This window comes from Streptomyces sp. PsTaAH-137 (assembly GCF_003259365.1).
In the GTDB taxonomy this organism is placed as follows: Bacteria; Actinomycetota; Actinomycetes; order Streptomycetales; family Streptomycetaceae; genus Streptomyces.
The window spans coordinates 1-42,888 of the sequence record NZ_QLLY01000026.1; the positions used below are offsets into that span (position 1 = coordinate 1).

Genomic DNA, 42,888 nt, shown 5'->3' on the forward strand with positions numbered 1-42,888 from the left:
AGCCTGCTTCGAGATGAGTATTCCCACCCCCATGAGGGGTTAAGGCTCCCAGTAGACGACTGGGTTGATAGGCCGGATCTGGAAGCACCGTGAGGTGTGGAGGTGACCGGTACTAATAGGCCGAGGGCTTGTCCTCAGTTGCTCGCGTCCACTGTGTTGTTCCCAGACAACGAACAGTTGTGCTGGCTGAACAGTTTCACTTATCAATTGAAGAGTGTGCTAGTTCGCCGCCCTGTTCTTACGTCCCTTTTGCGGGATGTCTGAAAGGGTTTCGGTGGTCATAGCGTGAGGGAAACGCCCGGTTACATTCCGAACCCGGAAGCTAAGCCTTACAGCGCCGATGGTACTGCAGGGGGGACCCTGTGGGAGAGTAGGACGCCGCCGAACTAATTTTGAGAAAGCCCCCGTGCCATTGGCGCGGGGGCTTTCTGCGTTTACGGGGTAACTAATTCCGCAGCCTTGTCTTCTGTGAAATGAAGTGAGGCTGCGGAGGGGTGATCAGAGGCGGCCGGCCGCTTTCAGGGACAAGTAGGCGTCCGCCAGGGCCGGGGCCAGTTCTGCAGGTGTTGCGTCGACGACCGTGACGCCGTGGCGGGTGAGTTTTTCCGCGGTGCGGAGGCGTTCTGCTGTGGCCTGGGCCGCCGATGCCGCGTCGTAGATCGCGTCCGTGGTGCCGCGGGCCGCCGCCATTGTCGCGATCGCCGGGTCGGCGACCGAGGCAACCACCACGGTGTGGCGCTTGGTGAGGCGGGTGAGGACGGGGAGCAGGCCCTCCTCGACCGGGGCTGCCTCCAGCGACGTAAGAAGAACGATGAGGGAGCGGCGGGGCGCCGTGTGGAGGGCCGTTGCCGTGAGGCCGCGGGCGTCTGTTTCGATCAGCTCGGGTTCCAGGGGCGCCATGGCGTTGACCAGGGCCGGGAGGACATCGCCCGCCGTGCGGCCCTGGACCAGGGCGCGGACGCGGCGGTCGTAGGCGAGCAGGTCGACGCGGTCGCCGGCGCGGGAGGCCAGGGCGCCCAGGAGGAGCGCGGCGTCCATCGAGGCGTCCAGGCGCGGGGCGTCGCCGACCCGGCCGGCGGACGTCCGGCCCGTGTCCAGGACCAGCAGGATGTGGCGGTCGCGTTCGGGGCGCCAGGTGCGTACGGCGACAGCGGACTGACGGGCTGTCGCGCGCCAGTCGATGGAACGGGTGTCGTCACCGGGGACGTACTCGCGCAGGCTGTCGAACTCGGTGCCCTCGCCCCTGGTCAGCACGCTGGTGCGGCCGTCGAGTTCGCGGAGGCGGGCCAGTTTGGAGGGGAGGTGCTTGCGGCTGTGGAACGGCGGCAGGACGCGGACCGTCCAGGGGACGTCGTGCGTGCCCTGGCGGGTGAAGAGGCCCAGCGGGCCGTACGAGCGGACCGTGACGCGGTCCGCCCTGCGGTCGCCCCTGCGGGTGGGCAGGAGGCGGGTGGTGAGGCGACGGCGCTCGCCCGGCGGGATCGTCACCCGGTGGCGGGACGCGTCGTGCTCCATGCCCCTGCGCCAGGTGCTGGGCGGCCAGGCGTCGCGGATCTGCGCGCGCAGCGGGCGGCGGCCGGGATTGGTGACCGTCAGCGTGACATCGGCCGGGTCCCCGAGACGTACGGACGTGTCGCCCGCGCGCGTGAGACGCAAAGAGCGTACGGGGGCGGCCAGCGCGAAGTCGCAGGCGCAGGCCAGGGCCAGGGGGGTGTTGACGGCCAGGATGCCTGTCCAGCTCGGCTCCCAGATCCCGATGGGGAGGGAGCCGACGGCTGCGAGCAGGGCCGTGCGTCCGGTGAGGGCCATGTCGTCCGGTCTCTAGCGGGGGACGGGGACGTGGGTGAGGATCGCGTTGATCACCGAGTCCGTGGTGACGCCTTCCATCTCCGCCTCCGGGCGCAGCTGGACGCGGTGGCGGAGCGTGGGCAGGGCGAGGGCTTTGACGTCGTCGGGGGTGACGTAGTCGCGGCCGGTCAGCCACGCCCAGGCGCGGGCCGTGGAGAGCAGCGCCGTCGCTCCTCGCGGCGAGACGCCGAGCGTGAGGGACGGGGATTCGCGCGTCGCCCGGCAGATGTCGACGACGTACGCGGTGACCTCGGGGGAGATCGACGTCTTGGCCACCGCGGCGCGGGCCGTCTCCAGGTCGGCGGCCGTAGCTACCGGGCGGAGGCCGGCCGAGGCGAGGTCGCGCGGGTTGAAGCCGGACGCGTGGCGGGTGAGGACGTCGATCTCGTCCTGGCGGGTCGGAAGAGGAACGTTCAACTTGAGCAGGAAGCGGTCCAGTTGGGCCTCCGGGAGCGGGTACGTGCCCTCGTACTCGACCGGGTTCTGGGTGGCGATCACCATGAACGGGTCGGGGAGGGGGCGCGGGGCGCCGTCCACCGTGATCTGGCGCTCTTCCATGGCCTCCAGGAGGGAGGACTGGGTCTTCGGCGGCGTGCGGTTGATCTCGTCCGCGAGGAGGAGGTTCGTGAACGCCGGGCCCGGCTGGAAGGAGAAGCGCGAGGTGTGGGTGTCGTAGACCAGGGAGCCCGTGATGTCGCTGGGCATCAGGTCGGGGGTGAACTGGACGCGCTTCGTGTCGAGTTCGAGGGACGCGGCCAGGGCGCGGACGAGGAGGGTCTTGGCCACGCCGGGGACGCCTTCGAGGAGGACGTGACCGCGGCACAGAAGGGCCACGACCAGGCCCGTGACGGTGGGGTCCTGGCCGACCACGGCCTTGCCGATCTCGGTGCGCAGGGCTTCGAGGGACGCCCGTGAGCTGCGGGGATCGGGTGTGGGCCCGGCGTTGTCAGTGGTCGGGTCCATCATGAATTCCGTACCTCTCTTTCGAGGGCGTCGAGGTGGTCGGCGAGGGCGATGAGTGCCGCGTCGGTCGTGGGGGGCGGACCGAAGAGGAGAGCGTGCAGGTCCTGGCCGGGCGTGGGGAGTTGGCGGGCCAGGGCCGGCAGGAAGGTCTCGGGCGTGTGGGCCTGGGAGACGGGGATGCCGATGAGGGGGGCGAGCTTGGTGCGGGTGGAGATACGCAGGGCGTTCGCCGCGCGGTCGCGGGCGTTGGCCTTGCGGTAGAGGCGGGCGCGGCCTTCGGCGGTCTCGGAGGCGCGGATCGCGACGGGGAGACGTTCTGGGACCAGTCGGCCCAGACGGCGTGCGCGCCAGAGGGCGGCGAGGGCTGCCGCGACGAAGAGCTGGAGCGTGCCCCAGAGCCAGCCCTTGGGGATCAGGTCGAAGAAGCTGCGGTCGTTCTGCGCACCGGAGGCCGCGGATTCGTCGGAGAGGGAGGGGAGGTACCAGACCAGATGGGGACGGGTACCGAGGAGTTGGAGAGCGAGCGAGGCGTTGCCCTGCTCGTCGAGGCGGTCGTTGAGCAGGATGTCGGGGGCGCCGATGATCACCGTGTCGCCGTCGCCGGTCGCCGTGGGCAGGCGGAGCAGGGTGGGGATGCCGTCGCTCGGATAGCAGGAGTCGGCTTCCTCCGACGCCGTGTTGTAGCGCTGGCCGCCCGTGTCGGCCGTGCCCGCGGTGCGGGCCGTCGGCAGGGAGCAGTCGGGGGTGAGGGTCGTCTCGGTGCTGGTTCCGGGGTCCGCGGAGACCCCGGGGGCCAGCTTGCCGACCGACGCGGCGCTGGGGGCGACGAGGACCGTACGGCCGCCGGATTCGGCGGTGGCGGCCTGGAGCCGGCTCTGCTGGTGGGCCGTGAGCAGGTCGGGGACGGCGACGAGGAGGGTGGTGTCCGCTCCGGTCGCGGCCCGGGCCTCGGCGGCCGTGGTGACGACGCGGGTGTCGACGCCGCGCTCGTCGAGGAGTGCGGCGACGGCGCGGCTGCCGTACTGGTCGGCGGAGCGCGGGTCGAGTTCGCCGTGCTTCTCGCCCGAGCGGACGGCCGCGGTGGCCACGGCGGCGGCCAGGAGGAGGACCAGGGCGAGGGCGATGCCTCGCGTGCGGGTCCACACCTGGCGGACCGTGGGGGTGGTCGAGGTGTCCTCGGGGGACGGCTCCGGCGGTGGGAGTGGTGGCGGCGTGCCGGTGAGGGTGGCCGTGGACGTGCCGGTGGCGGACCGGTCGGGCTTGGAGAAGTCCGGGGTGGTGGGGTCGGTCATCGTGCGGCCCCCGGGGCGGCGAGGGAGGGGGTGGTGTGTTCCGCCTCGGTGTCCAGGGCGGTCAGGCGCTGGTACATCTCCGAGGTCGCGGAGCGGCCGCCGTATGTGACGTCGTCGAAGTCGCGGGCCGCCGCGCGGAGCCGGTCGGTGTGCTGCGGCAGGGCGCGGGCGGCCTCGCCGGCCGCCTCGTCGGCGGTGCGGCCGGGGCGGGGGTCGAGCAGGGCGCGTTCCTCCAGTGAGCGGACCAGGGCTCGCATCCGCTCCTGGACGGCCTGGTTCCAGTGGCCCTGGGCGGCGTGTGCCTCGGCGGCCGCCCGGTGTTCGGCGGCGCTGCGCGGGCGGTCGTCGAAGAGCCGGGCCGTGGAGGTGGGGGAGCGGCGCGGGGTGCCGAGCCGCCACCACAGCGCGGCCGCGACGGCGACGATCGCCAGCACGATCACGATCAGGCCGACGGCGCCGCCCGGGGTGGCGCCGGACGCGGCGGACAGCAGCTTGTCGATCCACTCCCAGAACTTGTTCAGCGCCCGCATGAACCAGCTCGGATCGTTCTGGTGGTACGCGGGCTTGGACAGCTCGTGCTCGGCCGCTCTCCGCGCCGGATCGCGCGAGATCGTCACCGGCGGCTCGTCGCCGCCGGCGCGCGTCAGCCAGGCCGCCGCCATGAGCACTCCCCCGGGCGCGCTCACCGCATCAGCCCCCCGGGGTGGCGCCGGGGGCGGTCCCGTAGCCCTGAAGGCCCGCGGCGCGGGCGAGTTCGAGGTCGAGGGCCTCGCGGCGGATGCGCTGGTCGATGTAGAGCAGCACGGTCACGCCCGCGGTGATCGGGAAGGTGAGCGTGGAGCCGATCACCGAGCCGAGGCCGCTGATGATCAGGAAGGCCCAGCCCGAGTCGCCGGTGCTGTCGAGGAGGCCGACGCCGCCTCCGCTGACCGCTGCGGCGATGAACGTGAAGGGGATGAGGATGATCGAGGAGACGATGTTGGTGATGAGCGTCGCCAGGATCTGAATGCCGAAGACCCGCCACCAGGAGCCGCGGACCAGCTTGCCGGACCGGCTCATCGCCTTGCGGACCGTCTGCTTTTCCAGCATCAGCGCGGGCGAGGACAGCGAGAAGCGGACCATCAGCCAGACCGCGACGACGAAGCCCGCGATGCCGCCGATGACCGCGAGGACGGTGCCTCCCTCGGACGAGCCGAGGATCGCGACGAGGATGCCGGGGACGGTGCCTACGAAGACGGTCGCCGCGGCGATCAGCGGCAGCAGCAGCGTCAGGCCGAGCAGCCTGAGGACCTGCGGCCGGGCGTCGCGCCAGGCCTCGCCGGTGGTGACGGAGGTGCCGAGGACCGCGCGGCTGGTGACGGTCGTGAGCAGGGCCGTGGCGATGATCGTGCCGAGCAGCGTGACCACGAGGACGACACCGGTGCCGATGAACAGCCCGCCCAGGGCGTTGAGGATCTCGCGGGGCGTGGCGTCCGGGTCGTCGAGCGCGGCGGTGGTCGACGCGTCGTTGAGGAAGAAGCCCTGGAGGAGGACCACCAGAAGCTCCGTGACCACGGCGACGGTCAGCGAGATGCCGAGGACGGTGCGCCAGTACGTGCGCATCGTCGAGACCGCGCCGTCGAGGATCTCCCCGACGCCCAGCGGGCGCAGCGGGATGACACCGGGCTTGGCCGCGGCGGGCGGGCCGCCCCAGCCGCCGGGGCCCTGGCCCCAGCCGCCTTGGCCGCCGCCCTGCGGCGGAGCACCCCAGCCGCCGTGACCGGGACCGCCGGGGCCCTGGCCCCAGCCGCCCTGGCCGCCCCAGCCCTGGCCGGGGGCCGGCGGGGGCGGTGGCGGGGCCTGACCGGGGCCGGCGGGCCCGGAGGTGCCGGGGGAGCCGGAGGGAGCCGACCACTGCGCGGGCGGCGGCTGCTCCTTGGACCACTGGGGGCCCTGGCCCGCGGCGTCCTGTGGAGCGGCGCCCTGGGCGTCACCGTTCTGGCCCGTGCTCTCCTGGCCCTTGTCGTCGGGGCCGTCGGAGGGGGCAGATCCGGGCGAGGCCCAGCCCGGAGTGTCGTTCATCGTCGCTCCTTCAAGGTGCCCGTCCGCGGGCGCGGCGGCAGGTTGGCTGCCATCGTGCCATGGGGTGGGTTCGGCGTGACCTGGCCCCGTAGTGCCTTGACACCTTCAATTGTCGGGGCAGGTGAGGGCAGACTGGGCGGATGGCTGATCAGTACGCGCAATCCAGCGAGGACATACAGCTCAGCGAGGACATACGGCCCAAGACCAACGACGTACAGGCGATCCGCTGGGAGGAACCGGCGGAGGGGCCCGTTCTGGTGTTGCTCGACCAGACGCGCCTTCCGGCAGAAGAAGTCGAGCTGGTGTGCACGGATCCGCAGGCGCTGGTGCAGGCGATCCGGTCCCTGGCCGTGCGCGGAGCTCCGCTGCTCGGCATCGCGGGGGCCTACGGTGTGGCGCTCGCCGCCGCTCGTGGATTCGACGTGCGGCAGGCCGTGGACGCCCTGGCGAGCGCACGGCCCACCGCGGTCAATCTGGCGTACGGGGTCCGCAGGGCCGAGGCGGCGTACCGGTCGGCGCTGGAGAGCGGGGCCGGAGCGGACGCCGAGGCCGTCCGGGAGCGGGCCGCCGCTGCCGCGCTCGCCGCCGCGCGGGCGCTGCACCAGGAGGACGCCGCGGCGAGCACCAGGATGGCGGAGCACGGGATACGGCTGCTCGACGAGCTGCTGCCCGGCGGGAACCACCGGATCCTGACGCACTGCAACACCGGGGCGCTGGTCTCCGGTGGTGAGGGCACGGCGTTCGCGGTGGCGCGCGCCGCGCACCGTGCCGGGCGGCTGCGCCGGCTGTGGGTGGACGAGACCCGGCCCCTGTTGCAGGGGGCGCGGCTGACGGCGTACGAGGCCGCGCGGAGCGGGATGGCGTACACGCTGCTGACCGACAACGCGGCGGGATCGCTGTTCGCCGCCGGTGAGGTGGACGCCGTGCTGATCGGCGCGGACCGGATCGCAGCCGACGGTTCGGTGGCCAACAAGGTGGGGAGCTATCCGCTCGCGGTTCTGGCGCGTTATCACCATGTGCCGTTCATCGTGGTGGCGCCGGTGACGACGGTGGACCTGGCGACTCCCGACGGTGCGTCCATCGAGGTGGAGCAGCGGCCCGGGCATGAAGTGACGGAGCTCACGGCGCCGCAGGTGCCGTTGGCGGGAGTGGAGGCGGGTGGCGGGATTCCGGTGGCACCGTTGGGAACGCAGGCGTACAACCCTGCGTTCGACGTGACACCGCCGGATTTGGTGACGGCGATCGTCACGGAGTGGGGCGCTCTGGCGCCTGTGACAGGTGAGGGCCTGAGTGAGCTGTGTTCCAGGTCACGCCAGGTAACGATGAGCTAATGGGATGATGTGGTCCATGAAGGGACGAGTCCTTGTCGTCGACGACGACACCGCACTGGCCGAGATGCTCGGCATTGTGCTGCGTGGTGAAGGTTTTGAGCCGTCGTTCGTAGCTGACGGCGACAAGGCGCTGGCCGCTTTCCGGGAGACCAAGCCTGATCTGGTTCTCCTCGACCTCATGCTGCCCGGCCGGGACGGCATCGAGGTGTGCCGCCTGATCCGGGCGGAGTCCGGGGTGCCGATCGTGATGCTCACGGCGAAGAGCGACACCGTCGATGTGGTGGTGGGGCTCGAGTCGGGCGCCGACGACTACATCGTGAAGCCGTTCAAGCCGAAGGAGCTCGTGGCCCGTATCCGGGCGCGGCTGCGGAGGTCGGAGGAGCCCGCGCCCGAGCAGCTGGCCATCGGTGACCTGGTCATCGACGTGGCCGGGCACTCGGTCAAGCGGGACGGGCAGTCGATCGCGCTGACGCCGCTGGAGTTCGATCTGCTGGTGGCCCTGGCCCGCAAGCCGTGGCAGGTGTTCACCCGCGAGGTGCTGCTCGAGCAGGTGTGGGGCTACCGGCACGCGGCGGACACGCGCCTGGTCAATGTGCATGTGCAGCGACTGCGGTCGAAGGTCGAGAAGGATCCCGAGCGGCCCGAGATCGTGGTGACCGTCCGCGGTGTCGGTTACAAGGCAGGGCCGAGCTGACATGTCCCGGAACAGTGCCGCTTCGGCGCCCGGGAAGCCGGGAACCCGCACGGAGCGGCCTGTGGGACAGCCGGCGGCCGGGCGGGTCCCCTGGGCACGCCGGATGTTCGACGGCGGTCTGCTGCTCCAGGGCGGAATGAAGGGCAGTCCGGTTCTCCGGCTGTTCACGCGCTGGGTGCGGCGGCCGCTGCTGCCCGCGATGCGGCTGTGGCGGCGCAACATCCAGCTGAAGGTCGTCGTCACCACCCTGGTGATGTCGCTGGGTGTCGTGCTGCTGCTCGGCATCGTCGTCATCGGGTCCGTGAGCAACGGCCTGCTGGACGCCAAGGTGAAGGCCTCGCAGAGCCAGGCCGAGGGCGGCTTCCGGGCCGCCAAGGACAAGGCGGACTCCACCACCACGAGGGCGCAGGACGGCGGGGCCGAGGACGGCCGCACCACCGTGGACGCCAATCAGTGGAAGAGCGACCTCGTCACCCAGCTCTCCAGCGGCGGCAAGGGCGCCTTCGACGTCGTCACGCTCAGCTCCAGCGACGCCGACAGCGGCAACGGCCGGGCCCCGCGCGGGTCGGGCAACGTGGAGCCGGTGCGCAGCGTGCCCGAGGAGCTGCGGGAGCGGGTCGACCGGATGACCGGCGCCTCCCAGGAGTACACGCGGATCATCGACAAGGAGGGCCAGGACTCGCAGCCGGGCCTGGTCATCGGCAAGCGCCTCAACGACCCGTGGGGCAAGGCGTACCAGCTGTACTACCTCTTCCCGCTCACCCAGGAGGAGAAGTCCCTGGGCCTGGTGAAGGGGACGCTCGCGACGGCGGGGCTGTTCGTGGTCGTGCTGCTCGGGGCCATCGCCTGGCTCGTCGTGCGGCAGGTCGTGACGCCCGTGCGGATGGCGGCCGGAGTGGCCGAGCGGCTCTCCGCGGGCCGCCTTCAGGAACGTATGAAGGTCACCGGCGAGGACGACATCGCGCGCCTAGGTGAAGCCTTCAACAAGATGGCGCAGAACCTGCATCTGAAGATCCAGCAGCTGGAGGATCTGTCCCGGATGCAGCGGCGGTTCGTGTCCGACGTCAGCCATGAGCTGCGGACCCCGCTGACGACCGTACGGATGGCGGCGGACGTCATCCATGAGGCGCGGGTCGACTTCGATCCGGTGACCGCGCGGTCGGCGGAGCTGCTCGCCGATCAGCTGGACCGGTTCGAGTCGCTGCTCGCGGACCTGCTGGAGATCAGCCGGTTCGACGCCGGGGCCGCCGCGCTGGAGGCCGAGCCGGTCGACCTGCGCGAGGTCGTGCGGCGGGTCGTCAGCGGCGCCGAGCCGCTCGCGGAGCGCAAGGGCACACAGGTGCGGATCGTCGGTGACGATCAGCCGGTGGTCGCCGAGGCGGACGCCCGGCGGGTCGAGCGCGTCCTGCGCAATCTCGTGGTGAACGCCGTGGAGCACGGCGAGGGCAGGGACGTCGTCGTGCGGCTGGCCGCCGCCGGTGGCGCCGTCGCCGTCGCGGTGCGCGATTACGGGGTCGGGCTCAAGCCGGGCGAGGCGACGCGGGTGTTCAGCCGTTTCTGGCGGGCCGATCCGGCCCGCGCGCGGACGACAGGTGGTACCGGTCTCGGCCTTTCGATCGCCCTGGAGGACGCGCGGCTGCACGGCGGCTGGCTGCAGGCGTGGGGCGAGCCGGGCGGCGGTTCGCAGTTCCGGCTGACGCTGCCGCGGACGGCGGACGAGCCGTTGCGCGGGTCGCCGATACCGCTGGAGCCGGAGGACTCCCGGCGCGGCCGGGGCCAGGGCGACGGCGGCGCGCAGGACAGGAAGCTCGCGACGGTGCCCGCCCAGGCGCCGTCCCAGTCGGCGCAGGCCGCGATGGCGCCGCGGATGCGGCAGGCCGCGGTGCCCGCCGATCCCACGGCGCTTCCGGGCAGTGGCGCGCGCGTGGTCGCGCGGGGTACGGGCGCGGCTGGCGGGGCGTTGAGCGTGCCGCGCCAGCCGGGCGATGACACACACAGGACCGGCGAGGCCGGGACGGTCGGTGACGTGGGTCCGGTGGAGGCCGGCGGGCCCGAGCCCGGGCCCGGCACACCCTGGCGGGGAGACACCGCCGTCGGCGGCCGCCGCGGTGGACCGGCGGAGCGGGACGAGGGGAGCGACGGCGGTCGTGGATGAGCAGCGGGCGTCGCGTCGGCGGCGCAGGGTGCGGGGCGGTGCGCTGGCCGGATGCGGCGTCATCGTCCTCGCCGGGTGTGCGTCGATGCCGGACAGTGGCGGGCTGCAGTCGGTGGAGGCGTCGCAGCGGCCGGACTCCCCGGTCCGCGTCTTCGCGCTGCCGCCGCGGGACAACGCGGGGGCCAAGACCATCGTCGAGGGCTTCCTCGAGGCGCTGACCAGCGACGATCCCTCGTACGCGATGGCCCGCAAGTATCTGACGGCCAAGGCGGCGAAGGACTGGCACCCCGAGCGGGAGACCGTCGTGCTCGCGGACGGTCCCAGGCCGCGTCCGCTGGACCGGGCGAACGCGAGGGAGGAAGGGCGTCTCTTCGAGCTGACCGGGACCCGGGTCGCCAGCCTCGACGACCAGCAGGCGTACCAGCCGGACGACCGCGGCTACGAGGGACAACTGCATCTGAGCCTGGTCGCCACCGCCAAGGGCAAGCCGAAGCAGTGGCGGATCGACACCCCGCCCGCGGGCGTGGTTCTGGGCGAGAGCGACTTCCAGCGGATCTACCAGTCCGTCAACAAGTACTACTACGCGGTGGATTCGGCGTCGAAGTCCGGTGACGGAGGCAGCCAGAGGCGGCTCGTCGCCGACCCCGTCTTCGTACGGAAGTGGGCGGACCCGCTGACGGAGACCGTCAAGGAAGTGCTCGCGGGGCCCACTCGCTGGCTGAACCGTGTGGTGACGACGTCGTTCCCGACGAAGGCTGCGCTGCGGGACGGGACGAAGTCGCTGACTCCCGACGACGCGAACAAGCTGACGGTGCCGCTGGACAAGAGCGCGGACGCGATCGGTGCGGCACGGTGCAAGGAGATGGCGGCCCAGATCCTCTACTCGCTGCGTGACCTCGCGTCGTCGAGCGTGGAAGAGGTCGAACTGGAGCGCTCCGACGGCCGTTTGATGTGCACCCTGGAGAAGAGCGCGGCCTACGCGCTGGTGGCGCCGCGGTACTCCCAGGCGACCGAGTACCAGTACTTCCTGGACGACAAGGGCCGCGTCGTGCGGATGCCGGGCACCGAGGGCTCCCACAAGCCCGAGCAGGTGGCGGGGCCGATGGGCGAGGGCGAGCGGCCGATGCGGTCCATCGCGGTCTCCCGGGACCAGGAGCGGGTGGCCGGGGTGTCGGGCGACGGGCGTTCGCTGTACGTGGCGTCCATGGTCACCAACGCCTCGCTCGGGGACGCGCTCGTCCACAGCGCCGCCAAGGCGGAGAAGGACGGTTTCACGACGCCCAGTTGGGACGCGCAGGGCGACCTGTGGGTGGCCGACCGTGATCCGAAGAACCGGCGCCTGCTCGTGTTCGGACAGGGCATGGCCGACCGGATGCAGGAGGTCCCGGTCGCCGGGCTCGGTGACGACGCCGAGATCGAGGCGGTGAAGATGTCCGGCGACGGCGCGCGCATCGCCCTGCTCGTCGACGAGAACGGCACGACGCAGCTCCGGATCGGCCGGGTCGAGCGGGACCACGGCGTGACCGGTGGCGACGTCGAGATCTCGGTGGCCGGTCTGCGCCCGGCCGCGCCGGAGATGGAAGAGGTCACCGCCATGTCGTGGGCGGGCGGCAGTCGGCTCGTGGTGGTCGGCCGGGAGTCCGGTGGGCTGCAGCAGATCCGGTACGTGCAGTGCGACGGCTCGACACCGACCGGGCAGGCGCTGCCGGGGCTGACGCGGGTGAGCGAGATCGCGGCGTCCGACACGGACCTGCCGCTCCTCGCGCACTCCGACGACGGCATCGTGCGGCTGCCCTCCGGGGCCGCGTGGCAGTCCGTGCTGAAGGCCGGGACGGCGCCGGTCTACCCGGGATAGGGCCGCTCCCACCTGCGCGTTCCACGGCGGCCGGACGGCCGCTGGTCAGGGCCGCCGAGTTGTCCACAGGCCGTTGTCCACAGGGGTGGTCGTACGGCGCGCGTGTTGGCACAGTGGTGGGTATGCGGGGGTGGTGGCAGGACCTCTCCGACTTGGTGCTGCCGGCCCAGTGCGCAGGCTGCGGCAGGTCGCGTACGCCGCTGTGCGCCAGGTGCGCACAGGCGGTGCGCGGTGCTGGCCCGGGCCGGGTGAGGCCGCGGCCGATGCCGCCGGGACTGCCCGTCGTGCACGCCGCCGCGCCCTACGAGGGGCCTGTGCGGGCGGTGCTGCTCGCGCACAAGGAGCGGGGCGCGCTGGGGCTCGCCCGGCCGCTGGGCGAGGCGCTGGCCAGGGCGGTGCGGGCCGGACTGCCCGCGGGCGGTACGGGAGCCGTGGCGCTGGTGCCGGTGCCGTCCGCGCCCTGGGCGGTACGGGCGCGCGGGCACGATCCGACGCGGCGCCTCGCGTACGCGGCGGCGGCCGCGCTGCGCCGGGAGGGCGTCCCGGTCCGGGTGCTCGCCGTGCTGCGGCAGCGGCGTGCCGTGGCCGATCAGTCGGGGCTCGACGCGCGGCAGCGCCGGGCCAATGTGTCGGGCGCGCTGGACGTGGTCGGCGGGGTGACCGGGCTGCTCGGGGAAGTTGGCCGGATCGTGCTGGTCGACGACCTCATGACGACGGGCGCGTCTTTGGCCGAGGCGGCGCGCGCAATACACGCGGTGACGCGTTCTGCAACAGCACCGGGAGAAGGCGCGGCGGATCCCGGAATGCCAGGACCGATCACGGTGGGGGCAGCCGTGGTCTCCGCGTCACCGGATTCCTTCGAAATAAACCGGAACTGACCGAGGATCTGCATCGTTGCAGGTAGAGAGAGGGTTCATCCACCTGAATGGAGGTACGCGTCAGTAGAGGGTGACGACATCCGTCCGGGCGAGATATGTTCAGTTGTGAGGAACTCGGCAGGAAAGACAGAAGCCGTACCTCGCATATCGGAATGCCGCGCGAGCGATTGCGCAGAGATTTCGACAATCACCCGCCGCGGGAGGGTGGAGATCTCGTCCGCGGGGGAGGAGGAGGTGGAAGTCACCGAGTCCGAGGCTCCGGAAGTGGCCGGAGTCGTGTGCAAGAGGGAGATGCTCCGCCGAGCGGGCGGAGTTATCCGGGAACGGAGTTCTGCGTGGACATCGTCGTCAAGGGCCGCAAGACCGAGGTACCGGAGCGGTTCCGCAAGCACGTGGCCGACAAGCTGAACCTGGAGAAGATCCAGAAGCTCGACGGCAAGGTGATCAGCCTCGACGTCGAGGTGTCCAAGGAGCCCAACCCCCGACAGGCCGACCGCTGCGACCGCGTGGAGATCACGCTGCGCACGCGGGGTCCGGTGATCCGGGCCGAGGCATCGGCGAACGATCCGTACGCGGCGCTCGACCTCGCCACGGAGAAGCTCGACGCGCGGCTGCGCAAGCAGCACGACAAGCGCTCGTCGCGGCGTGGCACCAAGCGGATCTCGGCCGCCGAGGTCGCCGAGCACGTCCCGGACGCCGCCACGCTCAACGGGGACGGCACGATCGCCAAGGACGACACCGAGGACGACGCCGTACCGACCACCAGGATCGGATCGCTCGAGGTCCAGGGCGAAGGCCCGCTCATCGTGCGCGAGAAGACCCACGTCGCCGCACCCATGACGCTCGATCAGGCGCTCTACGAGATGGAGCTGGTCGGGCACGACTTCTATCTGTTCGTCGACTCCGACACCAAGGAACCGAGCGTCGTCTACCGGCGCCACGCCTACGACTACGGCGTCATCCACCTCAGCAGCGACCCCATGGTCGCCGACGTGCGCAGCGCCGACGCGGGAGACGCCATCGGCGGCTGAGTCCGCCCGGTCCTCCCGACGGACCGGTCCGCCGACAGGCTGTCCGAAAATCCACTCATCCGGTGCCCCTGGAGTGTGCGTGCGCCCCCGGGGGCACCCTTGTGCGACCCCTTCGTGCACCGCTCCGTCGACGCGCGGACGCCGAGGCATGAAATCATGGCCGCACCGGGTCAACCGGTGGGCCGACGCCTCGGGTTGGCCCGGCACAGGAAGACGGGGCCACGGCCTTCAGGGGGAGGAACGATGGCGGACAGCTTCGGACCGATGCGGGGCGAGGGCGCCGGCGCGGCCGATGGCGGCGCCGGCACGGGCCCGGACGAGGGCTCATCACGCAAGGAGCCGATCCGGGTCCTTGTGGTGGACGACCACGCGCTGTTCCGGCGCGGCCTGGAGATCGTGCTCGCGGCCGAGGAGGACATCCAGGTCGTCGGCGAGGCGGGCGACGGCGCCGAGGCGGTGGACAAGGCGGCCGACCTGCTGCCGGACATCGTCCTCATGGACGTACGGATGCCCAAGCGCGGCGGCATCGAGGCGTGCACCTCCATCAAGGAAGTGGCACCCAGCGCCAAAATCATCATGCTCACGATCAGCGACGAGGAAGCGGATCTCTACGACGCGATCAAAGCGGGCGCGACGGGATATCTGCTGAAGGAGATCTCGACCGACGAGGTGGCCACGGCCATTCGCGCCGTCGCCGACGGGCAGTCGCAGATCAGCCCCTCCATGGCGTCGAAGCTGCTCACCGAATTCAAGTCGATGATCCAGCGCACCGACGAGCGCCGGCTCGTGCCCGCGCCGCGGCTCACCGATCGTGAGCTGGAAGTGCTGAAGCTGGTGGCCACCGGGATGAACAACCGGGATATCGCCAAGGAGCTGTTCATCTCGGAGAACACCGTGAAGAACCATGTGCGCAACATCCTGGAGAAGCTGCAGCTGCACTCCAGGATGGAGGCCGTGGTGTACGCGATGCGGGAGAAGATTCTCGAGATCCGCTAGCCGCGGCGCTCGGCCCGGTGCTCAGTCGAGGGCTCTGACGAGGTCCTGCTTCAGGGCCGCGTCCGTCATGCGCTCCACCCGGACGCTGTCGCAGCCCACCCAGCTCGCGGCTTCGAGCAGCGCCTGCGCCACCCCCGGGACCGCCTTCGGGCCGTCCAGCGAGACCTGCCGGGCGACCAGCGTCGTGCCCTCGCGTGCCGGGTCGACGCGGCCCACCAGCTGTCCGCCCGCCAGGACCGGCATCGCGAAGTAGCCGTGGATCCGCTTCGGCTTGGGGACGTACGCCTCCAGACGGTGCGTGAACCCGAAGATCCGCTCCGCCCGCGCCCGCTCCCAGACCAGCGAGTCGAACGGCGACAGCAGCGTCGTGCGGTGCCGGCCGCGGGGCGTCGACGCCAGCGCCGCCGGGTCCGCCCAGGCCGGCTTCGCCCAGCCCTCGACCGTCACCGGTACCAGGCCCGTCTCCTCGATCACCGCGTCGAACTGCTCGTTCTTCAGCCGGTGGTAGTCGGCGATGTCCGAGCGGGTGCCGACGCCGAGCGCCTGGCCGGCCTGGACGACCAGGCGGCGCACGCACTCCTTGTCGTCCAGGTCGTCGTGGAGCAGCACCGCGGGGATCGCCCGCTCCGCCAGGTCGTAGACCCGCTTCCAGCCGCGGCGCTCGACGCACACCACCTCGCCGTACATCAGGGCGCGCTCGACGGCGACCTTCGAGTCCGACCAGTCCCACCACTCGCCCTTGTTCTTCGCGCCGCCCAGCTCCGTGGCGGTCAGCGGGCCCTCGGCGCGCAGCTGCTTGATCACCTGGTCGTAGGCGCCGTCGGGGAGGTGGTGGTTCCAGTGCGGGCGGTTGCGGTAGGCGCGGCGGCGGAAGGCGAAGTGCGGCCACTCCTCGATCGGGAGGATGCAGGCGGCGTGGGACCAGTACTCGAAGGCGTGGGTCCCGGTCCAGTAGGCCTGCTCGACCTTCTTGCGGCCGACCGCGCCCAGGCGGGCGTACGGGATCAGTTCGTGGGAACGGGCCAGGACCGAGATCGTGTCGAGCTGGACCGCGCCGAGGTGGCGCAGGACTCCGCGGACGCCTGCGGCGCGGTTCGGGGCGCCGAGGAAGCCCTGGGCGCGCAGGGCGATGCGGCGGGCTTCCGCGGCGGACAGGGCGATGGGGCTGGTGGGCTGCGGCGCGGTCGTCGGCATGAGCGGAACGATAGGGGGCGGCGCTGACAATCGGGGCCGGTGTCGGGGGCCGGGCCGGGCCGTGGGTGCCGCTCCGGGCCGTGGGCGGGGGCCGATCGGGGCGCCTGCCCGGCGCCGGGTGCCGCCTTGCCCACCCTGCCGCCCTTGGCGGCAGATTGCCCAAGGCTTGGGCGGGGTGGGAGAGGGGTGGTGGCAGGTTGCCCAAGGTGTGGGCGGGGTGGGAGAGGGGTGGTGGCAGATTGCCCAAGGCTCGGGCGGGGTGGGGCTGCTACAGGCGGTGGGACGGGAGGTAGGGGAGGGGGGTGGGGAGGGTCAGGTCCGAGGGGAGGAGGGAGGCCACCCAGCAGTCTCGGAGGACTCCCTTGTTCGGGAGGCCCGCGCGGAGGACGCCCTCCAGGGTGAAACCGGCCTTCTCGGCGACGGTGCGCGAGCCCTTGTTGCCCACCTCGGCCCGCCATTCCAGGCGGGTGCAGGCGAGGTCCGTGAACGCCCAGCGGGCCACCTCGAGGACCGCCTCCGTCATGTAGCCGCGGCCGCGGAACTCCTTGGCCGTCCAGAAACCCACTTCCCAGGCACCCGCGCGCGGGTGGTGCAGCCCGACGGCGGCGGCGATCGGGCCGTGCTCCTCGGTCCGGACCGCGAAGGTGTACTCGGCGTCGCTGCGCCAGCCGTCCGCGACCACCCGGTCGATGAAATATTCGGCGTCCACGCGCGCGTACGGCGACGGAATCGTGGTCCAGCGCTGGATGTCGGGATCCTGGCAGGCGGCGTGGACCTCGTCGGCGTCGGCGGGCACGAAGGTGCGCAGTCGCAGACGGGCGGTGGTCAGCGTCACGGGTTCCATCACCCGATTCTGCTCGGGCGGAGCAGGACGCACCATCACTTTTCGTGGGGTATACCGGCACCTTCCGAGGCGCCTGTGCGTTGGACCTGATGGCAGACCTCCCGGCGCGGTGGGGTCCTCGCATACGATGGCCGTTGCTCAGGCTGTCGCCCGAGTAACCGACCGTGCCAGGCCCGACCGGCAAGGAGACCAACCCTCGTGTCCGTCCTCCAGAAGATCATGCGTGCAGGCGAAGGCAAGATCCTGCGCAAGCTGCACCGCATCGCGGACCAGGTCAACTCCATCGAAGAGGACTTCGAGAGCCTCTCCGACGCCGAGCTGCGCGCGCTCACGGACGAGTACAAGCAGCGCATCGAGGACGGCGAGACCCTCGACGACCTGCTCCCCGAGGCGTTCGCGACCGTCCGTGAGGCCGCCCGGCGCGTCCTGGGCCAGCGTCACTACGACGTGCAGCTGATGGGCGGCGCCGCCCTCCACCTCGGCTACGTCGCCGAGATGAAGACCGGCGAGGGCAAGACCCTGGTCGGCACGCTGCCGACGTATCTGAACGCGCTGTCCGGCAAGGGCGTCCACCTGATCACGGTGAACGACTACCTGGCCGAGCGCGACTCCGAGATGATGGGCCGCGTCCACAAGTTCCTGGGCCTCACCGTGGGCTGCATCCTGGCGAACATGACGCCGGCGCAGCGCCGCGAGATGTACAACTGCGACATCACCTACGGCACGAACAACGAGTTCGGCTTCGACTACCTCCGCGACAACATGGCGTGGTCCCAGGACGAACTCGTCCAGCGCGGCCACAACTTCGCGGTGGTCGACGAGGTCGACTCCATCCTCGTCGACGAGGCCCGTACGCCGCTGATCATCTCCGGTCCGGCGGACCAGGCCACCAAGTGGTACGGCGACTTCGCCAAGCTGGTCACCCGCCTCACCAAGGGCGAGGCCGGCAACACCATGAAGGGCATCGAGGAGACCGGCGACTACGAGGTCGACGAGAAGAAGCGCACCGTCGCCATCCACGAGCCCGGCGTCTCCAAGGTCGAGGACTGGCTGGGTATCGACAACCTGTACGAGTCGGTGAACACCCCGCTCGTGGGTTACCTGAACAACGCCATCAAGGCCAAGGAACTCTTCAAGAAGGACAAGGACTACGTCGTCATCGACGGCGAAGTCATGATCGTCGACGAGCACACCGGCCGTATCCTCGCGGGCCGCCGCTACAACGAGGGCATGCACCAGGCGATCGAGGCGAAGGAAGGGGTGGACATCAAGGACGAGAACCAGACCCTCGCCACGATCACCCTCCAGAACTTCTTCCGCCTCTACGACAAGCTCTCCGGCATGACCGGTACGGCGATGACCGAGGCCGCCGAGTTCCACCAGATCTACAAGCTGGGCGTCGTCCCGATCCCGACGAACAAGCCGATGGTCCGCAAGGACCAGGCCGACCTGATCTACCGCACCGAGGTCGCCAAGTTCGACGCGGTCGTCGACGACATCGCGGAGAAGCACGAGAAGGGCCAGCCGATCCTCGTCGGTACGACGTCGGTCGAGAAGTCCGAGTACCTCTCGCAGCAGCTCTCCAAGCGCGGCATCCAGCACGAGGTGCTGAACGCCAAGCAGCACGACCGTGAGGCCACGATCGTCGCGCAGGCCGGCCGCAAGGGCGCCGTCACGGTCGCCACGAACATGGCCGGCCGTGGCACCGACATCAAGCTCGGCGGCAACCCCGACGACCTCGCCGAGGCCGAGCTGCGCCAGGCGGGCCTCGACCCGGTCGAGCACGTCGAGGAGTGGGCCGCGGCGCTGCCCGACGCCCTGGAGAAGGCCGAGCTGGCCGTCAAGACGGAGTTCGAGGAGGTCAAGGACCTCGGCGGGCTGTACGTCCTCGGTACCGAGCGGCACGAGTCGCGCCGTATCGACAACCAGCTGCGCGGTCGTTCCGGCCGGCAGGGCGACCCGGGCGAGTCCCGCTTCTACCTGTCGCTCGGTGACGACCTCATGCGCCTGTTCAAGGCGCAGATGGTCGAGCGCGTGATGTCGATGGCGAACGTGCCGGACGACGTCCCGATCGAGAACAAGATGGTCACGCGGGCCATCGCCTCCGCCCAGTCGCAGGTCGAGCAGCAGAACTTCGAGACGCGTAAGAACGTCCTGAAGTACGACGAGGTGCTCAACCGCCAGCGCGAGGTCATCTACGGCGAGCGCCGCCGCGTCCTGGAGGGCGAGGACCTTCAGGAGCAGGTCGTGCACTTCATGGACGACACCATCGACGAGTACATCGGCGCCGAGACCGCCGAGGGCTTCGCCGAGGACTGGGACCTCGACCGGCTGTGGGGCGCCTTCAAGCAGCTCTACCCGATCAAGGTGACGGTGGAGGAGCTGGAGGACGAGGCCGGCGACCGTGCCGGGCTGACCGCCGAGTTCATCGCCGACGCCGTCAAGGACGACATCCACGCGCAGTACGAGGAGCGCGAGGAGCAGCTCGGCTCCGAGATCATGCGTGAGCTGGAGCGCCGTGTGGTGCTCAGCGTGCTGGACCGCAAGTGGCGCGAGCACCTCTACGAGATGGACTACCTCCAGGAGGGCATCGGCCTGCGCGCCATGGCGCAGAAGGACCCGCTGGTCGAGTACCAGCGCGAGGGCTTCGACATGTTCACCGCCATGATGGAGGGCATCAAGGAGGAGTCCGTCGGCTATCTGTTCAACCTGGAGGTCCAGGTCGAGCAGCAGGTCGAGGAGGTCCCGGTGGAGGACGCCGAGCCCACCACGTCCCTCGACAAGGAGGACGCGGTTCCGGCTCAGGTCCGTCCGGAGATCCGGGCCAAGGGGCTCGACGCTCCGCAGCGGCCCGACCGGCTGCACTTCCAGGCGCCGAACGCCGAGGGCGGGGTCGACGAGGGTGACTTCGTCACCGAGGGCGGTCCCACCCGCTCCGCGGCCGACGGTCTGACGCGGGCCGAGCGCCGCAAGCAGCAGAAGGGGCGCCGTCGCAAGAAGTGACGTCGCTGGTACGAAGGGCCGGGCACCTCGGGGTGCCCGGCCCTTCGGCGTCACGGGGCTTCCGTCTCCCGTGGGGTCCGGCCGTCCAGGTCCACCGCCGTGCAGCGCCAGCGGAGGTCCTCGGCGCGGGTCAGGCGGAAGGCGAGGGCGTGCAGGCGCGGGCCCACCGTGATGCGGGCGAAGACCTCGTAGACGCCCGAGTCGGGCTCGTAGTGGCCGATGTCGTGGACCCGCGCCCGGGGGCCCGTGCGGGCCAGCGGGCGGTGGGCCAGGAGCCAGAGCAGGTCCTCGAAGGCGTGGCCCCGGGTGTGCCGGGCGAACCAGACCGCGGGGCGGTGGCCGGTCAGGACCAGCAGGAGCAGGTCCGTGAAGTGTTCGGCGGGGTGCGGCGGCGCCTGCGGCCGCACCCGGGGCGTCGCGGGCCGCCGGGTGTCCCTGCGCCCGGGAGGACGGCTGGTCCGTCGGGGGCCTCGCCTGGAAAGCACCTTCTGCACGTCGCCTCCGGATAGGTACCGGTCAGTAACTCTTCGTGATCACCTTTTACGAGGTCGGGGAGTGACCCCGCAAGGGACGGCGGAGCGCGGTGGAGGGCGGCCGGGGATTCACTTATCCGGGTGACGGCGGGGTGCGCCGGGCCCGTGCTGCCGGGGTGGGGCCGGGTGAACGGTGGAGCCGGGGGTGACAGCGGGGTGCGAGGTGGGCGGCAGCCCGAAGGGGGACTCCCGCACGTATCCTGAAAGCCTCCGGGACGATCACCGACGACTACGAAAGCGGACCGTCATGCGCGTGTACGTACCTCTCTCCCTGCCGCGACTCGCTCAGGCGTACCAGGCGGGCGAGCTGGGACCCGCGCCGCTCACCGCCTACGCCGTCACGCCCGCGCTGCGCGAGTGGTACCTGTCGGACGACATCGAGGAGCTGGAGTACGCCGCCCTGAACCGGGCGGGGCTCGCCTCCCTGCGGCTGCTCGCGGGGGAGCCGGACGCCGCGCGGCGCCGGGTCGTCGTCGCCGTGGACGTCGCGGACCGGGCCGCCGTCGCCGATCCCGACCGGGGGCTCGACCCGACCTCCCTCGGTGAGGTCACCGTGCGCGAGGTCGTACCGCTGGCCAAGGCCGCCGCCGTGCACGTGGACGCCGACGACGCGGAGGCCGATGTCGCGGCCGCCGCCGACGCGCTGGGCGCGGCCGATCACGGCGACGACGACGCCCAGTTCGTCGTGGACGGCGCCGAGGACCACGAGCTGCTGTGGTTCGCGACGCAGGAGATCCCGAACCTGGTCGGTCAGGGCGACTGAGTCGGGGGCGGTGCGCGCGGGGTACGTTTCCCGTATGGGGAAGCAGATAGCCGCGGGCTCGTTCGGTCCGCCCGCGGGACACATCGTCTGGGACTGGAACGGGACGCTGTTCCACGACATCGACGCCGTCATCCACGCCACCAACGCCGCGTTCGCCGAGCTGGGGCTCGCGCCGATCACGCTGGAGCGGTACCGGGCGCTGTACTGCGTACCGATCCCGAAGTTCTACCAGCGGCTGATGGGCCGGCTGCCCACCGAGACCGAGTGGAACGTCATGGACGAGGTCTTCCACCGGCACTACACGCACCACTCCGCGGCCTGCCGGCTCGCCGAGGGGGTGGAGCCGCTGCTCGCCGGGTGGCAGGACGCCGGGCGCAGCCAGTCCATTCTCAGCATGTACGGGCATGAGGAACTGGTGCCGTTGGTGCGGCAGTTCGGGATCTCGGAGCGTTTTGTGCGGGTGGAGGGGCGGGTGGGGCCGTCCGGGGGGAGCAAGGCCGAGCACATGGTGCGGCATCTGGGGGCGCTCGAAAGGTCGTCCGGGATCGCGCCCGAGCAGGTCGTCGTCATCGGGGACGCGGCTGATGACGCCGTGGCGGCGCTGGCCGCCGGGGCGCGGGCCGTGCTGTATACCGGGGGGTCGCACGGGCGGGCCAGCCTGGAGGGGGTCGGTGCGCCTGTGGTGGATTCGCTGGCGGAGGCCGTGCGGGTCGCTTCCGCGGGGTAGCCGGGTCCGGGTGGCCGTCCCCTGGGGTTTGCGCCGTTTCCCGCGCCCCTGACAGATCTGCGTCTGCCCCGTGCGGTTCGTCGCCAGGTGCCGGCCGGTGGCCGCTTCTCGCGCAGTTCCCCGCGCCCCTGGGTACCGCGCCCCCGAAGCATGCGCTGCGTGCGGCTTCGTCGGCTTTCGCTCACGCTCCGCTTTTGAGTGCGTACGCTTGGTGTGTGGTGGGCGACAGCGGGGGGAGCGGGGCATGGGCTTCGGGTTTGGGCAGCGGCGCGGGGGTCAGCTTCCGGTTGAGGTGACTCCCTTTGTCGGGAGGGCCGCGGAGCTCGCGCAGGTGCGGGGTGCGATCGCCGGGGCCAGGCTCGTGACGCTCGTGGGGCCCGGGGGCGTGGGCAAGAGCCGTACGGCGTTGCGGGGTGCGGCCGAGCTGGCCGCCGGGTTTGCCGACGGGGTGGCGCTCGTCGAGCTGAGCGCGCTGCGTGATCCCGAGCTGATTCCGGTGACGCTCGCCGCGGTGCTCGAACTGCCCGAGCAGGTGGGGATGGAGCCGTTGGACGCGGTCGTCGCCCATCTGCAGGGGCGGCGGATGCTCGTCGTCCTCGACACGTGCGAGCACCTCGTCGACGCGTGCGCCATGCTCGCCGATGTGCTGCTGCGGGAGGTGGCCGGGGTGCAGGTGCTCGCCACCAGCAGGCAGCCGCTCGACGTGCCCGGCGAGCACTGCGTGCCCATCGCGCCGCTGGAGCCGGACGACGCCCTGGAGCTGTTCGTGCAGCGGGCCGCCGCGGTGGTCCCCGGGTTCGCCGTGCACGACGGCAACCGGGAGCAACTGACGGCTCTGGCGCGGAGGCTGGACGGGATTCCGCTGGCCCTGGAGCTGGCCGCGGTGCGGCTGCGGGCCGTCTCCCTGGAGCAGTTGGTGGAGCGGCTCGGGCAGCGGTTCGAGGTGCTGACCGGGGGCCGGCGGACCGCGCTGACCCGCCACCAGACGCTCCGTACGGCCATCGGCTGGTCCCACGAGCTGTGCACCCCGCGCGAGCGGCTGCTCTGGGCACGCCTCTCGGTCTTCGCCGGGTCCTTCGAGCTGCGGGCCGCCGAGCATGTCTGCGCGGGCGGCGAGTTGTCCCGCGGCGAGGTGCTGGAATGCCTCATCGGGCTCGTCGACAAGTCCGTCGTGCAGCGGCTCGGAGTCGACGGCAGCCGGTACCGGCTGCTCGACACCATCCGCGAGTACGGCGCCGAATGGCTGGTGGAGTCCGGCGGCGCGGACGCCGTGCGGGCCCGGCACTTCGCGTACTACCAGGAGCTGGGGCAGCGCTACTGGGACGAGTTCCTGACCCCGGCGCAGCCCGTCCTGCACCGGGCGCTGCGCACCGAGAGCGCCGATGTGCGGTGCGCGCTGGAGTACGCGTACAGCTCTGCCGAGCTCGCCCCGCGGGGGCTGTGGCTGGCCTCGCTGCTCGGGCCGTACTGGCGGGCGCTCGGCGCGCTCTCCGAGGGGCGGTACTGGATCGAGAAGGGGCTCGCGCTCGTCGACGAGGACGGCGAGGCGGACGAGGCGGGCGAGGCAAGCGAGGCGGGTGAGGCGAGCGAGGAGCAGGCCTGGGGCCGGTTCATGATCGCCCTGTTCTCGGTGTGGACCGGCGACCTGCCCAGTGCGCTCGAACAGTTCCACCGCGCGCTCCGGGCCGCCCGCGACGCCGGTGAGGACCGCGTGGAGCTGTTCTGCGAGGCGTACCTCGGCGGTCTCGGCGCGCTGTGCGGGGAGCCGGACGGGCTGACCGGCCTGGAGGACGCCCGGCGGCGGATCCTGGCGCGCGGCGACGGGCTCGGCACCGCCGTCATCCACTACGAGGGCGCGCTGGTGCTCGGCGTGCTCGGCGACACGGAGGCCGCGCTGGAGTGGTGCCGTACCGGGCTCGCCTATCTGGAGGGCACCGGGGAGCGGCAGATGTACGCCTCGACGCTCACCGTGCAGGGGCTGCTGCTGTGGCTCTCCGGGGAGCGCGAGGAGGCCCTCGGGCTGCTGGGGCGGGCCCTGGAGGCCGCCGCCGAGATCGACGAGATCCTGGTCGCCGCGATGTGCTGCCTGATGCTCGCCTGGTCCGCGTCGGCCGAGGACCGGCCGGTGCGGGCGGCCTGGCTGCTCGGGTACGCGGAGAACGCGCGGCGGCTCGGCGGCGGTGACCCCGTCGGCATGCTGCCGTCGCTCTTCGACGAGCAGGAGGCCGTGCGGGCCGGGCTGCGGCGGGCGCTGGGCGACGCCGACTACGAGCGGTGGCACGCCGTCGGGGCGCGGCTGTCCGGGGCGCAGGTGCTGGCCGCCGTGCGCGAGGGAGCCGATGTGCCCGGGGACCGGGTGCCCGCGGCGCGGGGGGCCGGGGTGGACGCCCTGACGCGGCGGGAGCGGGAGGTGGCCGCGCTGGTGGCGCAGGGGTTGTCCAATCGGGAGATCGCGGAGCAGCTGGTGATCTCCAAGCGGACCGCCGATGCGCATGTGGAGCATATTTTGGCGAAGTTGGGGGTGGGGTCGCGGACCGAGGTGGCGGCCATCGCCGCCGGCGGGGAGCGGGTCGAGCGTTCGGGGGGCTGAGGGGGAGAGGTGCTTTGTCGGGTGCGGCCCGGTGGCCTCTTCTCGCGCAGTTCCCCGCGCCCCTGAGGCATGCGCTTCGCGCAGCCTCCCCCCGCCCGCTCTAGGTATACGGAGATCGAGCCCGACCCCGTACATGCGTATACCGCTCTCCCGCGATACCGATGCCGTCGACCGGTGGCTGCGGGTTAGCTGAGGGTGTGCCGTGGGTTCCGGGAGGAAGCGGTGCGGTGGAGCGTCGGGCAGTAATGGTCAACTCCCCACGGCTGTCGTGGCAACGACTCTCCGTCGTGGCGCCCGGAGCGCGGCACACCTCGGTGGCTGCCCTCGTCGGCGGGGCAGCCACCGCACAGAGGTCAGATCACCGGGGCCTTCGCCCGCAGCACCGTCAGGAACTCGCGCATCCAGGCCGCGTGGTCCGGCCAGGCGCGGGACGACACGAGGGTGCCGTCGACGACCGCCTCGGAGTCCTGGAACGTGGCGCCCGCCGCCTGCATGTCGAGCTCCAGCGCCGGGTACGCCGTGACGCGCCGGCCGCGCAGTCCGTCCACCGCCGCCGTCAGGAGCGGGCCGTGACAGATCTGGGCGACCGGCTTGTCGGTGTCGAAGAACGCCTTGACGATCTTGCGCAGCTCGGCGTCGCCGCGCAGGTACTCCGGTGCCCGGCCGCCCGGGATCACCAGGGCGGCGTACTGGCCCGGGTCGACCTCGGCGAAGGCCAGATCGGCCGGCCAGGTGTATCCGGGCTTCTCCGTGTACGTGTCGAAGCCGGGCTCGAAGTCGTGGATCACGAAGCGGAGCTTCTTGCGGGTGGGCGCCGCGATGTGAACCTCGTACCCCTCCTCGGTCAGCCGCTGGTACGGGTAGAGGACCTCCAGCGACTCCGCCGCGTCGCCGGTCACGATCAGGATCTTGAGTGCCATCGGTCACACGCTCCCGGGTGGGTCATGGGTGATGCGGGCCGAATCCGCCGCCGATGCCAACGTGCCGCCGCCCGGGACTCCTGACAAGAGGCGCCGTTCTGTGCAGAGTGTCAAAGTTCGGCCACCGGATTTGTACACATGCGGCTCATGACGGGCCCCCCGTCGGGAGCGATAGCCTGGTCCCGTGATCAGCGCGATATCTCGCGGGGGCATCGTCGCCCCCTGCCCGCGCCGGGAGAAGACGGTCCGCCACAGCGGCCGCCCCCGGCGCTCGGACGTTGATCGTTTCAGGCGGATGGCCAGTTCGTTGAAAATGGCGCATTACCGTCCGCTCTTCTCTCAATCCGGCATAACGTCGAAGCAGACCGGACACCCCGCGTCGCGGCGTTACGTCGAGCCAAACATGTCTACGTCACGCAACGGCGCGCGACAGGAGCCAGAGGACAATGCAGACCAAGCTGGACGAAGCCAAGGCCGAGCTGCTCGAACGGGCCGCCCGGGTTGCTGAGAACAGCCCGGTAGGGGGGCACCTACCGACGGGCGAGAGCACTCCCGATCAGGACACCGTGCTCACGTTCCTCCAGCGCTACTACCTGCACACCGCGCCCGAGGACCTCGCCGACCGCGACCCGGTCGACGTCTTCGGAGCCGCCTACTCGCACTACCGGCTCGCCGAGAACCGGCCGCAGGGCACCGCGAACGTAAGAGTGCACACCCCGACGGTCGAGGAGAACGGCTGGACGTGCAGCCACTCCGTCGTCGAGGTCGTCACCGACGACATGCCGTTCCTCGTGGACTCCGTGACCAATGAGCTGTCGCGGCAGGGCCGGGGCATCCACGTCGTCATCCACCCGCAGGTCGTCGTGCGGCGCGACGTCGCCGGCAAGCTGCTCGAAGTGCTCCCCGCCGGGACCCCCGCCGAGGGCCACGACGTGCTCACCGAGTCGTGGATCCACGTCGAGATGGACCGCGAGACCGACCGCGCCGACCTCAAGCAGATCACCACCGACCTGCTCCGGGTCCTGTCCGACGTGCGGGAGTGCGTCGAGGACTGGGAGAAGATGCGCGACGCGGCGCTGCGCATCGCCGACGAGCTGCCGGGCGAGCCCACCGCGGGCGACCTGCGCGACCAGGAGGTCGAGGAGGCCCGCGAGCTGCTGCGCTGGCTCTCCGCCGACCACTTCACCTTCCTGGGCTTCCGCGAGTACACGCTCACCGACGACGACTCGCTCGCCGCCGTCCCGGGCACCGGCCTCGGCATCCTGCGCGCCGACCCGCAGCACGACGGCGACGACCACCACCCGGTGTCGCCGTCCTTCAACCGGCTGCCCGACGACGCCCGCGCCAAGGCCCGCGAGCACCGCCTGCTGGTGCTGACCAAGGCCAACAGCCGCGCCACCGTGCACCGGCCGTCCTACCTCGACTACGTCGGCGTGAAGAAGTTCGACGAGAAGGGGAACGTGGTCGGCGAGCGCCGCTTCCTCGGCCTGTTCTCCTCCGCCGCGTACACCGAGTCCGTCCGCCGCGTCCCCGTCATCCGCCGCAAGGTCGCCGAGGTCCTCAAGGGCGCGGGCTTCTCGCCCAACAGCCACGACGGCCGCGACCTGCTCCAGATCCTGGAGACGTACCCGCGCGACGAGCTGTTCCAGACCCCGGCCGACGAGCTGCGGTCCATCGTCACGTCGGTGCTGTACCTCCAGGAACGGCGCCGGCTCCGGCTGTACCTGCGCAAGGACGAGTACGGGCGCTACTACTCGGCCCTCGTCTACCTGCCGCGCGACCGGTACACCACCGGCGTCCGGCTGCGGATCATCGACATCCTCAAGGAGGAGCTGGCCGGTACCAGCGTCGACTTCACCGCCTGGAACACCGAGTCGATCCTCTCCCGGCTGCACTTCGTCGTCCGCGTCGCGCCCGGCACCGAGCTGCCCGCGCTCACCGACGCCGACTCCGACCGCATCGAGGCCCGCCTGGTCGAGGCCGCCCGCTCCTGGGCCGACGGCTTCGCCGAGGCGCTGAACGCGGAGTGCGGCGAGGAGCGCGCCGCCGAACTGCTGCGCCGCTACGGCCAGGCGTTCCCCGAGGGCTACAAGGCGGACCACTCGCCGCGCGCCGCCGTCGCCGACCTGGTCCACCTGGAGCAGCTCAGCCACGGCGACCGCGAGGGCAAGGACTTCGCGCTCTCGCTGTACGAGCCCGTGGGCGCCGCCCCCGGCGAGCGCCGCTTCAAGATCTACCGGACCGGTTCGCCGGTCTCGCTCTCCGCCGTCCTGCCGGTGCTGCAGCGCCTGGGCGTCGAGGTGACCGACGAGCGCCCGTACGAGCTGCGCTGCGCCGACCGTCCGACCGCCTGGATCTACGACTTCGGGCTCCGGATGCCGAAGCCGGGCAACGGCAACGGCGGGGAGCTGGGCGCCGACGGCCGCGAGCGGTTCCAGGAGGCGTTCGCCGCGACCTGGACCGGGCGCGCCGAGAACGACGGCTTCAACGCCCTGGTGCTGGGCGCCGGGCTGAACTGGCGGCAGGCGATGGTGCTGCGCGCGTACGCCAAGTACCTGCGCCAGGCGGGCTCCACCTTCAGCCAGGACTACATGGAGGACACCCTCCGCACCAATGTGCACACCACGCGCCTGCTGGTGTCGCTGTTCGAGGCGCGGATGTCGCCGGACCGCCAGCGGGCCGGCACCGAGCTGACCGACGGGCTCCTCGAAGAGCTCGACGGCGCGCTCGACCAGGTGGCCTCGCTCGACGAGGACCGGATCCTGCGGTCCTTCCTCACCGTGATCAAGGCGACCCTGCGCACCAACTTCTTCCAGGACGCGACGGACGGCGAGCCGCACGCGTACGTCTCCATGAAGCTGGACCCGCAGGCCATCCCCGACCTGCCCGAGCCGCGCCCCGCCTACGAGATCTGGGTGTACTCGCCGCGCGTCGAGGGTGTCCACCTGCGCTTCGGCAAGGTCGCCCGCGGCGGTCTGCGCTGGTCCGACCGGCGTGAGGACTTCCGCACCGAGATCCTCGGCCTGGTGAAGGCGCAGATGGTGAAGAACACCGTCATCGTGCCGGTCGGCGCGAAGGGCGGCTTCGTCGCCAAGCAGCTGCCCGACCCGAGCGTGGACCGCGACGCCTGGATGGCCGAGGGCATCGCGTCGTACAAGACCTTCATCTCGGCGCTGCTCGACATCACCGACAACCTGGTCGCCGGTGAGGTCGTGCCGCCCTCCGACGTCGTGCGCCACGACGAGGACGACACCTACCTCGTCGTCGCGGCCGACAAGGGCACCGCGTCCTTCTCCGACATCGCCAACGGGGTCGCGGAGTCGTACAACTTCTGGCTCGGCGACGCCTTCGCGTCCGGCGGCTCGGCCGGGTACGACCACAAGGGCATGGGCATCACCGCGCGCGGCGCCTGGGAGTCCGTCAAGCGGCACTTCCGGGAGCTGGGCGTCGACACCCAGTCCGAGGACTTCACGGTCGTCGGCGTCGGTGACATGTCGGGTGACGTGTTCGGCAACGGCATGCTGCTGAGCGAGCACATCCGGCTGGTCGCCGCCTTCGACCACCGGCACATCTTCATCGACCCGAGGCCGAACGCGGAGACCTCGTACGCCGAGCGCCGCCGCATGTTCGAGCTGCCGCGCTCGTCCTGGGCCGACTACGACAAGGAGCTGATCTCGGCGGGCGGCGGCATCTTCCCGCGCTCCGCCAAGTCGATCCAGCTCAACGCCCACATCCGCGAGGCGCTGGGCATCGAGTCCGGCCAGGCCAAGACGACCCCGGCCGAGCTGATGAAGGCGATCCTCCAGGCGCCGGTCGACCTGCTGTGGAACGGCGGCATCGGTACGTACGTCAAGGCGTCCTCGGAGTCGAACACGGACGTCGGCGACAAGGCCAACGACCCGATCCGCGTCGACGGCCAGGACGTCCGCGCCAAGGTCATCGGCGAGGGCGGCAACCTCGGCGCGACCCAGCTGGGCCGTATCGAGTTCGCCCGCACCGGCGGCAAGGTCAACACCGACGCCATCGACAACAGCGCGGGCGTGAACACCTCGGACGTCGAGGTCAACATCAAGATCCTGCTCAACGGCCTGGTCTCCGAAGGGGACATGACCGTCAAGCAGCGCAACAAGCTGCTCGCCGCGATGACCGACGAGGTCGGCCACCTGGTGCTGCGCAACAACTACGCGCAGAACACCGCGCTGGGCAACGCCGAGGCGCAGTCGTCGTCCCTGCTCCACGCCCACCAGCGCTTCATGCGCCGCCTGGGCAAGCAGGGCCACCTCGACCGCGGCCTGGAGTTCCTGCCGAACGACCGGCAGATCAAGGAACTCCTCAACAACGGCCGCGGCCTGAGCCAGCCCGAGCTGGCCGTGCTCCTCGCCTACACGAAGATCACGGCCGCCGACGAGCTGATCCAGACGTCGCTGCCCGACGACGCGTACCTGCGCCGGCTGCTGCACGCGTACTTCCCGCAGGAGCTGCGCGAGAAGTACGGCGAGGCGATCGACGGGCACGCGCTGCGCCGCGAGATCATCACGACGGTCCTGGTCAACGACACGGTGAACACCGGTGGTTCGACCTTCCTGCACCGGCTGCGCGAGGAGACCGGCGCCTCGCTGGAGGAGATCGTGCGGGCGCAGCTCGCCGCGCGCGAGATCTTCGGCCTGAGCGAGGTCTGGGACGCGGTGGAGGCGCTCGACAATGTCGTCGCCGCCGATGTCCAGACCCGGATCCGGCTGCACTCGCGCAGGCTCGTGGAGCGCGGCACCCGCTGGCTGCTCAACAACCGGCCGCAGCCGCTCCAGCTCGCCGAGACCATCGACTTCTTCCGGGACGGTGTCGCCGAGGTGTGGGCGGCGCTGCCGAAGATGCTGCGCGGCGCGGACGCCGAGTGGTACCAGTCGATCTTCGACGAGCTGACCGGTGCCGGGGTGCCGCAGGAGCTGGCGCGGCAGGTCGCCGGGTTCTCGTCGGCGTTCCCGACGCTGGACATCGCGCAGATCGCGGACCGGATGGGCAAGGACGCGCTGGACGTCGCCGAGGTGTACTACGACCTCGCGGACCGGCTCGGCATCACCCAGCTCATGGACCGGATCATCGAGCTCCCGCGGGCCGACCGCTGGCAGTCGATGGCCCGCGCCTCGATCCGCGAGGACCTGTACGCGGCGCACGCGGCGCTCACCGCCGACGTGCTCGCGGTGGGCAACGGCGGCTCCACGCCGGAGCAGCGGTTCAAGGCGTGGGAGGAGAAGAACGCGGCGATCCTGGGCCGGGCGCGCACGACCCTGGAGGAGATCCAGGGCTCGGACGCCTTCGACCTGGCGAACCTGTCGGTGGCGATGCGCACCATGCGCACGCTGCTGCGCACGCACTCGTGACGCGCCGGGCGTAGCCCGTACGTTCACCGGGGGCGCCCCGGGCCGCATCGGCCCGGGGCGCCCCCGCGTCGTGTCCGACGCCGGGTCATGCGCCGTTGCGCGCAAGGCAGTTGGCGGCCGCCGTATTCTGCCCCTGTTCTTGGCGCGCTCTTGCCTGCCTCATGACGTCGTCCGGCTTGATGGACTCCCTACCCGGGCCACGCCTCGGGGCAATGTGGGACATTGCGTCTAAAGTGGACTCCGATTGTCTGATGACCGCTCAGGGAGAGCCGATGCCGTCGAAGCCAGCCGATTCGCCGAGGTCGCCCCGGACGGCGGAGCGAGCCCTCGCGCTGCCCGACACCTGGGCCGCGACCCCGCTCACCGTCGTGATGCCCACGTACAACGAGGCCGGGAACCTGCCCGGCATGGCCGACGCCCTGATGGACCTCGAACTGGCCGGGCTGCGGCTGCTCGTCGTCGACGACTCCAGCCCCGACGGCACCGGGGACATCGCCGAGGAGTACGCGCGCCGCTTCGGCGCCGACCGGATCGGCGTGCTGCACCGCGCGGGCAAGGAAGGGCTCGGCCGCGCCTACGCGGCCGGGATGAGCCGGGCCGTCGCCGAGGGCGCGCGGTACGTCCTCCAGATGGACGCCGACGGCAGCCACCCGGTCGCGAAGGTCCCGCAGATGCTGGGCGTCGCGCTCGCCACCGGCGCCGGGGTCACCATCGGCAGCCGGTACGTCCAGGGCGGCACCCTCTCCGACGCGTGGGGCGCGCACCGCAGGCTGCTCTCCCGCTGGGCCAACGCCTACGCGGGCACCATCCTCGGCACCCGGGTCCGCGACATCACCGGCGGCTTCAACCTGTGGCGCGAGGACACCCTGCGCGCCATCGACCTGGCCTCCGTCGACAGCGCCGGGTACAGCTTCCAGGTCGAGATGAAGTACCGGGCGCTGCGCCGCGGCCACGGGATCGTCGAGGTCCCCATCCACTTCGAGGACCGCACCGTCGGCGAGTCGAAGATGAACCTGATGGTGCAGCTGGAGTCGGTGGCGATGCCGTGGAAGCTGCGCGCGAGGGCCCGTTGACCGCTGCGGAGGCCGCGCGCGAGGGCCCGCTGACCGCGGCGCCCGCCCGCATCGCGGCCGGTGCCGCGGCCTGCGGCGTGCTCGTGCTGCTGCTCGCCGTCGTGGTGCGGCTGCCCTGGGCGGGCGACCTCGGCATCCACGCCGCCACCGTCGAGCGGCTCCGCCACGACCTGCTCGACCCCGGCGACCCGCTCGTCGCGGCCGACGCCGACAGCCCTTACTACAGCCCCTGGACCCTGCTGCTCGGCTGCGTCGCGAAGGTGACCGGGCTCGGCGTCTTCGTCGTGCTGCGCGTCGGCGCGGTCGTCTCCCTCGCGGTGCTGGCCGGCGGGGTGTGGGCGTTCACGGGTACGTTCCTCCAGCGCGCGGCCGGGCGGGGGCGGCGGGCGGCCGTCGCGGGGCTCGTCCTGCTCTGCCTGGTGCTGCTGTGGGGCACGACGCTGTTCAACTGGAGCGGCTACCCCGGCCTCAACTCCCTCGCCCTGTGCGTCGCCTACCCGAGCACGTTCGCGCTCGGCGCCTCGTTCTGGCTGTGGGCGCTGCTGCGCCGGGCCACCTCGTGGGCGCACTTCCTGGGTGCCGGGGTGCTGTGGGCGGTGATCCTGCTGAGCCACCAGTTCACCGGCGTCGTCGCCTCGCTCGGCGCCCTCGCCATGGTCCTCGGCGCGCGCCCGTGGCCGGACCTCGCGCACTGGCTGCGGCTCGCGGGCGGGCTCGCGACGGGGCTCCTGCTGATCGCGCTGTGGCCGTACTACTCGTTCTTCGCGCTGTTCGGCGCGGGCGAGAACCTGGAGGCCATCCACCGCGCGCTCTACCGGGACCTGCCCGCCCGGCTGTGGCTGGTGGCGCTCGTCGGCGGCGCGGCGCTCGTCCTGCGGTGGCGGCGCGACCGGCGCGACCCGCTGGTCCTGTTCTGCCTCGCGGGTCTCGCCGTGTTCGCGGCCGGCGGGCTCACCGGCCACTGGTCCTGGGGCCGGGTGCTGCCGGCCGTCCTGATCCCCGCGCAGGTCGCGGCCGCCCTCGAAGTGTTGGGCGCGCACCGCAGGGCGGTGCGGCTCGGCCTCGGCTGGGCGGTGACGGCGGCGCTGCTGCTGGGGGCGTGGACCCAGTCGGGGACGCTCGGCTATGTGCTGCCGCGCTCGGTGCTGCCGTCACCCGTGGCGGCCAAGTACCGCGAGCCGTGGGGCGGTTATCACTGGATCACGCCCTGGGTGGCGTACGGGGACGTGGTGCTGGCCAAGACGTTCCCGGCCCGCCAGATTCCCGCCTACGGGCCCTACACGGTCGCCCCCGGCTACCCGGACTTCTTCCTCGACGACGAACAGGCGCGGGAGAAGGCCGTACGGACGTACTTCGCGGCCGGGACCCCGCGGTCCGGCCGGCTCGGGGTGCTGCGCCGGTACGGCGTCGAGTGGGTCGTCGCCTACCGCAGCGACGGCGGGCTGCGGGCCGGGGACCCGGCCCTGGAGCGGGTGGCCGTCGGTCCCCGGGGACAGCAGCTGTACCGGGTGCGCCTCAGCGGGTGAGGGCGGACACCAGGCGCGCGGCCCGCCGCACCCGGCGCGTCACCTGGTTGCGGCCCACCCGGCGGGCCACCGGGCGCACGATCCGGGCCGTCATCCCGGTCGCCGCCCACCGCACCTGGAGCCGTCCGGCGCCGCGCCCCTCCGGCTCCACCGTCACCCGGTGGTGGTGGAAGTCGGACGTGAACGACGGGAAGTCCAGCGGGGCGAGCAGCAGCCCCGTGTTGCGCAGTCCGCCCGGCGCCTGGAGCTGGAGGAGCGGGTGGCGGGTGCCGTCGAAGCCCTGGGCGGGCAGCGGGACCTGCGTCAGGTCCAGGTCGACGCGGCCCTCGAAGACGCCGGGCCGCACCGGGTCGAGCCGGAAGCGGACCGTGGTGCGGCGCCGCCCGGGGGAGAGCAGCAGGGCGGCGACCTGCGGGCCGACCGGGAGGCGCAGCGCCGGGTCGTGGGTGCGGATGTGCAGGGCGAGCGAGGCCGGGCCCGGACCCCGCCGCACCGAGACGATCTCGTGCCGGAACTGGGCGCCGGGGAACGGCCGGGTGTCCAGGGCCAGGTCGTCGAGGGCCAGCTCGCGGCGGGCCTCGGGTGTCTCGGGGAGCGTGGAGCCCCAGTAGAGGCTGCCCGCTTCGTCGGTGACCGCCTCGCGCGGGGCGACCCCGTGGCCGAGGCCGCGTGCGGCGAGCCGGGCCTCGTCGAGGCGGCCGTCGCGGACCAGCTGGAGCACGACGCGCTCCGCGCGCGGCAGCCGCTCGTAGGCGCCGGGCGCCAGACCGGCGAGGTACGGGTTCACGAGCGCGGCGAACCCCTCCAGCCAGTCGTCGGCCCGGTAGGGCAGATCACCCGCGTACATCCGGAAGTCGTGCTTGAGGAACTTGTAGTCCTTGGCCTCGCGCACCGCCTCGCTGAAGCCGCCCTCCTCCAGGAAGCCGTCGATGAGCGTCTGGACGTGGACCCGGTCGCGGACGTTGGCCAGCTTGTGCCGCTGGTTGGAGATGGAGGCGGCGGACTCGGCCGCGTACGGCGCGATGTACCAGCGGTAGACGAGGTCGGGGACGACGGTGAAGGATCTCGCCAGGCCGTACGCCTGCGCCGAGAACAGCTGGTCCTCGTAGTGGATGCCCTCGGGGAACCGCAGCTCGTGGCGGTCGAGGAAGGCTCGCGCGTACATCTTGCTCGTCGACAGGTGCTCGAAGAGCAGGGCCGGTTCGGCCTCGATGCCGGGGACCGTGCGGCGCTCGGCGACCAGGTGCGGCATCCAGACCGAGCGGTGGCCCGTGTCGACCCTGATCCGCTGCACCGCGCCCATGGCGAAGTCGATCGCCGGGTTCTCGCGGTGGGCGGCGAGCAGCGACTCCACGGCGCGCGGCGGGAGTTCGTCGTCGCTGTCGAGGAACATCAGGTACGGGGCGCGGGCGATGCCGAGGGCGCGGTTGCGCGGGGCGGAGCAGCCGCCGCTGTTCTCGGGCAGCCGCAGATACGTGATGCGGTCGTCCTGCGCGGCCAGCTCCCGGGCCACCTCGGGCGTGCGGTCCGTGGAGTGGTCGTCGCTGATGACGATCTCGATGTTGTGGTGCGTCTGCGCCTGGAGCGAGGCGACGGCGCGCGGCAGCCGCTCGGCGTCGTTGAAGACGATCACCGTGACGGTCACGTCGGGGGTCTGCGCGGGCATCAGCCGGTCGCCTCCTCGGGCGTGGGAGCGGGGGTGCGGGACTCCAGGGGGAGCACCGGCGGCAGGCTCTCCTCCGGCTCGCCCAGGAAGACGCGGCGCACGACGCGCTCGGCGGCCCGCCCGTCGTCGAACTCGCAGAACCTGCGCCGGAAGGCGGTGCGCACCTTCGCCGACGCCTCGTCGCGCCAGGCGTCCGTCGCGAGGATCTCCGTCAGGTCCTCCTCGGTGCGCGCCACATGGCCCGGCGGCTCGGCGAGCAGGTCGAAGTAGGTGCCGCGGGTGCGGGCGTACGTCTCCCAGTCGTCGGCGAAGCTGATGATCGGCCGGTCCAGGTTGGCGTAGTCGAACATGATGGAGGAGTAGTCCGTGACGAGCGCGTCCGCGGCCAGCGCCAGCTCCTCCACCGGGTCGTACGCCGATACGTCGATGACGCGGCCGGTGCGGCGCAGGCCCGCCAGCGGGGAGGCGCCGCCGCCGTAGAAGTAGTGGCCGCGCACGAGCAGGACCGTGTCGTCGCCGAGCCGCTCGGAGAGGGCGGCGAGGTCCAGGCGCGGGGTCCAGCTCGCCTCGTAGTCGCGGTGGGTCGGCGCGTACAGGACGGCGCGGCGGCCCGGGGCGATGCCGAGGCGGTCGCGGACGGCGCGGATGTCGGCGGCCGTCGCCCGGTAGTACACGTCGTTGCGCGGATAGCCGTGGTCCAGGGAGACGAAGTGCGACGGGTAGGCGTGCTCCCACATCCGCGTGGAGTGACTGTTCGCGCTGACGCTGTAGTCCCACTTGTCGACGCGGGCGAGCAGCGCGTCGAAGTCGAGGCCCCGGGAGGCCGTCGGGTACGCGCGCTGGTCCAGGCCCATCTTCTTCAGCGGGGTGCCGTGGTGGGTCTGGAGGTGGATCGCGCCGGGGCGCTTGACCACGGCGTTCGGGAAGTTGACGTTGTTGGTGAGGTAGCGGGCGCGGGCCAGCGTCTCCCAGTAGCGGCGGGTGCCGGGCACGATGTGGTCGGTGCCGGGCGGGACGAGCGGCTCGGCCGCCTTCGACACCACCCACACCGGGCGGATGTGCGGGGCGAGTTCGCCGAGCTTCGCGGCGATCGCGGCCGGGTTGCAGGCGACTCCGCGGTCCCAGTAGGCGGAGAAGACGGCCAGGTCCTGGTCGACCGGCTCGCGCAGGGCCTTCTGGTAGTGGTGGTCGAGGACCTTGGCGCCCAGCTGCTTCTTGCGGACGTGCAGGGTCGTGCGCAGGCCGCGCCGCCGCTGGTTGGCCGCCTGGAACGCGCGGTACTTGGTGTACGCGTCCTCTTCGAGCAGTCTGCGCCGGATGCCCTCCATACCGCCGGGGCGCCGGTGTCCCGCGGGCTTCCAGCGCACGGCCGCCGCAGAGGCGCGGTGGAAGAACTCCCGGGCCACCGCGTCCGGCATCGACTCGCGCGCCACCACCCGCATCGTCTCGGTGGCCATCAGGTCGTACAGGACCGCGCGCGGCCGGGGTGCGGAGTCCCGCCGGTGCAGCAGCCGCTGGAGCCGGTCGTAGCTCTCGACGAGTCCGTAGCGCCGCTCGGCGGTCACCGGGGGCAGGCTCTCGCGCCGCAACTCCCTTACCTCCACGACCACTTGGTCCAGGCAGGCGATCCGGTCGGCGAGGGCGAGGGCGGCGCGGGAGGCGAACATCTCGTCCGGGTCGGCGAGTTCGGCCTCGTGGGCGCGCCAGAAGTCGGCGCGCAGGGCCCGCTTGACGAGCAGCGGGGTGACCCGGAGCAGGTCGGGTGCCTGGTCGAGGGTGACGTCGCGGCGGGCCACCCGGGCGAGCCGGCCGGCGTCGGCGCCGGACGCGCCGGTGCCGCGCCAGGTCGTACGGACATGGTCGGCGACCACCACGTCGACGGTCTCCGGCACTTCGGCGAGCCGGTCGAGCAGCGTCCGCACCGCGCCCGCGGGCAGCCGGTCCTTGGCGGGCAGGAACCACAGCCAGGTGCCGCGTGCCCGCTCGGCGCCCGCGGCGCGCGCCGCCGCGTCGTCGGTGTCCCCGGGCAGCGGCAGGACCGTGCCGCCGGACCGGACCGCCACGTCCTGCGCGTCGTCCCCGACGGCCGCCGTCACCAGCTCGGCCTCCGGCGGGAGCTGGGCGGCCACGCTGTCGAGGCAGACGCCGAGCAGTCCCTGCACATCACGCCCGTACACGATGATGCTGAGCAACGGCTCGCCGGTCCGGGTTATCTGCACAGGGACTCCTCGCGTCTTTTCGTCCTCTTCTGGCCACCGCCCCTGAGTCATATTTGCACTAAGCGGACAAAAGGGTAAGCGCAGTTGTGTCTCGACTGGGCCTCATGGGGGAAGAGGCGGGCCGGCGGGGCTCAGGTTCCCTTTGTGACGTTCTTTCCGGCGGCGGGGCTCTTGGGCTTCTTGGCCGGGTTGGTGAACGCCTCGTACGCCGCGAGGACCTCCTCCGTCGGCCCGTCCATCCGCAGCTCGCCGCGCTCCAGCCAGAGCACCCGGTCGCAGGTGTCCCGGATCGACTTGTTGCTGTGGCTCACCAGGAAGACGGTGCCCGCGCGCTCGCGCAGCTCCTTGATCCGCTGCTCGGAGCGCTTCTGGAAGGAACGGTCGCCCGTGGCCAGGGCCTCGTCGACGAGGAGGACGTCGTGCTCCTTGGCGACGGCGATGGAGAAGCGGAGCCGCGCGCCCATGCCCGACGAGTACGTGCGCATCGGCAGGGTGATGAAGTCGCCCTTGTCGTTGATGCCGGAGAAGTCGACGATCTCGTCGTAGCGGTCGCGGACCTGCTCGCGGCTCATGCCCATGGCGAGGCCGCCGAGCTTGACGTTGCGCTCGCCGGTGAGGTCGTTCATCAGCGCGGCGTTCACGCCGAGCAGGGAGGGCTGGCCGTCGGTGAAGATCCGGCCGTTCTCCGTGGGCAGCAGTCCGGCGACCGCCTTGAGCAGGGTCGACTTGCCCGAGCCGTTGGTGCCGATCAGGCCGATGGCCTCGCCGCGGTAGGCGGTGAACGACACGTTCCGCACGGCGTGCACCTTGCGGACGCCCGCGCGCCGCTCGACCTTCTTGCGGCCGCGCAGGATGCGGCTGAGGGCGGCGGTCGCGGTGCCGCGGCCCGCGCCGGTGCCGTTGACCCGGTAGACGATGTCGACGCCGTCGACGATGACGGTGGGGACGCGCTCGTCCTGGATCTGCGCGGTCTCCGCTCGGGGGGCGGTCTGCGTGTCAGTCACGGCCGTACGTCTCCTCTGCCTTCCAGAAGTAGATGAACCCGCCGACGCCGGCGAGCAGGGCCCAGAACACGGCGAAGGGCCAGATGTGCGGCGGAAGATTGTCCGCGGTGAAGCTGTCGATCAGGGCGAAGCGCATCAGGTCGATGTAGACCGCGACCGGATTGAGCTGCACGGCCTGCTGGACGACCACCGGGAGGTCGGTCTTCGGCAGCTTGTCGCTGAGGCTGAACATCACGCCGGACAGGTACATCCACACGCGCAGGACGAACGGCATCAGCTGGTTGAGGTCGGGGGTGCGGGCGCCGAGCCGCGCCATGACCAGGGCCAGGCCCGCGTTGAAGACCGACTGGAGGGCCAGGGCGGGCAGCGCCAGGAGCCAGGACGGGCCGGGCGGGACGCCGAAGGCGAGCAGGATCAGGATCAGCGCGACCATCGAGAACAGCAGCTGCTGGAGCTGCTGGAGGCAGTACGACAGCGGCAGCGAGGCGCGCGGGAAGTGCAGGGCGCGCACCAGGCCCATGCTGCCGGAGATCGCCCGCACCCCGGACATCACCGAGCTCTGGGTGTAGGTCCAGATGAACACCCCGGTCACCAGGAACGGGATGTAGTCCGGGACGCCCCGGGAGGTCTTCAGGATGACGCCGAAGATGAAGTAGTAGACCGCGGCGTTGAGGAGCGGGGTCAGCACCTGCCACAGCTGGCCCAGGCTCGACCTGCTGTACTGCGAGGTCAGCTTGGCGGTGGCGAAGGCGGTGATGAAGTGCCGCCGCGCCCACAGCTGCCGCACGTACGCGGGCAGGGTGGGGCGGGCGCCGCTGACGCTCAGCCCGTACCGCGCGGCGAGGGCCGCGGCGTCCTCGCCGGCGGCGGCCGGGGGTGCCGGCGTGGGAGGTGTGTCCAGGACCTGGCTCACGTCCGCTGCTTTCTTCGATGGCTTCGGTGAAGGGACGACGACGGGCGTTCACCTCCCGTTTACGTCGGGACGGGTCCGTATCGTCGTCACGTGATGGCGATGACGATAGGGCGGATCCACGTCGCAACGCAACCGTTTCGTCGTTACGCGCCTATGCTTTGCCATATGACGACCAACGCCGACCCAGCCCATGAGAAGGCCAAGCCGACGCGTCGCCGTGCCCCGGCCGGGGCCGCCGTGCTGCGCGAGGACGTGACGGACGCGATCCGCGCCGCCGTCTTCGAGGAGCTGGCCTCCGTCGGCTACGCCCGGATGTCCATCGAGGGCATCGCGCGCCGCGCCGGGGTCGGCAAGACGGCCGTCTACCGCCGCTGGCGCTCCAAGCTGCACCTCGTCCTCGACCTGGTCTCCGCGATAGCGGTGCAGGGGCTGCCCGCCCCCGACACCGGCTCCCTCCAGGAGGACCTGCTGCTCCTGTACCGGGTCACGTCCCGGGCGCTGCGCCACCCCGTGGCCGGCCAGATCATCCCCGACCTCCAGGCGGAGGCGGCCCGCAACCCCGAGATCGCCGACGCGATGCAGAAGGCCCTGCGCGAGGGCCAGCACGGCGTGGCCAGCGGGATCGTGCGGGCGGCCGTGGAGCGGGGTGAGCTGCGCGCGGGCCTCGACGAGGAACTCGCGCTCGACCTGATCTCCGGCCCGCTGTACTGGCGCTCGGTGGTGGTGCGCACGCCCGAGCTGCCCAAGGGGCATCTGAAGCGGCTCGCGACGGCGACCGCGGCGGCGCTCAAGGCGCTGTGAGGCGGGGCTCTGCAAAGCAGGGTGGTTCACGCCGAGCACGATCCCGGCCAAGTTTCATGAAAGGTAAGGGCGGCACACAGCCCGGGTAAAAGTTCGGCAGGCAGGGTCTTTGCCATGGGAACCGTGAAGACCGGGATACGGCGCAGGGCGCGCCTGCTGAAGGAGGCGCTGAGCGCGCCGGAACCGAGGGCGGTGGAGCCGGCGGCTCCGGGCGGGCGGCGGCCGCCCAAGCGGACCGTGCCGCTGGAGGCGGCGGTGCCGACCGCGCCACGCCTGGTGGACAGCCCCGTCTTCGTCCTGACCCCGGTCCGCGCGGGCTCCACGCTGCTGCGGATGCTGCTCAACAGCCACTCCCGCGTCCGCGCCCCGCACGAGCTGCACCTGCGCAGCGTCGAGGTGGACCTCGCCCCCGACTTCTCGGGCCGCGCCCTGCGCGCCCTCGACCTGGACAAGGCCGAGCTGGAACACGTCCTGTGGGACCGGGTGCTGCACCTGGAACTGGAACGCTCCGGCAAGGACGTCGTCGTCGACAAGACCCCGGGCAACGTCTGGGCCTGGCAGCGCCTGGCGCACGCCTGGCCGCGGGCCCGCTTCCTCTTCCTCCGGCGCCACCCGCGGGCGATCATCGACTCGCTCGACCGCCGCAAGGGCAACACGGCGACGACGGCGGAGAACGAGCGCAACGTCCTGAAGTACCTCGGCCCCCTCGAAGAGGCCCGCCGCTGTCTCGACCCGGCGCTCACCCACACCGTCCGCTACGAGGACCTGACCGCCGACCCGGCCGCCGTCACCCGGTCCGTCACCGACTGGCTCGGCCTGGACTGGGAGCCCGGGATGCTCGACTACGGCTCCCACGCCGACGCGCACGGTCCGCTGCTGCCGAACCTCGGCGACCGCGGCGGGAAGATCCTCTCCGGCCGTGTCCAGCCGGCGCCCGCGCCGCTCGGCCTCGACGGCCTGTCGCCGCGGGTGCGGGAGGTCGCGGAGACCTGGGGGTACGGGGGCTCGCTCGCCGCGTAACGGCCGTCCCGCCGCTACCTGTCCGTATCGCGGGACCGTTCCCGGCCGCTGCCCCGAATGGGTTAAATGTCCATTACGCTCCATTCGTATGCCTGTGACGACCGACACCAAGGCCCGGACCACGCCCTGGCTGATGGGAGCGCTGCCCCGGCTGCGCGGCCTCGAACCGACCAGGAACTACGGCTACTCCGGTGAGCTGCTGCACGACGACGGCCGCGCCGACATGGAGGCGTACGGCGCGCGCGTCGCCGATCTCGCGATCCGGCTCGGGGACGCGCTGCTGTCGTACGGCGGCTCGGCGGAGGAGGCCGTCGCCGGGATGCTGGTGACCGCCGAGACCTACGGGCTCAGTTACTGCGAGCCGGGCGTCACCCTCTCCGAGGTGGTGCTGTCCGGGTACGCGCCCGGCGAGTTGCGGCCGCTGCACGCCCGCCGGGTGATCCGCCGGTACGGCACCGACTACCGCGCCCTGGGCCGCGTCCACCGTCTCGTGGAGCGGATCGGCGCCCGTGAACTCACCCTCGACGAGGCGCGGGCCGAGACCGCGCGGATCCTGGACGCGCCGCCGGGCGGCGGGCGGTGGGCGTTCTGGCGGGTGCCGGTGCAGACCGGGCTCGTCGCCGCCGGGGCCGCCGTCGTCTTCGGGGGCGGGCCGAGGTCGCTGCTCTGCGCGTTCACCGCCGGGCTGCTCGGGGCGCTGCTGTGCGGGTGGCTGGGGCGGAACGGGGTGCCCGCGTTCTACCGGTACGCCGTCGCCGCCGTGCCGGCCGCCGTCATCGCGCTCGCCGTGAGCCGGGTCGCGCCGCCGCACGTCGTGCCGGCCGTCGTCGTCGCCGGGGTGCTCGGGCTGCTGCCCACGGTGACGTTCGTGAGCGCCGTGCAGGACGCGCTCACCGGGCACTATCTGACCGCGCTCGGGCGGTTGTGCGATGCCGCGCTGATCTTCGCCGCCGTGGTCACCGGGGTGGTGATCGTGCTGGGGGTCGGGGATCTGCTCGGGTTCGGGGTGCCGTTGGTGCCGAACGTCAGCCGGGCCGAGCATCTCGGGGCTCCGGTGCTGGGGGTCGTGGTGTTCGCCGTCGCGGTGGCGGCCCGGGCGCGGACGCCCCGGCGGGACTGGTGGGCGGCCGCCGTGCTCGGGGTCGTCGGGTTCGCGGTGTCGGTGGAGTTCCGGGTGCTGGGGCTGTCGGCGCTGGTCGGTACGGCGTTGGTGGCCGCCGGGGTCGGTTGTGCCGGGCACTGGGTGGCCCGGCGCCGTCGCGAGTCGGCGTTGCCGCTCGTCGTCCCGGCCATTGCTCCGCTGTTGCCGGGTGGGGTGCTGTACGGGGCGCTGGGGGCGCTGGCCTCCGGGCGGACCATCGTGGGGCTGGGGGAGATGGTCAATGTGGCCGCTGTGACGCTGGCGCTGGCTGTGGGGGTGGGGTTGAGCGGGGAGGTGGGGCAGCTGGTGCGGAGGGTTCGGGGGGTTGGGGGTGCGTGAGCCGGGGGTGCCGGTGGGGGGGGGGCTGGTCGCGCTTGCCTTTCGGGTGCGGCCCGGTGGCCGCTCCTCGCGCAGTTCCCCGCGCCCCTGGGTCGTCTTTCGGGCGCGCCACCGTCGTGGCTGGTCGCGC

30 protein-coding genes and 2 rRNA genes are annotated in these 42,888 nt (G+C 71.8%); 19 read left to right on the top strand and 13 right to left on the bottom strand.

The genetic code is table 11. The annotated features are described in order from the left end of the window. Positions 1–136 (top strand): 23S ribosomal RNA (locus tag K377_RS37150); the annotation flags it as partial. 134 nt (positions 137–270) lie between these two features. Continuing rightward, positions 271–387, top strand: a 5S ribosomal RNA gene (gene rrf, locus K377_RS37155). A gap of 111 nt (positions 388–498) precedes the next feature. Here the strand turns inward: rrf and K377_RS37160 are convergent. Genes K377_RS37160 through K377_RS37180 form a run of 5 tightly spaced genes read right to left on the bottom strand, consistent with a single transcriptional unit; the run spans position 499 to position 6,164 of the window. Further along, positions 499–1,809 carry a DUF58 domain-containing protein gene (locus K377_RS37160; RefSeq protein WP_111668068.1) on the bottom strand — a complete coding sequence of 437 codons (1,311 nt, stop codon included), beginning with the start codon at positions 1,807–1,809 and terminating at the stop codon, positions 499–501. A gap of 12 nt (positions 1,810–1,821) precedes the next feature. After that, on the bottom strand, positions 1,822–2,811 hold the full coding sequence (locus K377_RS37165; protein ID WP_111668069.1) for a MoxR family ATPase: 990 nt from the start codon (positions 2,809–2,811) through the stop codon (positions 1,822–1,824). Beyond that, entirely contained in the window at positions 2,811–4,103 is a 1,293-nt protein-coding gene (locus tag K377_RS37170; RefSeq protein ID WP_111668070.1) for a DUF4350 domain-containing protein, read from the bottom strand. The genes K377_RS37165 and K377_RS37170 overlap by 1 nt, the downstream gene beginning before the upstream one ends. Continuing rightward, entirely contained in the window at positions 4,100–4,789 is a 690-nt protein-coding gene (locus K377_RS37175; protein WP_375605993.1) for a DUF4129 domain-containing protein, read from the bottom strand. The genes K377_RS37170 and K377_RS37175 overlap by 4 nt, the downstream gene beginning before the upstream one ends. A gap of 4 nt (positions 4,790–4,793) precedes the next feature. Next, positions 4,794–6,164, bottom strand: coding sequence for a glycerophosphoryl diester phosphodiesterase membrane domain-containing protein (locus K377_RS37180; RefSeq protein ID WP_111668072.1), 1,371 nt, complete (start codon positions 6,162–6,164; stop codon positions 4,794–4,796). A gap of 140 nt (positions 6,165–6,304) precedes the next feature. Between K377_RS37180 and mtnA the strand changes: the two genes are divergently transcribed. The 7 genes from mtnA to K377_RS37215 all read left to right on the top strand — a co-directional run bounded on the left by mtnA (position 6,305) and on the right by K377_RS37215 (position 15,104). Further along, positions 6,305–7,495: an S-methyl-5-thioribose-1-phosphate isomerase gene (gene mtnA / locus K377_RS37185; protein ID WP_111668073.1), complete on the top strand. Its 1,191-nt coding sequence runs from the start codon at positions 6,305–6,307 to the stop codon at positions 7,493–7,495. 4 nt (positions 7,496–7,499) lie between these two features. Further along, complete coding sequence (gene mtrA, locus K377_RS37190) at positions 7,500–8,189, top strand: two-component system response regulator MtrA (protein ID WP_199836122.1); 690 nt, start codon at positions 7,500–7,502, stop codon at positions 8,187–8,189. Position 8,190: 1 nt separating this feature from the next. After that, positions 8,191–10,344, top strand: a complete 2,154-nt coding sequence (gene mtrB, locus K377_RS37195; protein WP_237551568.1) for an MtrAB system histidine kinase MtrB — start codon at positions 8,191–8,193, stop codon at positions 10,342–10,344. An 85-nt stretch (positions 10,345–10,429) separates the two neighbouring features. Further along, the gene (locus tag K377_RS37200) at positions 10,430–12,199 is read left to right on the top strand and encodes an LpqB family beta-propeller domain-containing protein (protein WP_111668141.1); all 1,770 of its coding nucleotides are present in this window, start codon (positions 10,430–10,432) and stop codon (positions 12,197–12,199) included. A gap of 122 nt (positions 12,200–12,321) precedes the next feature. After that, on the top strand, positions 12,322–13,077 hold the full coding sequence (locus tag K377_RS37205; protein WP_111668074.1) for a ComF family protein: 756 nt from the start codon (positions 12,322–12,324) through the stop codon (positions 13,075–13,077). 335 nt (positions 13,078–13,412) lie between these two features. After that, positions 13,413–14,108, top strand: coding sequence for an HPF/RaiA family ribosome-associated protein (hpf, locus tag K377_RS37210; protein ID WP_375605994.1), 696 nt, complete (start codon positions 13,413–13,415; stop codon positions 14,106–14,108). A 243-nt stretch (positions 14,109–14,351) separates the two neighbouring features. Then, the gene (locus K377_RS37215) at positions 14,352–15,104 is read left to right on the top strand and encodes a response regulator transcription factor (protein ID WP_111668076.1); all 753 of its coding nucleotides are present in this window, start codon (positions 14,352–14,354) and stop codon (positions 15,102–15,104) included. 21 nt (positions 15,105–15,125) lie between these two features. Here K377_RS37215 and K377_RS37220 read toward each other — a convergent pair whose 3' ends face one another. Both K377_RS37220 and K377_RS37225 read right to left on the bottom strand, forming a co-directional pair. Then, on the bottom strand, positions 15,126–16,298 hold the full coding sequence (locus tag K377_RS37220) for a winged helix-turn-helix domain-containing protein (RefSeq protein ID WP_181512744.1): 1,173 nt from the start codon (positions 16,296–16,298) through the stop codon (positions 15,126–15,128). 268 nt (positions 16,299–16,566) lie between these two features. Then, positions 16,567–17,142, bottom strand: coding sequence for a GNAT family N-acetyltransferase (locus tag K377_RS37225; protein WP_111668078.1), 576 nt, complete (start codon positions 17,140–17,142; stop codon positions 16,567–16,569). A gap of 198 nt (positions 17,143–17,340) precedes the next feature. On the opposite strand from K377_RS37225, the gene secA reads away from it, so the two are divergent. Further along, positions 17,341–20,145 carry a preprotein translocase subunit SecA gene (gene secA / locus K377_RS37230; RefSeq protein ID WP_111668079.1) on the top strand — a complete coding sequence of 935 codons (2,805 nt, stop codon included), beginning with the start codon at positions 17,341–17,343 and terminating at the stop codon, positions 20,143–20,145. 50 nt (positions 20,146–20,195) lie between these two features. Here the strand turns inward: secA and K377_RS37235 are convergent, their stop codons facing one another. Then, complete coding sequence (locus tag K377_RS37235; protein ID WP_258395273.1) at positions 20,196–20,630, bottom strand: Rv3235 family protein; 435 nt, start codon at positions 20,628–20,630, stop codon at positions 20,196–20,198. Positions 20,631–20,925: 295 nt separating this feature from the next. On the opposite strand from K377_RS37235, the gene K377_RS37240 reads away from it, so the two are divergent. From K377_RS37240 to K377_RS37250, 3 genes are all read left to right on the top strand, one after another. Then, complete coding sequence (locus K377_RS37240) at positions 20,926–21,441, top strand: DUF6912 family protein (protein WP_111668081.1); 516 nt, start codon at positions 20,926–20,928, stop codon at positions 21,439–21,441. Positions 21,442–21,475: 34 nt separating this feature from the next. Beyond that, positions 21,476–22,168 (top strand): HAD family hydrolase, encoded by a 693-nt coding sequence (locus tag K377_RS37245; RefSeq protein ID WP_111668082.1) that lies wholly within the window; start codon positions 21,476–21,478, stop codon positions 22,166–22,168. A 244-nt stretch (positions 22,169–22,412) separates the two neighbouring features. Continuing rightward, entirely contained in the window at positions 22,413–24,758 is a 2,346-nt protein-coding gene (locus K377_RS37250) for a LuxR C-terminal-related transcriptional regulator (protein ID WP_111668083.1), read from the top strand. 353 nt (positions 24,759–25,111) lie between these two features. On the opposite strand, the gene K377_RS37255 is transcribed toward K377_RS37250, so the two are convergent. Continuing rightward, positions 25,112–25,678 carry a DJ-1/PfpI family protein gene (locus K377_RS37255; protein ID WP_111668084.1) on the bottom strand — a complete coding sequence of 189 codons (567 nt, stop codon included), beginning with the start codon at positions 25,676–25,678 and terminating at the stop codon, positions 25,112–25,114. A gap of 446 nt (positions 25,679–26,124) precedes the next feature. Between K377_RS37255 and K377_RS37260 the strand changes: the two genes are divergently transcribed. The 3 genes from K377_RS37260 to K377_RS37270 all read left to right on the top strand — a co-directional run bounded on the left by K377_RS37260 (position 26,125) and on the right by K377_RS37270 (position 33,655). Next, the gene (locus K377_RS37260) at positions 26,125–31,056 is read left to right on the top strand and encodes an NAD-glutamate dehydrogenase (RefSeq protein ID WP_111668085.1); all 4,932 of its coding nucleotides are present in this window, start codon (positions 26,125–26,127) and stop codon (positions 31,054–31,056) included. Positions 31,057–31,328: 272 nt separating this feature from the next. Further along, positions 31,329–32,129, top strand: a complete 801-nt coding sequence (locus K377_RS37265) for a polyprenol monophosphomannose synthase (protein WP_181512745.1) — start codon at positions 31,329–31,331, stop codon at positions 32,127–32,129. Beyond that, positions 32,126–33,655, top strand: coding sequence for a hypothetical protein (locus K377_RS37270; protein WP_375605995.1), 1,530 nt, complete (start codon positions 32,126–32,128; stop codon positions 33,653–33,655). The genes K377_RS37265 and K377_RS37270 overlap by 4 nt, the downstream gene beginning before the upstream one ends. Here K377_RS37270 and K377_RS37275 read toward each other — a convergent pair. From K377_RS37275 to K377_RS37290, 4 genes are all read right to left on the bottom strand, one after another. Then, entirely contained in the window at positions 33,645–35,321 is a 1,677-nt protein-coding gene (locus tag K377_RS37275; RefSeq protein ID WP_111668086.1) for a glycosyltransferase family 2 protein, read from the bottom strand. The genes K377_RS37270 and K377_RS37275 overlap by 11 nt on opposite strands. Next, positions 35,321–37,591, bottom strand: coding sequence for a CDP-glycerol glycerophosphotransferase family protein (locus K377_RS37280; RefSeq protein ID WP_111668087.1), 2,271 nt, complete (start codon positions 37,589–37,591; stop codon positions 35,321–35,323). Before K377_RS37280 ends, K377_RS37275 begins: the two co-directional genes overlap by 1 nt. 80 nt (positions 37,592–37,671) lie before the next feature. Continuing rightward, complete coding sequence (locus K377_RS37285; RefSeq protein WP_181512746.1) at positions 37,672–38,544, bottom strand: ABC transporter ATP-binding protein; 873 nt, start codon at positions 38,542–38,544, stop codon at positions 37,672–37,674. Continuing rightward, the gene (locus K377_RS37290) at positions 38,537–39,457 is read right to left on the bottom strand and encodes an ABC transporter permease (protein WP_111668088.1); all 921 of its coding nucleotides are present in this window, start codon (positions 39,455–39,457) and stop codon (positions 38,537–38,539) included. Before K377_RS37290 ends, K377_RS37285 begins: the two co-directional genes overlap by 8 nt. A 165-nt stretch (positions 39,458–39,622) precedes the next feature. On the opposite strand from K377_RS37290, the gene K377_RS37295 reads away from it, so the two are divergent. From K377_RS37295 to K377_RS37305, 3 genes are all read left to right on the top strand, one after another. Continuing rightward, the gene (locus K377_RS37295) at positions 39,623–40,258 is read left to right on the top strand and encodes a TetR/AcrR family transcriptional regulator (RefSeq protein WP_375605996.1); all 636 of its coding nucleotides are present in this window, start codon (positions 39,623–39,625) and stop codon (positions 40,256–40,258) included. Positions 40,259–40,372: 114 nt separating this feature from the next. Beyond that, positions 40,373–41,278, top strand: coding sequence for a sulfotransferase (locus K377_RS37300; protein ID WP_111668090.1), 906 nt, complete (start codon positions 40,373–40,375; stop codon positions 41,276–41,278). Between the two features lie 88 nt (positions 41,279–41,366). After that, positions 41,367–42,758 (top strand): threonine/serine exporter ThrE family protein, encoded by a 1,392-nt coding sequence (locus K377_RS37305; protein ID WP_111668091.1) that lies wholly within the window; start codon positions 41,367–41,369, stop codon positions 42,756–42,758. The last annotated feature ends 130 nt before the right edge of the window (positions 42,759–42,888 follow it).

Excerpts from the sequence above, each read along its gene's own strand:
- K377_RS37305 (WP_111668091.1), top strand. The coding sequence starts at position 41,367 with ATGCCTGTGACGACCGACACCAAGGCCCGGACCACGCCCTGGCTGATG.
- K377_RS37300 (WP_111668090.1), top strand. The coding sequence starts at position 40,373 with ATGGGAACCGTGAAGACCGGGATACGGCGCAGGGCGCGCCTGCTGAAG.
- K377_RS37255 (WP_111668084.1), bottom strand. The coding sequence starts at position 25,678 with ATGGCACTCAAGATCCTGATCGTGACCGGCGACGCGGCGGAGTCGCTG.
- K377_RS37295 (WP_375605996.1), top strand. The coding sequence starts at position 39,623 with ATGACGACCAACGCCGACCCAGCCCATGAGAAGGCCAAGCCGACGCGT.
- K377_RS37275 (WP_111668086.1), bottom strand. The coding sequence starts at position 35,321 with ATGCCCGCGCAGACCCCCGACGTGACCGTCACGGTGATCGTCTTCAAC.
- K377_RS37165 (WP_111668069.1), bottom strand. The coding sequence starts at position 2,811 with ATGGACCCGACCACTGACAACGCCGGGCCCACACCCGATCCCCGCAGC.
- K377_RS37280 (WP_111668087.1), bottom strand. The coding sequence starts at position 37,591 with ATGACTCAGGGGCGGTGGCCAGAAGAGGACGAAAAGACGCGAGGAGTC.
- K377_RS37225 (WP_111668078.1), bottom strand. The coding sequence starts at position 17,142 with ATGGAACCCGTGACGCTGACCACCGCCCGTCTGCGACTGCGCACCTTC.
- mtnA (WP_111668073.1), top strand. The coding sequence starts at position 6,305 with ATGGCTGATCAGTACGCGCAATCCAGCGAGGACATACAGCTCAGCGAG.
- K377_RS37260 (WP_111668085.1), top strand. The coding sequence starts at position 26,125 with ATGCAGACCAAGCTGGACGAAGCCAAGGCCGAGCTGCTCGAACGGGCC.
- K377_RS37220 (WP_181512744.1), bottom strand. The coding sequence starts at position 16,298 with ATGCCGACGACCGCGCCGCAGCCCACCAGCCCCATCGCCCTGTCCGCC.
- K377_RS37215 (WP_111668076.1), top strand. The coding sequence starts at position 14,352 with ATGGCGGACAGCTTCGGACCGATGCGGGGCGAGGGCGCCGGCGCGGCC.
- K377_RS37200 (WP_111668141.1), top strand. The coding sequence starts at position 10,430 with ATGCCGGACAGTGGCGGGCTGCAGTCGGTGGAGGCGTCGCAGCGGCCG.
- K377_RS37160 (WP_111668068.1), bottom strand. The coding sequence starts at position 1,809 with ATGGCCCTCACCGGACGCACGGCCCTGCTCGCAGCCGTCGGCTCCCTC.
- K377_RS37265 (WP_181512745.1), top strand. The coding sequence starts at position 31,329 with ATGCCGTCGAAGCCAGCCGATTCGCCGAGGTCGCCCCGGACGGCGGAG.
- K377_RS37250 (WP_111668083.1), top strand. The coding sequence starts at position 22,413 with ATGGGCTTCGGGTTTGGGCAGCGGCGCGGGGGTCAGCTTCCGGTTGAG.
- K377_RS37240 (WP_111668081.1), top strand. The coding sequence starts at position 20,926 with ATGCGCGTGTACGTACCTCTCTCCCTGCCGCGACTCGCTCAGGCGTAC.
- mtrA (WP_199836122.1), top strand. The coding sequence starts at position 7,500 with ATGATGTGGTCCATGAAGGGACGAGTCCTTGTCGTCGACGACGACACC.
- K377_RS37180 (WP_111668072.1), bottom strand. The coding sequence starts at position 6,164 with ATGAACGACACTCCGGGCTGGGCCTCGCCCGGATCTGCCCCCTCCGAC.
- K377_RS37245 (WP_111668082.1), top strand. The coding sequence starts at position 21,476 with ATGGGGAAGCAGATAGCCGCGGGCTCGTTCGGTCCGCCCGCGGGACAC.
- mtrB (WP_237551568.1), top strand. The coding sequence starts at position 8,191 with ATGTCCCGGAACAGTGCCGCTTCGGCGCCCGGGAAGCCGGGAACCCGC.
- K377_RS37205 (WP_111668074.1), top strand. The coding sequence starts at position 12,322 with ATGCGGGGGTGGTGGCAGGACCTCTCCGACTTGGTGCTGCCGGCCCAG.
- K377_RS37170 (WP_111668070.1), bottom strand. The coding sequence starts at position 4,103 with ATGACCGACCCCACCACCCCGGACTTCTCCAAGCCCGACCGGTCCGCC.